The 56,123-nt window shown below is 65.4% G+C and carries 55 protein-coding genes, 1 tRNA gene and 1 pseudogene; 35 read left to right on the forward strand and 22 right to left on the reverse strand.

The window, feature by feature from the left end; genetic code table 11:
• Both XH79_RS12415 and XH79_RS12420 read right to left on the reverse strand, forming a co-directional pair.
• Positions 1–605 (reverse strand): Hpt domain-containing protein (locus XH79_RS12415; RefSeq protein ID WP_271581852.1); only part of this gene is annotated, 605 nt, incomplete at its 3' end.
• A 410-nt stretch (positions 606–1,015) separates the two neighbouring features.
• Positions 1,016–1,258: pseudogene (locus tag XH79_RS12420) on the reverse strand (response regulator); the annotation flags it as partial.
• Between the two features lie 227 nt (positions 1,259–1,485).
• On the opposite strand from XH79_RS12420, the gene XH79_RS12425 reads away from it, so the two are divergent.
• The 4 genes from XH79_RS12425 (at position 1,486) to XH79_RS12440 (ending at position 3,950) form a co-directional block, all read left to right on the forward strand.
• Positions 1,486–2,196, forward strand: coding sequence for a Crp/Fnr family transcriptional regulator (locus XH79_RS12425; protein WP_271581853.1), 711 nt, complete (start codon positions 1,486–1,488; stop codon positions 2,194–2,196).
• Between the two features lie 187 nt (positions 2,197–2,383).
• Positions 2,384–3,082: a Crp/Fnr family transcriptional regulator gene (locus XH79_RS12430; RefSeq protein ID WP_212346613.1), complete on the forward strand. Its 699-nt coding sequence runs from the start codon at positions 2,384–2,386 to the stop codon at positions 3,080–3,082.
• 146 nt (positions 3,083–3,228) lie between these two features.
• A complete protein-coding gene (locus tag XH79_RS12435; protein ID WP_271581854.1) occupies positions 3,229–3,606 on the forward strand; it encodes an Hpt domain-containing protein in 378 nt (125 codons plus the stop codon).
• Between the two features lie 95 nt (positions 3,607–3,701).
• Positions 3,702–3,950, forward strand: a complete 249-nt coding sequence (locus tag XH79_RS12440) for a hypothetical protein (protein WP_212346607.1) — start codon at positions 3,702–3,704, stop codon at positions 3,948–3,950.
• Positions 3,951–4,002: 52 nt separating this feature from the next.
• On the opposite strand, the gene XH79_RS12445 is transcribed toward XH79_RS12440, so the two are convergent.
• A complete protein-coding gene (locus XH79_RS12445) occupies positions 4,003–4,626 on the reverse strand; it encodes a helix-turn-helix domain-containing protein (RefSeq protein ID WP_271581855.1) in 624 nt (207 codons plus the stop codon).
• A gap of 337 nt (positions 4,627–4,963) precedes the next feature.
• Between XH79_RS12445 and XH79_RS12450 the strand changes: the two genes are divergently transcribed.
• From XH79_RS12450 to XH79_RS12460, 3 genes are all read left to right on the forward strand, one after another.
• On the forward strand, positions 4,964–6,127 hold the full coding sequence (locus XH79_RS12450; protein WP_271581856.1) for a hypothetical protein: 1,164 nt from the start codon (positions 4,964–4,966) through the stop codon (positions 6,125–6,127).
• Between the two features lie 357 nt (positions 6,128–6,484).
• Complete coding sequence (locus XH79_RS12455; protein ID WP_271581857.1) at positions 6,485–6,910, forward strand: hypothetical protein; 426 nt, start codon at positions 6,485–6,487, stop codon at positions 6,908–6,910.
• Between the two features lie 285 nt (positions 6,911–7,195).
• Positions 7,196–8,410, forward strand: a complete 1,215-nt coding sequence (locus XH79_RS12460) for an EAL domain-containing response regulator (RefSeq protein ID WP_271581858.1) — start codon at positions 7,196–7,198, stop codon at positions 8,408–8,410.
• A gap of 10 nt (positions 8,411–8,420) precedes the next feature.
• On the opposite strand, the gene XH79_RS12465 is transcribed toward XH79_RS12460, so the two are convergent.
• Entirely contained in the window at positions 8,421–9,281 is an 861-nt protein-coding gene (locus XH79_RS12465) for a DMT family transporter (RefSeq protein WP_271581859.1), read from the reverse strand.
• Between the two features lie 156 nt (positions 9,282–9,437).
• Between XH79_RS12465 and XH79_RS12470 the strand changes: the two genes are divergently transcribed.
• The gene (locus XH79_RS12470) at positions 9,438–10,796 is read left to right on the forward strand and encodes an aminotransferase-like domain-containing protein (RefSeq protein ID WP_271581860.1); all 1,359 of its coding nucleotides are present in this window, start codon (positions 9,438–9,440) and stop codon (positions 10,794–10,796) included.
• A 13-nt stretch (positions 10,797–10,809) separates the two neighbouring features.
• On the opposite strand, the gene XH79_RS12475 is transcribed toward XH79_RS12470, so the two are convergent.
• The gene (locus tag XH79_RS12475; protein ID WP_271581861.1) at positions 10,810–11,415 is read right to left on the reverse strand and encodes a GDYXXLXY domain-containing protein; all 606 of its coding nucleotides are present in this window, start codon (positions 11,413–11,415) and stop codon (positions 10,810–10,812) included.
• Positions 11,412–12,683, reverse strand: coding sequence for a DUF2157 domain-containing protein (locus tag XH79_RS12480; RefSeq protein WP_271581862.1), 1,272 nt, complete (start codon positions 12,681–12,683; stop codon positions 11,412–11,414). The genes XH79_RS12475 and XH79_RS12480 overlap by 4 nt, the downstream gene beginning before the upstream one ends.
• 236 nt (positions 12,684–12,919) lie before the next feature.
• Between XH79_RS12480 and XH79_RS12485 the strand changes: the two genes are divergently transcribed.
• On the forward strand, positions 12,920–14,059 hold the full coding sequence (locus XH79_RS12485; RefSeq protein WP_271581863.1) for a Bug family tripartite tricarboxylate transporter substrate binding protein: 1,140 nt from the start codon (positions 12,920–12,922) through the stop codon (positions 14,057–14,059).
• Between the two features lie 124 nt (positions 14,060–14,183).
• Here the strand turns inward: XH79_RS12485 and XH79_RS12490 are convergent, their stop codons facing one another.
• On the reverse strand, positions 14,184–15,164 hold the full coding sequence (locus XH79_RS12490; protein WP_271581864.1) for a Bug family tripartite tricarboxylate transporter substrate binding protein: 981 nt from the start codon (positions 15,162–15,164) through the stop codon (positions 14,184–14,186).
• A 79-nt stretch (positions 15,165–15,243) separates the two neighbouring features.
• On the reverse strand, positions 15,244–16,884 hold the full coding sequence (locus XH79_RS12495) for an FAD-dependent oxidoreductase (protein ID WP_271581865.1): 1,641 nt from the start codon (positions 16,882–16,884) through the stop codon (positions 15,244–15,246).
• 108 nt (positions 16,885–16,992) lie between these two features.
• Between XH79_RS12495 and XH79_RS12500 the strand changes: the two genes are divergently transcribed.
• From XH79_RS12500 to XH79_RS12510, 3 genes are all read left to right on the forward strand, one after another.
• A complete protein-coding gene (locus XH79_RS12500; protein WP_271581866.1) occupies positions 16,993–17,922 on the forward strand; it encodes a LysR family transcriptional regulator in 930 nt (309 codons plus the stop codon).
• Positions 17,923–18,002: 80 nt separating this feature from the next.
• Positions 18,003–18,425 carry a nuclear transport factor 2 family protein gene (locus XH79_RS12505; protein ID WP_212346554.1) on the forward strand — a complete coding sequence of 141 codons (423 nt, stop codon included), beginning with the start codon at positions 18,003–18,005 and terminating at the stop codon, positions 18,423–18,425.
• 83 nt (positions 18,426–18,508) lie between these two features.
• On the forward strand, positions 18,509–18,934 hold the full coding sequence (locus tag XH79_RS12510; RefSeq protein WP_271581867.1) for a DoxX family protein: 426 nt from the start codon (positions 18,509–18,511) through the stop codon (positions 18,932–18,934).
• Positions 18,935–19,074: 140 nt separating this feature from the next.
• On the opposite strand, the gene XH79_RS12515 is transcribed toward XH79_RS12510, so the two are convergent.
• Positions 19,075–19,164, reverse strand: a tRNA-Ser gene (locus tag XH79_RS12515).
• Between the two features lie 135 nt (positions 19,165–19,299).
• Here XH79_RS12515 and XH79_RS12520 point away from each other — a divergent pair.
• Positions 19,300–20,163 (forward strand): alpha/beta fold hydrolase, encoded by an 864-nt coding sequence (locus XH79_RS12520; RefSeq protein ID WP_271581868.1) that lies wholly within the window; start codon positions 19,300–19,302, stop codon positions 20,161–20,163.
• Between the two features lie 177 nt (positions 20,164–20,340).
• Here the strand turns inward: XH79_RS12520 and XH79_RS12525 are convergent, their stop codons facing one another.
• Positions 20,341–21,453: an ROK family protein gene (locus tag XH79_RS12525; RefSeq protein WP_212346544.1), complete on the reverse strand. Its 1,113-nt coding sequence runs from the start codon at positions 21,451–21,453 to the stop codon at positions 20,341–20,343.
• A 330-nt stretch (positions 21,454–21,783) separates the two neighbouring features.
• On the opposite strand from XH79_RS12525, the gene rplU reads away from it, so the two are divergent.
• The 3 genes from rplU to XH79_RS12540 all read left to right on the forward strand — a co-directional run bounded on the left by rplU (position 21,784) and on the right by XH79_RS12540 (position 23,275).
• Positions 21,784–22,158, forward strand: coding sequence for a 50S ribosomal protein L21 (rplU, locus tag XH79_RS12530; RefSeq protein ID WP_128928980.1), 375 nt, complete (start codon positions 21,784–21,786; stop codon positions 22,156–22,158).
• 102 nt (positions 22,159–22,260) lie between these two features.
• Positions 22,261–22,530 carry a 50S ribosomal protein L27 gene (gene rpmA, locus XH79_RS12535; RefSeq protein WP_018643862.1) on the forward strand — a complete coding sequence of 90 codons (270 nt, stop codon included), beginning with the start codon at positions 22,261–22,263 and terminating at the stop codon, positions 22,528–22,530.
• A gap of 151 nt (positions 22,531–22,681) precedes the next feature.
• Positions 22,682–23,275 carry a GNAT family N-acetyltransferase gene (locus XH79_RS12540; RefSeq protein ID WP_271581869.1) on the forward strand — a complete coding sequence of 198 codons (594 nt, stop codon included), beginning with the start codon at positions 22,682–22,684 and terminating at the stop codon, positions 23,273–23,275.
• Between the two features lie 65 nt (positions 23,276–23,340).
• Here the strand turns inward: XH79_RS12540 and XH79_RS12545 are convergent, their stop codons facing one another.
• Positions 23,341–24,255 (reverse strand): DMT family transporter, encoded by a 915-nt coding sequence (locus XH79_RS12545; RefSeq protein ID WP_212346537.1) that lies wholly within the window; start codon positions 24,253–24,255, stop codon positions 23,341–23,343.
• A gap of 119 nt (positions 24,256–24,374) precedes the next feature.
• On the opposite strand from XH79_RS12545, the gene XH79_RS12550 reads away from it, so the two are divergent.
• The 4 genes from XH79_RS12550 (at position 24,375) to XH79_RS12565 (ending at position 28,699) form a co-directional block, all read left to right on the forward strand.
• The gene (locus XH79_RS12550) at positions 24,375–24,854 is read left to right on the forward strand and encodes a MaoC family dehydratase (RefSeq protein ID WP_271581870.1); all 480 of its coding nucleotides are present in this window, start codon (positions 24,375–24,377) and stop codon (positions 24,852–24,854) included.
• A gap of 104 nt (positions 24,855–24,958) precedes the next feature.
• On the forward strand, positions 24,959–25,675 hold the full coding sequence (locus XH79_RS12555; RefSeq protein WP_271581871.1) for an ATP-dependent Clp protease adaptor ClpS: 717 nt from the start codon (positions 24,959–24,961) through the stop codon (positions 25,673–25,675).
• A gap of 109 nt (positions 25,676–25,784) precedes the next feature.
• On the forward strand, positions 25,785–26,825 hold the full coding sequence (gene obgE / locus XH79_RS12560) for a GTPase ObgE (RefSeq protein WP_212346529.1): 1,041 nt from the start codon (positions 25,785–25,787) through the stop codon (positions 26,823–26,825).
• Between the two features lie 239 nt (positions 26,826–27,064).
• Positions 27,065–28,699, forward strand: coding sequence for an alkaline phosphatase family protein (locus XH79_RS12565; RefSeq protein WP_271581872.1), 1,635 nt, complete (start codon positions 27,065–27,067; stop codon positions 28,697–28,699).
• Between the two features lie 132 nt (positions 28,700–28,831).
• On the opposite strand, the gene XH79_RS12570 is transcribed toward XH79_RS12565, so the two are convergent.
• Both XH79_RS12570 and XH79_RS12575 read right to left on the reverse strand, forming a co-directional pair.
• Positions 28,832–29,335 carry a hypothetical protein gene (locus tag XH79_RS12570; RefSeq protein ID WP_271581873.1) on the reverse strand — a complete coding sequence of 168 codons (504 nt, stop codon included), beginning with the start codon at positions 29,333–29,335 and terminating at the stop codon, positions 28,832–28,834.
• A 17-nt stretch (positions 29,336–29,352) separates the two neighbouring features.
• Complete coding sequence (locus XH79_RS12575; protein WP_271581874.1) at positions 29,353–30,318, reverse strand: Bug family tripartite tricarboxylate transporter substrate binding protein; 966 nt, start codon at positions 30,316–30,318, stop codon at positions 29,353–29,355.
• 194 nt (positions 30,319–30,512) lie between these two features.
• Here XH79_RS12575 and proB point away from each other — a divergent pair, with 194 nt between their 5' ends.
• Positions 30,513–31,634: a glutamate 5-kinase gene (proB, locus tag XH79_RS12580; RefSeq protein ID WP_271581875.1), complete on the forward strand. Its 1,122-nt coding sequence runs from the start codon at positions 30,513–30,515 to the stop codon at positions 31,632–31,634.
• 18 nt (positions 31,635–31,652) lie between these two features.
• Here the strand turns inward: proB and XH79_RS12585 are convergent, their stop codons facing one another.
• Together XH79_RS12585 and XH79_RS12590 are read right to left on the reverse strand one after the other, a co-directional pair.
• Positions 31,653–31,949, reverse strand: a complete 297-nt coding sequence (locus XH79_RS12585) for a type II toxin-antitoxin system RelE/ParE family toxin (protein ID WP_271581876.1) — start codon at positions 31,947–31,949, stop codon at positions 31,653–31,655.
• The gene (locus XH79_RS12590) at positions 31,939–32,217 is read right to left on the reverse strand and encodes a type II toxin-antitoxin system ParD family antitoxin (RefSeq protein ID WP_157286469.1); all 279 of its coding nucleotides are present in this window, start codon (positions 32,215–32,217) and stop codon (positions 31,939–31,941) included. The genes XH79_RS12585 and XH79_RS12590 overlap by 11 nt, the downstream gene beginning before the upstream one ends.
• 193 nt (positions 32,218–32,410) lie before the next feature.
• On the opposite strand from XH79_RS12590, the gene XH79_RS12595 reads away from it, so the two are divergent.
• The 9 genes from XH79_RS12595 (at position 32,411) to XH79_RS12635 (ending at position 40,836) form a co-directional block, all read left to right on the forward strand.
• Entirely contained in the window at positions 32,411–33,706 is a 1,296-nt protein-coding gene (locus XH79_RS12595; RefSeq protein ID WP_271581877.1) for a glutamate-5-semialdehyde dehydrogenase, read from the forward strand.
• Positions 33,707–33,729: 23 nt separating this feature from the next.
• Positions 33,730–34,374, forward strand: a complete 645-nt coding sequence (locus tag XH79_RS12600) for a nicotinate-nucleotide adenylyltransferase (protein WP_271581878.1) — start codon at positions 33,730–33,732, stop codon at positions 34,372–34,374.
• A gap of 208 nt (positions 34,375–34,582) precedes the next feature.
• Positions 34,583–34,939 carry a ribosome silencing factor gene (gene rsfS / locus XH79_RS12605; RefSeq protein WP_018643875.1) on the forward strand — a complete coding sequence of 119 codons (357 nt, stop codon included), beginning with the start codon at positions 34,583–34,585 and terminating at the stop codon, positions 34,937–34,939.
• A gap of 97 nt (positions 34,940–35,036) precedes the next feature.
• Positions 35,037–35,519, forward strand: coding sequence for a 23S rRNA (pseudouridine(1915)-N(3))-methyltransferase RlmH (rlmH, locus tag XH79_RS12610; protein ID WP_212346510.1), 483 nt, complete (start codon positions 35,037–35,039; stop codon positions 35,517–35,519).
• A 33-nt stretch (positions 35,520–35,552) separates the two neighbouring features.
• Positions 35,553–36,902, forward strand: coding sequence for a murein hydrolase activator EnvC family protein (locus tag XH79_RS12615; protein WP_212346508.1), 1,350 nt, complete (start codon positions 35,553–35,555; stop codon positions 36,900–36,902).
• Entirely contained in the window at positions 36,899–38,254 is a 1,356-nt protein-coding gene (locus XH79_RS12620; protein WP_080137445.1) for a S41 family peptidase, read from the forward strand. Before XH79_RS12615 ends, XH79_RS12620 begins: the two co-directional genes overlap by 4 nt.
• A 175-nt stretch (positions 38,255–38,429) precedes the next feature.
• Entirely contained in the window at positions 38,430–39,647 is a 1,218-nt protein-coding gene (locus XH79_RS12625) for a divergent polysaccharide deacetylase family protein (protein ID WP_271581879.1), read from the forward strand.
• 73 nt (positions 39,648–39,720) lie between these two features.
• A complete protein-coding gene (locus XH79_RS12630; protein WP_271581880.1) occupies positions 39,721–40,227 on the forward strand; it encodes an RNA pyrophosphohydrolase in 507 nt (168 codons plus the stop codon).
• 108 nt (positions 40,228–40,335) lie between these two features.
• The gene (locus tag XH79_RS12635; RefSeq protein WP_271581881.1) at positions 40,336–40,836 is read left to right on the forward strand and encodes an RNA pyrophosphohydrolase; all 501 of its coding nucleotides are present in this window, start codon (positions 40,336–40,338) and stop codon (positions 40,834–40,836) included.
• Positions 40,837–41,096: 260 nt separating this feature from the next.
• Here XH79_RS12635 and XH79_RS12640 read toward each other — a convergent pair whose 3' ends face one another.
• From XH79_RS12640 to XH79_RS12665, 6 genes are all read right to left on the reverse strand, one after another.
• Positions 41,097–42,776, reverse strand: a complete 1,680-nt coding sequence (locus XH79_RS12640; RefSeq protein ID WP_271581882.1) for an adenylate/guanylate cyclase domain-containing protein — start codon at positions 42,774–42,776, stop codon at positions 41,097–41,099.
• Positions 42,777–42,926: 150 nt separating this feature from the next.
• Entirely contained in the window at positions 42,927–43,334 is a 408-nt protein-coding gene (locus XH79_RS12645; RefSeq protein WP_212346495.1) for a F0F1 ATP synthase subunit epsilon, read from the reverse strand.
• 87 nt (positions 43,335–43,421) lie between these two features.
• On the reverse strand, positions 43,422–44,855 hold the full coding sequence (gene atpD, locus XH79_RS12650; RefSeq protein ID WP_018643884.1) for a F0F1 ATP synthase subunit beta: 1,434 nt from the start codon (positions 44,853–44,855) through the stop codon (positions 43,422–43,424).
• Between the two features lie 83 nt (positions 44,856–44,938).
• Positions 44,939–45,811, reverse strand: coding sequence for a F0F1 ATP synthase subunit gamma (locus tag XH79_RS12655; protein ID WP_271581883.1), 873 nt, complete (start codon positions 45,809–45,811; stop codon positions 44,939–44,941).
• A gap of 144 nt (positions 45,812–45,955) precedes the next feature.
• A complete protein-coding gene (gene atpA, locus XH79_RS12660) occupies positions 45,956–47,485 on the reverse strand; it encodes a F0F1 ATP synthase subunit alpha (protein WP_271581884.1) in 1,530 nt (509 codons plus the stop codon).
• Entirely contained in the window at positions 47,485–48,045 is a 561-nt protein-coding gene (locus XH79_RS12665) for a F0F1 ATP synthase subunit delta (protein WP_271581885.1), read from the reverse strand. Before XH79_RS12665 ends, atpA begins: the two co-directional genes overlap by 1 nt.
• A gap of 648 nt (positions 48,046–48,693) precedes the next feature.
• Between XH79_RS12665 and XH79_RS12670 the strand changes: the two genes are divergently transcribed.
• Positions 48,694–49,191, forward strand: a complete 498-nt coding sequence (locus tag XH79_RS12670; protein WP_271581886.1) for a septal ring lytic transglycosylase RlpA family protein — start codon at positions 48,694–48,696, stop codon at positions 49,189–49,191.
• Between the two features lie 265 nt (positions 49,192–49,456).
• On the opposite strand, the gene XH79_RS12675 is transcribed toward XH79_RS12670, so the two are convergent.
• Positions 49,457–51,667 (reverse strand): primosomal protein N', encoded by a 2,211-nt coding sequence (locus XH79_RS12675; RefSeq protein ID WP_271581887.1) that lies wholly within the window; start codon positions 51,665–51,667, stop codon positions 49,457–49,459.
• A 113-nt stretch (positions 51,668–51,780) separates the two neighbouring features.
• Between XH79_RS12675 and XH79_RS12680 the strand changes: the two genes are divergently transcribed.
• From XH79_RS12680 to XH79_RS12695, 4 genes are all read left to right on the forward strand, one after another.
• The gene (locus tag XH79_RS12680; RefSeq protein ID WP_212346483.1) at positions 51,781–52,746 is read left to right on the forward strand and encodes a tyrosine recombinase XerC; all 966 of its coding nucleotides are present in this window, start codon (positions 51,781–51,783) and stop codon (positions 52,744–52,746) included.
• Between the two features lie 190 nt (positions 52,747–52,936).
• Positions 52,937–53,188 (forward strand): hypothetical protein, encoded by a 252-nt coding sequence (locus XH79_RS12685; protein ID WP_212346481.1) that lies wholly within the window; start codon positions 52,937–52,939, stop codon positions 53,186–53,188.
• Entirely contained in the window at positions 53,175–54,578 is a 1,404-nt protein-coding gene (locus XH79_RS12690; RefSeq protein ID WP_271581888.1) for a methyltransferase domain-containing protein, read from the forward strand. Before XH79_RS12685 ends, XH79_RS12690 begins: the two co-directional genes overlap by 14 nt.
• A gap of 5 nt (positions 54,579–54,583) precedes the next feature.
• Entirely contained in the window at positions 54,584–56,122 is a 1,539-nt protein-coding gene (locus XH79_RS12695; protein WP_271581889.1) for a sulfatase, read from the forward strand.
• The last annotated feature ends 1 nt before the right edge of the window (position 56,123 follow it).

Below are 56,123 nucleotides of genomic sequence, written 5' to 3' on the forward strand. Positions count from 1 at the left end.
GCAACGGGCGCGGGGACCGGCGCTTCGATCGCGGTCTCGCGGAAGGCGCGTTCGAGCTCGTCGAGCGAGACTTCGCCGGGACGCAAGGGGCGCTCCAGGGTCTGGTCGATCAGCGTGCCCGTGGTCATCTCTTTTGCGGGAGCAGCCTTGGTTTCGGCAACCGGCGCTTCCGGTGCCAGCGGCGGGGCTTCGGCGACAGGAGCAGCAGCGCCCGCGGCCATGGCCGCCATGCCCTGCTCGACCATCGCTTCCAGCTTGTCGATGAGATCGCGGTCGGTGCCTTCGGGCTCGGCCTCGGTCGCCTCGAGCCCGGCGAGGATCTCCTTGATGCGGTCGATCGAGGACAGGATCACCGTCACCGCTTCGGCGGTCACAGGCATGCCGTCGCGAAACTTGCCCATCAGGGTCTCGCCGGCATGCGCCAGCGCTTCGAGCCGCGGCAGGCCGAGGAAGCCGCAGGTACCCTTGATGGTGTGGACCAGGCGGAAGATGTTATCCAGGATCTTGGCGTTGTTCGGCTCCTGCTCGAACTTCACCAGCTGATTGTCGACGGTGTCCAGGCTCTCGCTGGTCTCCGTCAAAAACTCCCGCAACAGATCATCCATGGGGTACGCCTTACTGAGCTGGACTTCGACGCCTGAGCCGCGCCCGGAGTCGGCGGAAGTCTTCGCTTTAGATCGTTAGACAAGCCCTTTCACGGTCCCGTTAATTTCATCCTCCGTCCTAATACGGATATTGAAGACAAGTTTGCGGTTCGAGCGCACGCGGCAACGCTTTTCGGCGAAACCGCTACCGCGCCGTGACGGCAATTAACGTTGGGTAAACGCGGCGGGAAAGGCGCGGCGATGCGCGCGAAAAAGTCCTGCTCGTAAAGGACGATAGACACGGCCCGCGGGAAATCGCCGGCGATCGCAGCTGCTCAGGTGGCCATCGCGTCGTGATCTGCTGGAATCCGCAAGATCCGCATTCAGAGTAAACGAACGCTTACCCCGCCGCCGATGCAACCGGTGCCGCGCTAACCGAGGCGCGCGGCCGAGACGACATCGTCGGGACGGTACTCCGCGAGGCAATCGTTGATGGCGACGAGCAGCGCGCCCGGCGTGAACGGCTTGCGCAGGCAGCGTGCCGCGCCGAGCTCGAGCGCCATCCGGAGGAAGTCGGGCGCAGGTGAATTCAGATCTGCGAATGCGTAGCCGGACATCGCGATCAGCGGAATGGCGGGCGCGCGCTCGTGGAAGACCCTGATGGATTCGAAGCCGCCCCCCTGCCGGTTCTTCCCGACTGGCGACATTGGATTGCACACCAGCCGCGTGCGCGAATCAACACGCACCCTTATTTCCGCCGCAAGCGTGCCAGCGTGTCTGCCCCCTAACGGGTATATGGACACTACCACAACCTCTGGAATAGGATTTATTTGCCGTGCAATTGCGTGACGGAAAGGGCGCGGCTCCGACCGTAGCTTGAACGCATTGGGATTGATCCTGCATGACCGCGAGCGGCCGCCCGCCCAATCAGTTGCTGCAAATGCTCGACGCAGCAGATTTCGATCGGCTGCGTCCTCATCTGGCGACCGTCGAAATGGTCAGGACATCTGTCCTGGGCGAGGCCGGCTCTCCCCAGAGATATGTCTACTTCCCGCACGACGGTTCTGTTTCGATTTCGGTGAGCTTGTCCGAAGGACAGACGATCGAGGTCGCAATGCTGGGACGCGACAGCGTCGTCGGCGGCGGCGCGGCGCTGGCCGACGGTATCGCGCCGGCGGACGCGGTCGTACTCTTCCCCGGTACTGCGTCCACGCTGGAACTCGCGGCATTCCGGACGATCGCCGCCGCAAGCCCGCCGTTTCGAAGCTTGATGGTGCGCCATGAGCAGGTCCTGCTTGCGCATGCGCAGCAATCGTTGCTCTGCAACACGGCGCATCCGGTCGAGGCGCGGCTGGCGCGCTGGTTGCTGCGCGCCCGCGATCTGTCCGACAGCGCAAGCCTCCCGCTGACGCAGGAAGCGCTGGCGCAGATGATGGGCGTGCGGCGCAACGCCATCTCCCTCGTCGCGCATGCGCTGCAGCGGGCCGGCATCATTCGCTACACCCGCGGACAAATCGAGATTGTCGATCTGCCCGCGCTGAAAGCGACATCCTGCGACTGCTATTCGGCGGTCAAGGCATCGCATTCGCGCCTGCTCGGAGCGCCGCCGTGACGCGAGTCAGGCGCGGCCATCTGCATGCCGTGGTGAACACAGTGCCGAGAGGAGGATCCTGCCCCCGGACAACTTGTCCCAATTGCCAATATATCCCGACGTGAACATGATGGAACTTACCCGTGTCGGGAGCAATTTTGCTTGCCGCGACTCACTGATGCAGAGACGGGAGGCAGCTTTGGAAACGATGGTGCGTCCATCCAACGGTTTCCTGTCCGCGCTGGCGGCGGACGACTATGACCTGCTCCGCCCGCACCTGCGCACGATCGAGCTGCCGCACGAGGCCGTGCTGGTCGAGACCGGCGAGACGCTCACGCGCGCTTACTTTCCTCACCGCGGCGTCATCTCGCTGGTGGTGAAGCTTGCCAAGGGCGAGCATGTGCAGGTCGCCATGATCGGCCGCGACAGCGTGCTCGGCGCGCTCTCGACCCTGGGCGATGCATGCGCACTGAATACGGCGATCGTGCTGGTTCCCGGCACCGCATCCGTGATGGATCTCGACCGGCTGCGCGTCGCGGCCGACCAGAGCGGAACCCTGCGCACCTTGCTGACGCGCCACGGGCTGGCGGTCTACGCGCAGGTCCAGCAGACCGCCGGCTGCAACGCCGCCCATCCCGTGGAATCGCGGCTGTCGCGCTGCCTGTTGCACACCCATGATTTGTCCGGCGACTACCGGCTGCTGCTGACCCAGGAGGCGATGGCGCAGATGATCGGCGCGCGGCGCAACAGCGTGTCGCTGGTCGCCAACACCCTGCAGCATGCCAATTTCATCCACTACAGCCGCGGGCACATCCAGATCCTGAACCTGGACGGCCTGCGCCAGACGGCGTGCGAGTGCTACGGCACCGTGAAGGCCCAGTACGACCGGCTGCTCGGCCAGCGCTGAGCGGCACGTGGTAAACCCGAAGTTAACGTTGGCCCGCAAACACCTTCCATCCCGCTACCGGAACTGAAATTCAAATGCCGTAGACACGGGGCGAGCCGCGCGCCGCATGCGCCGCGCGGCCAACGAACCGCGACCAAGGCGAGACCATGTTTGACGTGACCGTTGCGCCCGCGCCGGGAACCTTCAATGCCGAACCTGCGCGCGAGCCGGGCGCGTACGCGGCGCTGGTGCGCGAGATCGGCGAGGACGGCGCCGGCGAAGTGCGCGCCGTGTTCTGGAGCGAGACCTGCGCGCGCCTGCAACTGTTCCGCACGCTTTCGCTGGCGCAGCAGCACGCCAGGATCGCGCGCGAAGCTCATTCACTGAAGAGCGCGGCCGGAACGTTCGGCTATGTCAGGCTCGCGGCGCTGGCGCTGCGGCTGGAGAAGACCGCGGCGACGCTGGGCGATGCCGAATTCCGCGGACTCCTGGAGCAGATGGATGCTGCCTACGCCGCCGCGCGCGCGCAGGAGCCGCAAGGCTGAAGGGCGGGCTAAACCCGCCGTACTTCTACGGTTTGTGATTTTTAGAGATGGCTAATCATAGGTGGCGATAGTCGCGGGAAACCAGGAGGGTTTCCATGTTCACCTATGAGACTGCGGACCAGAAGGAAGTCCGTCGCTTCCGCATCGCTCAGTTCAACGGCCGGATGGCGACCGTGAAATCCGGCGAGTCGACGGTGACTGGCTTCGTCCGCTCGGTTCTGGAGCAGGAATCGAGCATCCCTCCGCGCTGGACCATCACCATCATCCCGAACGCGCCGAAGGAAGAGCTCAAGCCACTGCGGCCCTCATCGCGCACGCGTCCCTTCGCTGAAGATTATTTCTGACCGCGATCGGGCTTCTCCAGCCCCCGGGCCGCCGCCGGCGGCGCAAGAGAGCTCAATCGATCGAATGCAGCAGCGCCGCGCGGACGAGATCCGCGGTGTTGCGCGCACCGAGCTTACGCATCGCCTCGGCGCGATGGCTCTCGAAAGTGCGCGGGCTGATCTGCATCCGAAGCGCACCCTGCTTGTTCGAATAGCCCTCGCTGATCAGGCGGAGCACCTCGCGTTCGCGCTTGGTCAGCCGCTTCTGGCCCGACAGGCCGATCAGCTCGGCGCTCGGCACGCGCTGCGGCTGCGGCGCGCGCGGGAGGTTCGATTCTGCGTCTTCGATCCGGGACGGAATCGGCGGGGCACCCTTGTGGGGACCGGCAAGCTGCTTGACCAGGCCGCAGACGCGCTCGGTCTGCGTCAGTGCATTCTCCACCACCCGCTGCAGATAGGCACGGTCGGCCGTGACGGGCGCGAGCTGATCGCTGTGATGCTTGATCTCGCCCATATAGAGCAGGAGCGCCGTCAGGGGACCGTTGAGCTCGCGGGCGAAGGCGGCCGCCATTTCGTCGGCCGCCTTCGCCCGGGCGGCATTCAGGCGGACGAAATCGAGCTCTTCAGCTGGAGCGGTGCTGCTTTCGTACCATTCCGACGGCCGCGAATCGGCAGCCGTATCATTCTGTGACCCCATGTGACCTGTTTAGCGGAACCGGGGCCGATCTGTGGTTAACTTTTTGCTCCGTAAGACTACGGTGATTTTGGCAGTTTTGCGCTAAAACATGGACATCGGCACAATTTATGCTTGCGCGAGGCTTGCCGCGACCATGCAAGGGTTGAGAACTTCACCCAAATCCCCAGCAAACAGGCCGAAGTCTCGTTAATCGCCGCCCCGGCCGGACGCCCGGGCCCCGGATTTTACGGATTCATTAACGGCGACTTGCTTCTCTAGGTCACGATTGCGAGCGCGCAAATGCCTCCACGCATTGGGCCGGTAGGCCAGCTGGAATCGTTGCGGAAGATTGCGTGCCATGAACGAGATCGATCGGCTGTCGGAATTCCTGCAGAGGCTGACGCCGCTGTCGCGCAGCTGTCTGCTCAGCGAGCTCGAGCGACTCGAGCTGTGCGGCATCGACATGCCCGGCTCGGCCGAGGTCCAGGCCCGCCTGCGCGCCGAATTTCGCAAGGACGGATCGACCCAGGCGCGCGCCACCAGCCCCTCGCGCTATTTCTTCGCGCCGCTCGAGCTGCTGCTGATCGACGGCGCGCCCGAGCATGCCAATGCGGGACGCATCTCCCGCAACACCCTCACCCCGATCTGGGAGTGGATCTGCCGCGACCTGCTGCCGACCATGGCGCGCGACTACGTCAAGGCGATCAACGACCAGGTCGCCGCCAACAACCCGAAGGAAGTGCAAAAGATCGCCTCGAGCTTCCAGACCAAGGTCGTCAAGGTGCTCGAGAACACCTTCGCATCAGTGGAGAGCGCCGAGCTCGCCCGCGGCAAGCTCGCGCAATATACGGCCTCACGCACCGCCTTCGACGACGTGAGGAAGATGCAGCATGTGCTGCGCGCCGGCGACGCGCTGCCGAAGTTCAACGAAAAGCTGCCCGAGAAGATCGCGAAGCTCGACGACGGCCAGGCGGCCCAGATCACCGCGCAGCTCGATGCCTTCAAGAAAGCTCACCCGGATGCGCTGCCCTTTGCGCTGGCGCTGGTGGCACGGCGGCTGAAGACGTCCTGGCAATTGGTGCGCCTTGCCACCAAGGCTGCCGCGACCAAGGCCGCGGCCGACGTCGCCGCCACGCCCTATTCTAGCGTCGTGCCGATGGTGCTCGACCGGCTCGACGACAAGCGCCTCGCTCTCAGGATCGCGCTCCGGCACAACCGCGTGCTGGTCGCCCGCGACCTGCTCACCGAGATCTACGACACCGAATATGCGCTCAAGGTCCGCATCGACGGCATCGAGACCAGCGAATGGGGCATCCGGCTCCAGCAATTGATGGACGCGATTGCGGCGCTGGTATCCGCCGAGGTGAGCCGCTTCCCGTCCAATGTCGGCCACATCCTCGGCTCGCGCCGGCTGCGCAGCCACGACACGCTCGGCGGCAAGCTCTCCTATCTCGCCTGGAAGGGACGCGACGCCGTGCAGGACGGCGCGGCGGCGTTTCGCAAACTGATCGGTCAGACCTAGATTAAGGGTTCGGCCGCGAAGGGCCACGTTGCGCAGCGCGGCTAACGCGACAGGCACAGGAAGCGATCCATAAATCGCCCCGACAGCACGAACCTGAACCACCAATACATCATTCGCCGCATCGACATAGCTGTAATCCTAAACACAGCCCACCACCGGCTGAGCGGAGCAATAGCGCAGATGCGGCAATGCACATGTGAGGTGCTTCACATTTGCACCGCCGCACCGGCGCGCATTGTCGCAGAACCGTCACGAGCGAAGCCGGAACATGCGCGCATCGCGCGAATATGAGTTCTTCGGCCATGCCGCCGCTCCTATGCTCCGATCCATCGCATGAGCATTGGGAAGGAATCCGCGATGAGGTCGAACCGACGGATATGGACGATGGCTGCCCTGCTGACGGCGGCGCTGGCGCTGACATCGGCGACGATGGCGCAGACGTCGCCGCCGCAGGGCAATGCGGCGCCGACCGCGGACAACGCGGTGCTGCTCACCATCTTCTTCAAGCACGACCAGTCGCGCCCGCTCGGCGAACTGAATGCGCAGCTCGATAAGCAGGGCTTCCGCAAGGCGTTTCCGCCGCCCGGCGTCGAGGTCGTGAGCTGGTACGTGATGATGGGCATCGGCCAGGTCGTCACGCTGCGCCTGCCCGCCTCGCGGCTGCGCGAGGTCAATCGTGTCGTCGAGGACACCGCGTGGGGTCCCTACCGCACCGAGTTCTATCCGACCTACGACTACAAGGCGGTCGGGATGGCTCAACACGACAAGGCCACCGGCAATTGATACCGCTGTTATTCAATTGGGCGAAACGCGAACGGCTTCGTCCTATTGCAGGACACCGACTTCGCGACCGCAACTCGCCGCGTCATTCGAGATTCCTCCGCGAAGACGGTGTCACGCGGCCGTCATGTGCGGCCGGACGTAAAAACTTTCCCAACAAGATCCGAACAATTTTAGACGTGGTGCGCGCTTTAACGTTACCCAGATAATTCAACAATCGGCTGAAGCTCTCCATATTTGAAACTGCTCCCGTCGCTAACACCGGTCGCGGAACGGGAGTGGTTTGCGATGAACGATAAAATTGTTGAGCTCGCCGGACGAAGGCCCAAAACCTTCGGGCGGCGAAAGATGACGCCGCGCGCTTGCGTCGCCGACGGCAAGCGCCATCTGCGCGCCTTCCTCGCCGAAGTGCTGGAGGACCTCGGCTTCGTCACCAGCGAATGCGCCAGCGCGGAGGAGCTGCAATCCGTCCTGACGCGCGAATTGCCGGACTTGATCCTGCTCGGCATCGCCGCCGACGGCATCGAGCCCGGAAAATTCCTGGAGACGCTGGTGCGCGAGAGCTTCGACGGCAAGGTCCTCGCCGTCGGCGCCCGCGAGTCGATCATCGTCAGGGCCGTGCAGCAGGTCGGCGAGGAATACGGTCTTGCGATGCTGCCGCCGCTGACCACGCCCTTTGCCGCGGAGACGCTGCGCGAGCGCGTCGCGATGCTGCTGCCGGAGGAGCCGGCGCCGAGCCCGGCCGTGCATGTCGGCGAGGCCCTGCATGCCGGCTGGCTCGAGCTGTGGTACCAGCCCAAGATCGATGCGAGGACGCTGATCCGCAGCGGCGCCGAGGCGCTGGTGCGGATGCGCCACCCGACCTGGGGCGTGGTGCCGCCCGCCTATTTCATTCCCGAAGCGGACGATCCTCATCTGCGCGGCCTGTCGGAATTCGTGATCGAGCGCGCCGTGCAGGACTGGCACTATCTGCTGGAGCGGCAGGGTCCGGTCGATCTCTCGATCAACCTGCCGGCCTCCTACCTGAAGGAGCCGCAGGCCGTGCGCGATCTCTGCCGCCGCGTGCCGACGCATCCGGCCTTCGGCGGACTGACGATCGAGATCGACAGCGAGGAGGCAATCCGCGACCTCGATCTCCTCGTCGAGGTTGCCCGCGAGGTGCGCCTGCACAATATCGGCCTGTCGATCGCCAATCTCGGCGCCAACTGGCCCTCGCTGATGGACCTCGGCAAGATCCCCTTCATCAAGCTGCAGGCCGACCGGCACTTCGTCACCGGCAGCGGCGATGATCGGCTGAAGCGCACGGTGTGCCGGCACATCGTCGAGCTTGCACAAGGCTACGGCGTCGGCGCCATCGCCGAGGGCGTCGAGAGCCGCGCCGACCTCGTCGCCGCCAACGAGCTCGGCTTCGACCTCGTGCAGGGCTTCCTGTTCGGCAAGCCGATGCCGCTGAAGAAGTTCGCAAAGAGCGCGCTGGCGCGGACGGTGATGGGGCAGGCCTGAGGCAAAGGCCTCACGCAAACTTCCGCGCGAAGAAGACGCAGATGACCACGAGCGCGGTCGCGGCGATCATGCTCCAGGCGACCGGCTCGTGCAGCAGGAAGCCGGCGAGCGCGAGGCCAAAGAAGGGCTGGAGCTGCTGCAACTGGCCGACGCGGGCGATGCCGCCAATGGCAAGCCCGCGGTACCAGAAGATGAAGCCGACGAACATGCTGAAGACGGAGACGTAGGCGAGCCCGATCCAGGCGGGCGCACCGACGCCGCTCCATGCTGGCGGCCAGGTCAGGGCTACGACCGGCACCATCAGCGGCAGCGCCAGCAGCAGCGCCCAGGAGATCACCTGCCAGCCGCCGAGGCGGCGCGACAGCGCGGCGCCTTCGGCATAGCCGAGCCCGCACAGCACGATCGCCGCCACCATCAGGAGATCGCCCGTCAGCGAGGCCGAGCCGTCGCTGGAGAGAGCGAAGCCTGCCACCGTGGCGCTGCCGAGGATCGCGAACAGCCAGAACAGCGGCTTTGGCCGCTCGCCGCCGCGCAGCACGGCGAAGACCGCGGTCGACAGCGGCAGCAGGCCGATGAACACGATCGAATGCGCGGAGGTGATGTGCTGGAGCGCGAGCGCCGTCAGCAGGGGAAAGCCGACCACGACACCGACCGAGACGATGGCGAGCGAGGCGAGATCACGCCGCTCCGGCCACGTTTGACGCAGCAGGAAGAGCACGGCCGCACCGATCAGCGTGGCAATGACCGCGCGCGCCGACGTCAGAAACAGCGCGGAGAAGCCACCGACCGCCACGCGCGTCGCCGGCAGCGAGCCGCTGAAGATGATGACGCCGAGAAGCCCGTTGCCCCAGCCACTGCCCGCCGATTGCATGTCCACCTCTTTCTGGACCTCGACCTTCGGCCTTCCGCGCTGGCAAGGACAGCGACAATGCAGTACAATTTTGCCAAACTGTATTGATATGGAAGGTCATACACTTTGGACGATGCGCCAGCAAAGGGTCGCAACGGAACGCGGACGACCGATGTGATGAGCGCGATCCGCGCCAGGGTCGCCGGCCGCGCGCTCGGTGCCGGCGACAGGCTACCATCGATCCGGGGCCTGGCCGCGACGATGGGCGTTTCGCCCTCCACGGTGGTGGAGGCCTATGATCGCCTGGCGGCCGAGGGCCTGATCCGCGCCCGCCGCGGCTCGGGCTTCTATGTTTCGCCGAGCGTCATGCCGCCGCTTGCATTGACCGAAGCCGAGCCGCGCCGCGACCGCGCGGTCGATCCGTTCTGGGTATCCAGGCAATCACTCGATGCCGATGAGAGCGTGCTCAAGCCCGGCTGCGGCTGGCTGCCGCCGGACTGGATGCCGGAGGACGCCTTGCGCCGCGCCGCGCGCGCACTTGCCCGCACGGATGCGAGCGTCTTGACCAATTACGGCTCGACGTCCGGCTCCCCTGCTCTGCGCCGACTGCTGTTGAAACGGCTGACCGAAGACGAGATCGAGGCCTCGGTCAACCAGCTGATGCTGACGGGTTCGGGCACGCAGGCAACCGACCTGATCTGCCGCTTCCTGCTCCGCCCCGGCGACACGGTGCTGGTCGACGATCCCTGTTACTTCAATTTTCGCGCGCTGCTGCGGGCGCATCAGGCGATGATCATCAGCGTGCCTCACACGCCGTCGGGCCCGGACGTCGCGCGCTTCGAGCAGATCCTTGGCAGCGAGCGGCCGCGGCTCTACATCACCAATTCAGCACTGCATAACCCGACCGGCGCAACGCTCTCGCTGCAGACCGCGCACCGGCTTCTGACGGCGGCCGCCGCGCACGATCTCACCATCGTCGAGGACGACATCTTCGGCGATTTCGAGCCGGAGCGCTCGCCGCGCCTTGCCGCGCTCGACGGGCTCAATCGCGTGATCCGCATCGGCAGCTTCTCCAAGACGCTGTCGGCCTCGGTGCGCTGCGGCTACATCGCGGGACGCGCGGACTGGATCGAGCAATTGGTCGACCTCCAGGTCGCGACCAGCTTTGGCGGTCCGAGCCCGGTTGCGACCGAACTCATCGCCAATGTCCTGGCCGGCGGCAGCTATCGCAAGCACATGGACGAGCTCAGGCAAAGGCTCGCACGCACGCGCCGCGACATCGCGCGAAAACTTCAGGCCCTTGGCATCGAGCCCTGGCTGATGCCGCGCGGCGGCTTCTTCCTCTGGTGCCGCCTCGGCGGCGAACGGGACGCCACCGCGGTGGCGCGCGCCGCGCTCGAAGAGGATGTCGTGCTCGCACCGGGCAACGTGTTCAGCGTGTCGCAGACGGCAACGAGCTTCATGCGGTTCAACGTGGCGCATATGAGCGATCCACGGATATGGGATGTGCTGCGGCGGGCGTTGAAGGCGGCTTGAGGATCATCGACGCCTAATACCACGGCTCCTCATACACCGGCTTGCCGTCGAGCAGCAGCCGCTTGATGGCGGCGCGGCCTGAGGGCAGCACGGCGGCGACAACCCGCAGCTTCTGCTGATTGCGGGCCTGCTCGAGCGTCCTGCCCTCGCCTTCGGGCACGAAATAGCTTTCGAGACCGTATTTGACCGTCAGCTTGTCACAGAAGATGGGGCTGGTCGCACCGCAGGAATAGCTGACGCGGCCGCGGATCAGGATCTCGGGAGCCGTGACCGCAACAGGCTCGGCATGCACCGAGACGGCCTCGTAGAGTCCGCTGGCATTGGGCGCGAGCTTGACGAACACGACGGGATTGCGCGTGCCGGACGGCTTGCCGGTGAGGCTACCCGACGGCAGCTGCGAAATGTCGTAGCGGAGCACGACATAATCGCCGCGCAGGAGATCGCGGGGATCGACGGGCTGGGTCTGCAGGGTCACCTCGCGGCCGTCGCGCAGGATCTGCATGCGGTCGGCGATCATCAGGACCAGCAGCACGCATTGGATCAGGATGGCGGCACCAAACAGCATGGCTTTCGGGATGCGCTGCCAGAACGCGGTGACGGATGCGATCATCTCGGTCATCGCTCGGCCCTCGGCAGCATGCGATTGAGCGCGGTTGCAAACACGACGGCGACGATGCCGGCGGCCGCAAGGAAAGCGGAGCGGCGCAGCAGCGAGCCCTTCACCGCCCAGGTGATGCCGGCGATGACCCCGGCAATCCCGAGCCATCCGGCGACGATGCGCGGGCGCACGTCATCGAGCATGCCGGAGACGACGAGACAGAGCATGGCACAGAGCAGCGCGGCATAGGCGAACCAGGACTCGCCGGCCAAGGACGCCGGCCACATCGGCGCCGCGAGCAGGACCAGCCCGATCGCGCAGGCTGCAAGGACTTCACCTGCGCGCCTGGTGATCGCGGCCGACGCCAGCGCAAGGATCACACCGGCAACCCCGCACACAATCGCCCAAAGCGGCTGGCCCGCACCAGAACCGGTCCGGAAGCGGACGATGTCGTCGACCGTCGTCACCTCCAGGAATGCGGCGACGGCCAGCGAAAGCGCGCCGTAGATCGACAGGACGCTGCCGAGCCGGAGCGCCCTCGGCGACGGCGCGGCGGCGATCGCGAGCCCGGCGCCGAACAGCAGGGCTGCACCGTTCGCGAGCACGAATGACGGCTGAGCGCCGTCAAACTCGAAACGAAGCGACGTCGCGATCCACCAGGGCAGCACCGCGATCGCGACGAGATGGGCGGCGATGCGGGAATGCCAGGCGAAGGCGAGCGCGGCGGCAAACAGCCAGACCGCTGGGAATGGAAGATGCAGGACATCAGGCGCATCATAGCTGCGCATGCAGGTCCAGACCGAGGCCGCCGCGAGGCCGACCGCAAGCGCGCCGCGCGAGCCGGTCAGCAGGGCCGCGGCCAACGCGCCGATCGACCACAACAGCATGCCGCCGGCAAAGTCTTCGCCGAGATGATACATCTGCCCGACCAGCGCGATGCCCGCGCCGAAGATGATGGCACCGATGCTGGCGCAGAGATCGGCGAGAACGGTGCGCCCTGTCGCGGCGAACCAGGCGCCGAGACCGCCGGCGACGGCCATGCCGGCGAGCAGGATCGCAAACCGCATCAGCCGCGCGATCTCCGTCCAGTGCGCGGCAACGAAGGCAAGGAAGGCGGCTGCGATCAGGAGACCGCCGACGATGGCAACGACCACGGCGATGTTGATGCCGGGCGACATCGGCGGCAGCGCATTGCGGATGGAGACGGCGGCCGCGGGCGCGATCACGCCGTCGGCTTCCCATTGCGCAAGGTCAGCTTCAAGGCGCTGCCGGTAGGCTTTATCGAACATCGTCGTGGATTACCTGACTGCTGCCGGCGGCTGGCTCCGTGCCCGCCGGCGGGCTGTTGCTAGGTCGGCCCCCGCCGTTGGCAGGTTCAACCCGTCACCGCTCCTGTGACTCATCGATCTTTTCATATTCTGCAAAAGAGATGCTCGGACTGCGCCAATGGTTGGAGAAGACTCAAGGCTGTAGCCTTCGCACAACACGGCCGTAAACGGCCACACTGCGAGGGGGGACTGCATCCATGGAATTCGGCGTCTTCGTCCTGGCGCAGCAGCGCGGCTATCATCAGTGCTCGCGGCAGGTGATCAACAACGCGGTCGAGCAGACCGTCACCGCGGAAGCCGTGGGATCTGGCGCGGGCAGCGGCCTGAGCGGTCGCTCCGGATCCACGGTGATGAGAGCGCTCCTGTGTCTCGTCGCCGCGACGACGCTGGCGCTCCAGGCGGGCGCCGCGGCGGCCCAGACGGCCGCGGAATCCTGGCCGAACCGCGCGATCACCTGGGTGGTGCCGTTCGGGGCCGGCGGCGTCACCGACCTCGTCTCGCGCAAGATCGCGGAGCTGCTGCGGACGCGGCTTGGGCAGCCCGTGGTGGTGGAGAACCGACCCGGCGCTGGCGGGACCATTGGGACGGAGTTCGTTGCCCGGGCCCAGCCCGACGGCTACACCGTGCTCTACGCCTCCGGCGGACCGATGACGATCCAGCCGAACCTGGGGCTGACGAAGCTCAACTACGACCCGCTCCGGAGCTACGTCCACGTCCGCGGCGTGAGCTCGGCGAACCAGATCCTCGTCGCGACCGCAGCAGCGCCCTACAGCACGCTGGCTGAGTTCGTCGCCTACGCGAAGGCCAACCCGGGCAAGGTCAATTTCGGCTCCCCCGGCCCCGGCACCGCCCAGCATCTCGCCGGCGAGATGTTCCAGGCGGCTGCCGGCATCAAGCTGACCCACGTGCCCTACAAGTCGGGCTCGAGCCAGATGACCGACATGATGTCGGGCATCCTGGACGTCTCCTTCGACTACCTCGCCGTGCTCAGGCCGCTGATCGACACCGGCAAGGTCAAGGTGCTCGGCACCACCGGCACGGCGCGGCTGGCCGCGCTGCCCGACGCGCCCACGGTGCTGGAGGCCGGCTACCCGGATGCCGTCAGTGTCGGCTCGACCTGGGTCTCGGTCCCGGCCGGGACCGACCCGAGAATCGTGGGCAGGCTCTCCGAGGCGCTGGCCGCCGCGCTCGCCGACCCCGCCATTGTCGCTGACCTCACCGCCAACGGCCAGGTGTCGATTGCCGACAAGGGGCCGGCCGAGATGGTGCCGTTCATCGTCGAGGAGACCGCACGCACCAAGCGGGTGATCGAGACCGCGGGCATCGCCGCGCGTTAGCTCAGGGGCACGGCCGTGGACGTCGTGCACGCGAAGGAGCGGTCGTCGGCGTGGCGCGCGAGATCGCGAAGGAGCGGAAGGGGCCGAGCTGGAGAAGCCGGCCGGGATGGCGTGAGGAGCGAGCCTAATTCGCCTTGATCCCGGCCTCGCTGATGAGCTTGCCCCATTTCGTGCTTTCGCTCTGAATGAAGCGGCCGAACTGCTCGGGCACCATCGGTGCTGGCTCCGCGCCGAGGGTGCGGATCTTCTCCGCCACCGCGGGATCCTTCAGGGCTTTGGTGAAGGCTTCGTTCAGCCTGGCAATGACATCCGCGGGCGTGCCGGCGGGAGCAACGAGCCCGAACCAGCCCACGGATTCGAAACCCGCGATGCCATTCTCAGCGAGGGTCGGCACATCGGGCAGCGACGGCAGGCGGCGTGCCGACGACACGCCGATCGCATTGAGCTTGCCGTCGAGGATCAATTGCCGCGATGCCGGAATATCCAGCACCGCGAACGGGACATGCCCCGCGAGAACATCGACCGTCGCCGGCGCCGTCCCGCGATACGGGACCAGCTCCATGGCGATCCCGGTCTTCTGCGTGAACAGCGCAGCCGTCAAATGCATCGCCGTCGAGTTGCCGCCGTGTCCGATCGATAGCGCGCCCGGCTTGGCCTTGGCGAGCGCAATCGTCTCCGCGGCGGTGTGCGCCGGGATATTCACAGATGCGACCAGCACAAAGGGAATTTCCGCAAGCAGGGTGATGGGCGCGAGATCCTTCAGCTCGAACGGCATCGCGGCATTGAGGTGCGGATTGACCGTGAGCGCGCCCGCCGGCGCAACGCCGAGCGTGTAGCCGTCGGGCTTGGCCTGCGCGACCGCGGCCATGCCGATGTTGCCGCCGGCCCCCGCGCGGTTCTCGATGACCAGGCTCTGCTTGAGCTCGGCGGTGACGAGCGGCTCGAGCGCGCGGATGACGGTGTCAGCGCTGCCGCCGGGCGGGAAGGTCACGATGACCTTGATCAGTTGCTCCGGATAGGCGGCACGGCCTGCCTGCAGCGGCAACACGGCGAAAGTCGCAGCCGTCAGCACGGCCAGGATGCGGCGCCTTGCAACGTGAAACACGTTCTCCTCCTTAAGTGTGCTTTTGTCCTTGAAACACAGCCGGCGGCTTGCGCCGCCAGGCTGCCCGCCTGAAGTCGCCTTACGCCGCAGCGCCAGTGATCCGCGCCAGCAGGCCCAGTGGATCTGCGGGCGCGGCCTGTCCGCGCCAGGCGATGTGCTGATCGGGCCGCGCCAGCACCAGTTTCTCGGCATAGGCGCCGTTCGCCTCATCAGGTGCGATGTCGACCAGCGCGAGCGGCACGCCGCGCTCCTTCGCGGCGGATTGCAGCTGCGTCACATCGATCGCCGGGTCGAACCGCAACAATGTGTAGCCGGCTCCGAACGCATCGTAGAGCGATCGTCCATCGCGCAGGAAGAAATGCGGCGCGCGGGCGCCCGGCACTGTGGAGGGCGTGAAGCTGCCCATCGCGTAAGGCGGCGGCGTCTCGCCATCATAGGCGATGATCGGCGAGGCATCGTAATAGTAGCCGAAGTTCAATCCGGCGCAGCAATATTGCTGCACGTTGAGATCATAGGCCGCTCTCGCCAATGCCGCGCGCGCGGCGTGGCCGCGCGGCGTGTCGTCCTCGATCTCCGCCGAGACGCCGCCGCGTTGCGCCATCATCTTCATCGCGTGGTCCATCGCAAAGCGCGACACCTGCTCGGTGATCGGTTGGCGCTCTGCCTCATAGGCATCGAGGATCGCAGCCGGAGCCCAGCCGTTCAGATGCGCCGCCAGCTGCCAGCAGAGATCGACGGCGTCCGCAATGCCCGCATTCATGCCGTAGCCGGCATAGGGCATCCACAGATGCGCGGCGTCGCCGCAGATGAAGACCCTGCGGTCGCGGAAGCGATCGGCCACGAGGCGACGCCCGACCCAATCCTCCTTGCTGAGCACTCGGTATTCGAAGCGCTCGTCGACACCGAGGATGGCGCGGATCGACCAGTCGCGATCGACCGAGTCGAACTCGGGCTCGTCGGGCTTCAGATGATTGTGGATCAGCCAGCGGTCGTGACCGTCGATCGCAACTGTCGTGCCGGAGCGGCGCGGGTTGAGCGAGAGCACCATCCAGGCCGGCTTGTGCGCACCCATCAACTCCTTCAGTTGCGGCGCTTCGATGAAGGTCGACTGCACGCGCTGGATCACCGGCGTGCCGGACAGGCTGGCACCGATCGATTTGCGCACGAGGGAGCGGCTGCCGTCGCAGCCGATCACGAAGGACGCTTCGATGCGGAGCGAGCTGCCGCTGTCGAGATCGCGCGCGAGTGCGCCGACGTGGTCGCTGTGCTGTTCAATGTCCGTAATTTCCGTGCGCGCCAGGATCTTGATCCGCGGCTGCGCCGCGGCATGGCTGAACAGGATCGGCTCGAGATAGATCTGGTTGATCCGGTGCGGCGGCTCCGGCGTCGGCCACCAGGTGTCGGGGCCGCCAGTCGCGCTGTAGCGGCGCGCACGGGAGGGAATGTCGATACGGCAGAGCTCCATGCCGGTCGCCGTGGTCCGATAGGAGCAATCGTTGGGAAAGTCCGCAGGAAGCCCCGCATCGCGCAGCTTGGCGGCAACGCCGAGCCGTCGAAAAATCTCCATCGAGCGCGCCGACACGTGATTGCACTTGACGCTGGGCGGATCGCCGGCGTGACGGATCTCCGCGACGACGACGTCGATCCCGCGCGAGGCCAGATCCATCGCCGCGGTCAATCCGACGGGCCCGGCGCCCACCACCAGTACCTGTGTCCTCATGCTCGCTCCCATCCTCGCTACGGATTCTCCGCCGCGCAGCATGCATTTTATTGCAGATCTGTTTATGCGATAAGCCGGAAAGAACTCATCAATTCATGAGCTTTGCCTATGAATGTCACCTTGCGCCAATTGCGGGCCTTCACCGGCGTGTACCGGACGCGCAGCATCACGCGGGCCGCCCGCGAGCTCGGGATCACGCAATCGGCGGCGAGCCTGCTGATCCAGCAGCTCGAGAGCCAGCTCGGCGTCAAACTGTTCGACCGCTCCACGCGCTCGGTGCAGCCGACGCTGGCCGCCGACGAGGCGTTCCACACCGCCGAACGCATGCTCAGCGATGCGCATGGCCTGTCGCGCCGCATGCGCGACCTCGCGCAGGCGCGCGCCGGCCGCGTCGCCTTTCTCGCCTCGGCCGGTACCGCATCGGCGCTGCTGCCTCCGGTGCTCGCGAAATTCCGCGCCAGCCATCCCGACATCGAGATCGACATGCGGGATGTCGCCGCCGACGATCTCGTGCCGCGCCTGAGCACGACCGATGCGGAATTCGCGATCGGCAGCGTGGAAGGTGAATTCGCGGAGATGACAGTCGAGACTCTGACCCGCGGCCGCCTGAGCGCCATCGGCCGCCGCACGGCGGACTTCGCCGCGCGCCGTTCCCTCACATGGGACGAGTTGGCGCAACTGCCGACGATCGCGATGCGCCGCGAGAGCCGGATCCGCATGCAGATCGATCAGGCGCTGAGCGCCCAGGGCAAGCGCCTCGATCCGACCTATGAAGTGACGCTGATCAACACCGCGCTTGCGATGACCGCACAGGGCCTCGGCCTCGCCATCCTTCCCGGCACGATGCTGCCGGCCGACCAGTTTCCGACGCTGACCGCAAGACCCCTCGTGCGCCCCGCCCTCACGCGCCCCGTGTCGCTGCTGCAGCGTCAGGGCCGGACGCTGTCGCCGGCGGCGCAGGCGTTTGTGACAACGGCACGGACGGTCCTCGCGCAACCGCCGGGACCTGGAACGGCGCAAGCAAGAGCGCAAAAATAGAAACTATGCCTTTCCTTCATTTCTATTTTAATCTCAATCGAGCGAGGTCAGTTTGAGGGCGCAACCAAGGAGCTCTCGTCATGACCAAGCAATCGAGCGAGACGCACGCCGAAGACGTCAGGCCCTCCACAAGCGACGACCCAAAGCTCATCGCAACGTTGTTGAAGCGCAATGTCGCGGAAGTGTTCGGCGAGAACAATCCTGACCGCCGCAGGGCAGCGATCCGCGACCTCTTCGCTGAGGATGCAGCCGTCCATGCTCCTCCCGGCGTCATCGTCGGACACGACGCACTCGACAAGTTCGCAGGCGATCTTCGCAGCCTGCATCCCGACTACGTCTACACGCCATCAGGAGAGCCTCAAGTCGTGCACGATTCAGCTCGCTTGGCCTGGGGTTCAGGCCCCAAGGGCGAGCCACCGCGCTACACGGGCGAGGATTTCATCCTCGTGCGGAACGGCAAGATCGCAGCGCTCTACATCTACCTGAATTCTCCGCCCGTCTGATCTCAATAAAACAGATTCCCACACGGCAACGAACACGTCGTGTCGTCGTCATGCGACTTCAACCAAGCACAGGAGTGACTACAATGGATACGACCCGTTATGCTTCTTTCATCGGCCGACTGCTGATCGGCCTTCCCTTCGCCATGAGCGGTTTCGGCAAACTTGCCGCGTATGGTGCGACGACCGCCTACATCGCCTCCGCCGGATTGCCCGTACCGCCGCTTGCTTATGCGATTGCCGTTCTCGTTGAACTCGGTGGCGGCCTGCTGCTGATCGCGGGTTATCAGACACGCGCGGTTGCGCTGGCGCTGGCGGTGTTCTCGGTGGCAGCAGCGATCTCGTTCCACAACAACTTTGCCGACCAGAATCAGATGATCCATTTCCTCAAGAACGTGATGATGTCAGGCGGGCTGCTTCAGATCGTCGCCTTCGGCGCCGGCGCGCTCAGCCTGGACGCGCGCTTCCTCCACAACAGCGGTGGCGTCGCGGGAGTCGCACACGCGCGTTGAACGGCATTGATCACGGAAGACCCGTCGTCATCGGCGGGTCTTCTGTCATGTTCGACGCAAGTTCCGAGAGGGCATGGTCGCCTGGGCGGCATCGAGAGCCTGGCATCCCGTCTTCAGGAGTTTTCTCGATTCGGGCATGATGGCGGAGAGGGAGGGATTCGAACCCCCGATAGGCTTGCACCTATGCCGCATTTCGAGTGCGGTGCATTCAACCACTCTGCCACCTCTCCTGAAGGCGCCATATAGAGGCAGGGCCCCTGTGGTTGGGGGCGTTAATAGGCGAGGATGACGGGCCAGACAAGGCGCGAAAGGGGAAAATCCGCTGCCTCTTTTTGGCCCCCGTGCCTCGCCCCGGAGGAACTGCCATGGAGCACCTGACGATCCGCGCCAACGGCGCAAATTTCCACGTGGTTCGCGCCGGACAAGGAAAACCGCTGCTTTTGCTGCATGGATGGCCGGAATTCTGGCTGACCTGGGAGCCGGTGATCTCAAGGCTTTCGGACCGCTTCACCCTGATCGCGCCCGACCTGCGCGGCTTCGGCGACAGCGACAAGCCGGACGGGCCCTATGGTCCGGATGGCCATGCCGCCGACATGCTGGCGCTGATGGAGGGGCTCGGCATCGAGCGATTCGGCCTGGTCGGGCACGATGTCGGCGGCGCCGTGATGCAGCCGCTGGCCAGGCAGGCGCCGGAACGGCCCGCCGGGCTGTTCTTCTTCGATTTCGTCTATCCCGGCATCGGGCCGCGCATGGCGGCGCCTGATCGGCTCAATCACATCTGGTACCAGTCCTTTCACCAGATGGAGATGGCGGCGGCGCTGGTCGGTGCGAGCCGCGAGAGCTGCCGGCTCTATATCGGCCACTTCCTGAAGGGCTGGGCGCATCGAAAAAACGCCTTCGACGACGTCCTCGACGCCTTCGCCGACAATTTCTTCAAGGACGGCAATCTCGCCGGCGGCTTTGCGCATTATCGGGCCTCGCATGCCGGCCGGGTCGCGATGATGAAGGGCGAAGCACCGAAGCTTCCGCCCATCGACGTGCCGACCTGCGTGCGCTGGGCCGAGCACGATCCGCTGTTTCCCTTTGCCTGGACCGATCGGCTTGGCGAGACCTTCAGCACGCTCGATCTCGCGATGTTTCCCGGCGTCGGCCACTTCCCGCATCGGGAATATCCGGATCGCGCGGCGGCGGAGATCGCGGCGTTCTTTCAGCGTGTCGGCTGGAGCTGAGACATTGGAAAAACGGGGTGGGACCGCCAGACGCGGTAAACACTGGCGGTCCCGTGCCGCTCATTGCAATTCTGGCCGTGAAGGGCGGCTTCGCCGGCCAGGTGAAGCGACGATTCGACCCTAGCGTGCAGCCCGCGCCCCGCAACGCAATCCGATCCTTAACCTAACCGATCAAGGTTACTCCTTGTCGTTCTTACCTTTTTTCTTCCCGTTCTCCGTAGAATCCCTGTCCTTGCGGCGATTTGTGAAGCGGGCATTGCCGAGCCCGGTGCCGATGGTCAGCACGCCCCAGCGCTCGACATCCTGCATGAACGGCACCTCGGAGAGGCCCTGAACCACGCCGTCATTGTGCATCAGGATCGCGGTGTCGTGCTCGCCGATGACGGGGATGCCCTCGATCAGGCTCGCCGGCAGGTTGAACTTGCTGCTCTCCCAATTGCCCGGCAGGTTCTGCGCGCCCTTCTCGATCGAGCCGTCCGCGTTGATCACGCCGGGACAGGCGATGCCGATGAAGGGAGCGAGCTTGAAGCCGTCGGTCTCGGCCTCGGTGATCAGCCCTTTCAGCATCTTCGTCAGCCGCTTCACCGCGCCCTCGCGCGTCGGCTCGTCGTCGGCATGGCGCCACAGCTCGGATTTCACGACCTTGGCCTTCGAGAGGTCCTTTGCCTTTTTCCAATTGGTCTCGACCAAGCCGCAACGAATGTTGGTCCCCCCGATATCGACCGCCAGGATGCTGTCATGGGCCTCGAAGATCCAGGACGGCGCCAGATGCAGCGCGCCGAGCAGGCCGGCTTCATCGGGATGATGGCGGATCGGCTGCAGATCGATCTTGAAATCCTCGGATTTCAGGATGATCTCGGTGCGCGCGATCGCGAGCTCGCCCAGCCTGGAATCGCGAAAACCGCCGCCGACCACGATGCGCTCGGTCTTGGCCCAGGCCTTGGTCTTGAGGAAGCGCCGGGTCACGTAAGCGAGTTCCTGCGCAAAGTCCTCGATCGCGCTGTGCACCACCGCGGAGGCCTCGGTGTCGTCGCCGACCAGGATCGCGTCCAGCGTCTTCTTGCTGATGTTCTCCGACGGCTCCTTGCCGAACGGGTCCTCGCCGGTCTTGCGCAGCGGCTTGCGCCACCGGTCGAGGATGTCGCGGAAGGCGCCCTTGCTGGCGCGGTCGCCGAGGAAGCCGTCCTCGTCCTTCATCTCGATGTTGAAGCTGTCGACATCCACCGACGGCAGCCGCTCGGCGCCATGATGGGCGATGCCCGTCGTCTTGACCAGTTCGTCCGTTGCCATGGGAGCCCTTGCCCGCTTATCTGTTCCGACGGACTAACTGCGGGGGAACCGGTTTGTTGCAAGGCCGGCCGAGATTCGACGGCAGGCCGCCGGCGCGGCCAAATCCTTCAAATCCGGGCCATTTTCGGCGGTTTTCCTTGACTTGCGGCTGCTCGCCGCTATAAGTCCCACAGCTGGCGCGGGGCGTTTCTCGCGCCACTTGTTTTTGCGTGGGTTTTCAATGGGATAACTCCCACCCGCACAAAACGCAGATAAACCCATAGCGACTGACAAAAAGCCGACCCGGACGATGCTCGTCCCGAGGCCGGGATTGAACACGGAGAAAGAACGATGTTCGCAGTCATCAAAACCGGCGGCAAGCAATACCGCGTCGTGCCGGATGATGTTCTCGAAGTTGGCAAGATCGAAGGCGAAGTCGGCTCGATCGTGCAGTTGAATGAAGTTCTGGTGCTCGGCGGCGACACGCCGGTGCTGGGCGTCCCGACGGTGGCCGGTGCCTCCGTTGCGGTCGAGGTGCTCGACCACAAGCGCGGTCCGAAGGTCATCGCCTTCAAGAAGCGCCGCCGCAAGAACTCGCGCCGCAAGCGCGGCTATCGCGACGAGATCACGGTCCTCCGCATCTCCGAGATCCTGGCGGACGGCGCCAAGCCCACCAAGGGCCCGCGTCCGAAGAAGGAAAAGGTTGCGAAGGAAGCTGCCGAATAACGGGATTTGATCACGCCAATTCACGAATTGATGCGTGAGAAATCGTGAAATGATTCCGTCAAGGAATTGATCTAGAAATACGCAGGATTTCGGAGACGAGCCATGGCTCACAAAAAAGCAGGCGGTTCATCGCGCAACGGACGCGATTCGAAGGGCAAGCGCCTCGGCATCAAGGCGTTCGGCGGGGAGATTGTCACTCCCGGCAACATCATTGCGCGTCAGCGCGGCACCACCTGGCACCCCGGCCTTAATGTCGGCATGGGCACGGACCACACTTTGTTCGCCAAGGTTGAAGGTCGTGTTGCGTTCCAGGCCAAAGCCAACGGCCGCACCTTCGTATCGGTGCTCCCGATCGCAGAGGCGGCTGAATAGACGGCGGATCAAATTGGAGTCCGCCGGGTCCTACCAAACCGGCGGAGTCCCAGAGATCAAGAGATCGAAGGCTCCAAGGGGAGGCGGGAAACCGGCCTCCCCTTTTGTTTGACTTGCTCACTTTGACTTAGTGACTTTCACGGAGCCGGACATGTTGCAGGATTTCTCGAGCGCGACCTTGCAGGAGGCGAGACCTGATGCCGTCGCCACCGAGCGGCTGACCTTGCGGCGACCGACACTCGCCGATGTCAGGACCATCGCCCGGCTCGCCAACGACCGCCGCGTCGCCGAGAACACGCGCCGCCTGCCGCATCCCTATTCGCAGGACGACGCCGTCGAGTTCATCCGCGCCACCGCCGAGCTCGGCAGCGAGACCGTGTTCCTGATCGAGCACGACAGCGGCCCGGTCGGCATGGTCGGGATCGACTGCTCGAAGCCCGGCAATGCCGAGCTCGGCTACTGGCTCGGCGTCGAGCATTGGGGCCAGGGCTTCGCCACCGAAGCTGCGCGCGGGGCGATCGACTTCTTCTTCGAGGAGTACGAGGACGACCATCTCCATGCCGGCGCCCGCGTCACCAACCCGGCCTCGCGCAAGGTGCTGGAGAAGTGCGGCTTCCAGTGGAGCGGCGTGCAGCTGCACCGCTTCCTGGCGCTGGGCTCCTCGACGCCCGTCGACTGCTTCCGTCTCTCCCGCGGCGTTTGGGCCTCGCTGAAGAGCTGGAGTAGCGCGCGGCGGGTGAGGTAGGCGGAGGCCGCGCCTCACTCTCCAATGTCGTCCCGGCGCAGGCCGGGACGACATTGGATTCGTGGTTAGGCCGGCGGATTCACCTGCTCGCTCTGCCGCCCCAAATCCCGCTCCCGCAGATAGATATAGAATCCCGCGCCGATGATGATCGCCGCGCCGACGATCGTCGCGATCGAGGGGACATCGCCGAACACGACGAAGCCGAAGATCACGGCCCAGACGATCATCGAATATTGATACGGCACCACGACGCTGGCCGGCGCCAGCTTGAGCGAGCGGTTGACGCAGAACAGCGCGGTCACCGAGATCAGCCCGGCCAACGCGAAGATCACGAGGCTGCCCGCCGTCGGCGGCACCCAGTGGAATGCCGAGAGCACCGCGCCCAGCGAGAACGTGCCGATGAATTGCGAGGACGCCATCACGATGTCGGGCGTCTTGCGCAGGCTGCGGGTGATCAGCATCAAGGTCGCGAAGGACAGACTGCCGCCGAGCGCGATCAGCGCCGGCAGGCTGACGGTCTGCGCCGACGGCCGCAGCGCGATCAAGACGCCGCAGAAACCGATCAGGATCGCGGTCCAGCGCCGCCAGCCGACCTTCTCGCCCAGAAAGATCGCCGACATCGCGGTGACGAAGATGGGGCCGGCGAGATAATAGGTGATGACGTCGGCGAGCGGCAGATAGACCGTTGCGAGGAAGAAGGCGGCGACCTCGAGCGTCGAGAGCACGACGCGAAACAGCTGCAGGCCCGGCCGCTCCAGATGCAGGAACTGGTGGCGCTGCTTCCAGATCAGCGGCGACAGCAACAGCAGCGCCGCGCAGGCGCGCAGGAACAAGAGCTGCCCCACCGAATAGGTCCCGACCAGGAACTTGCCCATGGCGTCGCCGAACGAGAACATGAAGATCGACAGCACCATCAGCGCGATGCCGGCCAGGCGCGCGGAGCGGTCGTCATAGGCGGAGAGATTCTTGAAGAAGGGCATTGGCGCCGTTTTAGTTGCGTGGACGCGCGGGACAAGCCCGCCACCGCCGAATTGAACGGATTGTCGCACTCTTCGCATCGCGGTAGCGATAGAGGGCGCACCGAGAAAAGAGCCGTGACATGACCGATTTCGATCCGACGCAGCATCGCATGATCCCCACGCAACGCTGGTTTGAGGATTTCGTGGTCGGTGAGCGCTTCGTGCTGCCGAGCCGCACCCAGACTTCGGCGGTGTTCGCGGCATTCCAGACCGCGAGCGGCGACACCCATCCCGTGCACTATGACGTGGAATATTGCCGCAGCCGCGGCATGCCGCATCTGCTCGCCCACGGCTTCCAGACCCTGATCCACACCGCGCCCGGCGCCGGCCTGTTTCCATTCATGGTCGAGGATTCCCTGGTCGGCTTCCTCGAGCAATCGAGCCGGTTCCTCAAGCCCGTCTTCGCCGACGACACCATCTATCCCGCGCTCGAGGTCACCGAGCTGGTGCCGGGACGCACGACGGGCGTGGTCACGCTAGGGAGTACCGTGTTCAACCAGCGCAAGGAGCTGGTGCTGGAAGGCATGCAGAAATTCCTGATCCGGCGGCGGCCGGAATAGCGGGGCCGTCTCGCGCGAGCGGAGCAGGCCGCCCCCTTGTGAACCACGGCGGAGAACGTGCCGACAAACCCCGTGCACGCTCCGCCCGCACACGAAGGCCCGCGATGGCACTGCTTCCGCCCTGCTCCGAGACATTCAAGCGTTCGCTCCAGCGCGCGACGTCCGCCGCGCGGGCGAAAGGCCGCACGCATCCAGGCCCGCAGGATTTGCTGATTGCGTTGATCGAGGACGAGGACGCATCGCCGGTAATGCAGGCCTGCGGCATCGACCTGATGCGCTTGCGGCAGGATGTCGAGGCCGCGGGCGCGACAGAGCCAGCGACGGGCCTCGGTCACGTGCTCCAGCTTGCCTTCAACGAGGCACAGCTGTCCGAACGGACGGTCGTGACGGGCGCCGACATGCTGGTCGAGCTGTTCGCCCAGCCGGTCGGGCGCTTCCTTCTCGCACAGGGCGCAACCCGCTACGACGCCCTGGTCTATCTGAGCCATGGTATCGCCAAGGGCGCGATTGCGGATGTCAAAGCCGACAGCGGCGATGCGCCTTATCTGGAGGTCGTCCTGCTCAATGACCCCTACACACCGGCGGAGTTCGTAACCTTCGTTCTCGAAAACGTCTTCGGGATGAGCCGCGAGCGCGCCACCGCGATCATGTTTTCCACCCACGCGCGCAAGCGCGGCTCCTGCGGGATCTTCCCCCGCGCCGAGGCTGCCGTCCTTCGTGAAAAAATCCAGAATCTTGCAGCGGCCCGCCAGCATCCGCTTCGCTGCGTCCTGCTGCCGGCCGGCGATGCGCCGGACCAAGACCGACCATTGCCAAATTGAGGCAAGAGCGGGATCGGGAGTTAAGCAAGGGTCGAAATTCGCAGGATTTCGGCCGATTTGCGGGTCAATCCGGGTTGCCGGGCGTGCCCGGCTGGCCTACCTATGGCCCATGAAATTCCTCGACGAAGCAAAGGTCTATATCCGCTCCGGTGACGGCGGGAACGGCTGCGTGGCGTTCCGCCGCGAGAAGTTCATCGAATTCGGCGGTCCCTCCGGCGGCAATGGCGGCCGCGGCGGCAATGTCATCATCGAGGTCGCCGACGGGCTGAACACGCTGATCGACTACCGCTACCAGCAGCACTTCAAGGCCCAGAAGGGCGAGAACGGCATGGGCTCGGACCGCCACGGCGCCAACGGCAAGAACATCGTGCTGAAGGTCCCCATGGGCACGCAGATCTTCGACGAGGACCGCGAGACGCTGATCCACGACTTCACCAAGGTCGGCGAAAAATTCGTGCTGGCCGAGGGCGGCAATGGCGGCTTCGGCAATGCGCATTTCAAGTCGTCGACCAACCGCGCGCCGCGCAACGCCAATCCCGGCCAGCCCGGCGAGGAGCGCTGGATCTGGCTGCGGCTGAAGCTGATCGCAGATGCCGGCCTCGTCGGCATGCCCAATGCCGGCAAGTCGACCTTCCTGTCCAAGGTCAGCGCGGCGCGGCCCAAGATCGCCGACTATCCCTTCACCACGCTGCATCCGCAGCTCGGCGTCGTGAACGCCGACGGCCGCGAGTTCGTGCTCGCCGACATTCCCGGCCTGATCGAAGGCGCGCATGAAGGCACCGGCCTCGGCGACCGTTTCCTCGGCCATGTCGAGCGCTGCCGCGTGCTGCTGCATCTGATCGACGCAACCTGCGAGCACGCCGGCAAGGCCTACAAGACGGTGCGCAAGGAGCTCGATGCCTATGGCGGACAGCTAACCGACAAGATCGAGATCGTCGCGCTGAACAAGATCGACGCGGTCGAGCCGGACGAGCTCAAGAAGCAGAAGGACCGCCTGAAGCGCGCCGCCAAGAAGACGCCGCTGCTGATCTCGGGTGTCACCGGTCAGGGCGTGAAGGAAGCCTTGCGCGCATTGGCCGATGTGATCGGCGAAAGCCCGGTCTCCGCCAAGGCGAAGAGCGCGGCCGAAGCGGAGCCGTGGTCGGCGTAATCTCTCCCCACGGTCGTCCCGGCGAAGGCCGGGACCCATACCGCGTGATCTATCCGTGACGCGCGGTAGGAGTACCGCGCACAACCAGTCTACGCCAAACTGCTCCCTGGGGTTATGGGTCCCGGCCTGCGCCGGGACGACACCGAATGTGCGATAACGGGCTCGCGCATCACTGGCAGGTTGTCACCGGCGCTCTAATATCGCAGCATCAATCACTCAAGAAACGGCAGGGATAACGCATGGCGCGCGCGAAAAACGTTCTCTGGATCATGTGCGACCAGCTTCGCTATGATTATCTCGGCTGCACCGGCCATCCCACGCTGAAGACGCCCAACATCGACGCGATGGCCAAGCGCGGCGTGCTCTTCACCAAGGCCTATGTGCAATCGCCGATCTGCGGCCCGTCGCGGATGTCGTTCTACACCGGGCGCTACATGCGCTCGCATGGCTCGCACTGGAACGGCTGGCCGCTGCGCGTCGGCGAGCCCACGCTCGGCGATCACCTGAACAAGATCGGCGTGCGCAACGTGCTGGTCGGCAAGACCCACATGGCACCCGACCTCGAAGGCATGAAAGCGCTCGGCATTCCGCCGGAATCGATGATCGGCGTACATGTCGCCGAATGCGGCTTCGAACCCTATGAGCGCGACGACGGCCTGCATCCGACCGGACGGCCGCGCCCGAAATACGATGAGTATCTGCGCCAGCAGGGCTTTGAAGCCGCCAATCCCTGGGAACACTGGGCCAATTCCGGCGCCGCCGAGGATGGTTCGCTCCAGAACGGCTGGCTGCTGGTGCACGCGGACAAGGCCGCGCGCGTGCCCGAAGAACATTCCGAGACACCCTACATGACGCGGCGCGCGATGGACTTCATCGCAGAGGCCGAGACCGACGGCCGGCCGTGGTGCCTGCATCTGTCCTACATCAAGCCGCACTGGCCCTACATCGCGCCGGAGCCCTATGCGAGCATGTATTCGACGGATGACATGATTCCGGTGATCCGCTCCGAGCGCGAGCGGCAGAATCCGCATCCAGTGTTCGGCGCCTATATGGACATGCGCTACTCCCGCAACATGGCGCGCGACGATGCCCGCGAAAAGGTGATCCCGACCTATATGGGCCTGATCACCCAGATCGACGACCAGATGGGCGTGCTGATGAAGTTCCTGGAGGAACGCGATCTCCTGGAAACCACCATGATCGTGTTCACCTCCGATCACGGCGACTATCTCGGCGATCACTGGATGGGCGAGAAGGACCTGTTCCACGAGCAGTCGGCCAAGATTCCGCTGATCATCATCGATCCCTCCAAGGAAGCCGACGCCACGCGCGGCACACGCAGCGACGCACTGGTCGAAGGCATCGATCTCGCGCCGACCTTCGTCGATTATTTCGGCGACAAGGTGCCGGGCCACATCCTCGAAGGACGCTCGCTGCTGCCGCTGCTGCGCGGGCCAACGCCGGGCGATTGGCGCAAGGTGGCGTTCTCGGAATACGACTATGCGATGCAGGACGTGCGGCTGAAGCTGAACCAGCCGATCGAGCGTTGCCGCCTGTTCATGGTGTTCGACGGCCGCTGGAAATACATCCACGCCTCCGGCTTCCGCCCGATGCTGTACGATCTCGAAACCGATCCGCAGGAATATGTCGATCGCGGCGACGATCCCGAATGCGCCGGCATCATCGCGCGGTTGCAGGCCGAGCTGTTCGACTGGGCGCTGCATCCCAACGACCACATCACGACGCCGCGCGAGAAGATCGCGGCCTATGCCGACAACCAGCTGCAAGTGAAGGGCGGCGTTTTGATCGGCATCTGGGACGAGAAAGAGCTCGCCGCGATCAAGGACGGGATAGCGCAGCGCGCGAAGATGTAGACCCCCATGGTGAGGAGGCGCGAAGCGCCGTCTCGAACCATGAAGGCCCCGCTGCGACAGCCGGGCCTTTCATCCTTCGAGACGCGCGCAAGAGCACGCTCCTCAGGATGAGCGGATAGAGCCCGCGGCCAGCTAGCGATCAACCACGCGCCCTTCAAATTCAGGCTTACCTGGCACCAGAAAGAGTCGATACCACTCAATATCCCTCCGCTCGGCAATTTCGGTGTCCGAGAGTTTCGCGGTTTCGCCAAGGCTCGACTGATCGATCCCGAGATTTTGCGCCGCCGCGTAGACGGCATAATCGCCGCACTCGACTTCTGCGGAGAGTGCCGGATCATGATCGATCACCGACATGACGTGGATCCGCCCGCTTCCGGAATGGAAATGCACGCACGTGATTCGCTGCCATTCTTCCGATGAAGGTGGCAGATCGCTCGACACGAGCTCAACCCAATGGTCATTGAGATCAGCTTCGGTGTTAATCATCCGAAACGCAGGCGCGCCGGCAAAACCTTGCTTTGTTTTCTGCGCGTCCCAGTTCTCTTCGCTTCCAAGGGGCCTGAACGGATCGTCACACACGACGATCTGATAGTGGCTTGCAAATACGCGCGCTGCACCGAGTAACCGCTGTGTCATGGCCCCGCAAACCAGATTCAATTCTCGATCTTATACCCCGTCGCCTTCACGATCGGCTGCCAGAACGCCGTGTTCGCTGCGAGCTCTTTCGACAATCCCTCCGCATTGCTCCCGACCGGGATCAACCCGATCGCGGTGAGCTTCTCCTTCACCTCGGGCTTGGCGAGTGCCGTGCTTGCGGCGGCGCCGAGCTTGCTCGCAAATTCCGGCGGACTGCCGGCGGGGAGCCACATGCCGTACCAGGCGTCAGCAACGAGATCGATGCCGCTCTCCTTCAGCGTCGGGACCTCCGGGGCGAAAGGCGATCGGTCCGCGCTCGAGACCGCGATGATCTTCACGCCCTTGGCACGATGCTGCGGCAACGCATCCGCCAATGTCGTGATGCCGAACGAGATATGGCCGCCGACGAGGTCGTTGAGGATCGGTGCGCTGCCGCGATAGGGCACGCGGGTCAGGGGAATGCCGAGGTCCTTCTCGAGCCTGGAGCCCATGAAGTGCGGAATGGTGCCGTTGCTGGGAACGCCGAACGAGGTCTTGTCCGGATGCGCCTTCAACCAGCCGACGAATGCTTTGAAGTCCGTCGCATCGATCCCCGGGCCGATCACGACGGCGAATTCGAATCGCGCCAGCAGCGACACTGGCATGAAATCCTTGTCCGTGTCGAAGCTCGGCGTCGCCTCGACCATGGGCAGCAGATACATGGTCGGCCCTGTCGTCACCAGCACCATGCTGCCGTCGGGGCTCGCGCCCTTCACCGCCTTGATGCCGATCAGGCCGTCGCCGCCGGTACGGTTCTCGACCACCATGGTCCGCTGCAGCACCGGGGCCATCTCCTGCGCAATCAGCCGGCACAGCGTGTCGCCGCCCGCTCCGGCTGCAAACGGGAAGATGATTTTCGTCAGGCCGGCCTGCGCTTGCGCCTCGCCCAGCTGCGCCAGCAGCGGCAGGCCGAGACATCCGGCCATGAACTTGCGACGATCCATACGTTTCCCCTCCAGACCATTTGATTGGCGGCATTAGAACCGCACTGCCGTCCGAAACAAGGCCAAAGACAAGCCCGACCCGCGCCGTTTACCATCCGACCCGCCTTGCGCCGGCCATCGTCCTGCTGCAAAAGCAGGGCTCATCGGCGCCGCCCCTCGCTCCGCCGTTTCCCGAGCAATTCTTCACACGCGTCATGGCCAGCCCCGAACTCAGTCAATTCCGCCGCATCGTCGTCAAGGTCGGCTCCGCGCTGCTGGTCGATTCCGACAAGGGCGAGGTGCGGGCGTCCTGGCTCGCTGCGCTCGCCGACGACATGGCCAAGCTGCACAAGGAAGGGCGCGACGTCCTCGTGGTGTCCTCGGGCTCGATCGCGCTCGGCCGCAGCCGGCTCAAATTGCCGCGCGGTCCGCTGAAGCTGGAAGAGAGCCAGGCCGCTGCCGCGGTCGGCCAGATCGCGCTGGCGCGGATCTGGTCGGAGGTGCTGGGAGCACACGGCATCGACTCCGGCCAGATCCTGGTGACGCTGCAGGACACCGAGGAGCGCCGCCGCTATCTCAATGCCCGCTCCACCATCGGCAAGCTTTTGGAGTGGCGCGCGATCCCTGTGATCAACGAGAACGACACGGTCGCCACCACCGAGATCCGCTACGGCGACAATGACCGCCTCGCCGCGCGCGTCGCCACCATGGCGAGCGCCGATTTGCTCGTGCTGCTGTCCGACATCGACGGGCTCTACGACGCCCCGCCGAAGAACAACCCGAACGCAAAGCTCATTCCCGTCGTCGACAGCATCTCCTCGGAGATCGAGGCGGTGGCAGGCGATGCCGAGTCCGAGCTGTCGCGCGGCGGCATGCGCACCAAAGTCGAGGCCGCCAAGATCGCGACCACCGGCGGCACCCACATGCTGATCGCCTCCGGCAAGATCGAGCATCCCCTGCAGGCGATCGCCGATGGCGGCCGCTGCACCTGGTTCCTGACGCCCGCCAATCCCATCACCTCGCGAAAGCGCTGGATCGCGGGCACGCTGGAGCCGAAAGGCACGCTGACGATCGATGCCGGCGCGGTGACCGCGCTGCGTGCCGGCGCCAGCCTGCTGCCGGCCGGCGTGATCAAGGTCGAGGGCCAGTTCGCCCGCGGCGATGCCGTGATCGTGCGCGGCCCTGACATGAGCGAGATCGGCCGCGGCCTGATCGCCTACGACGCCGACGATGCCGAGCGCATCAAGGGCCGCTCCTCCCCGGACGTGATGGCCATTCTCGGCATCAGCGGCCGCGCCGAGATGATCCACCGCGACGATCTGGTGGTGGGCGGGTAAGGACTGAACGAGCGCCGGCTACTGCATGTCTTCGGCGCTGATATCCTGCCGGCCGTGCATGACTCGGACAATCTCGACGCCGTCCGGTAACGGAACATAGAAGATCACGTAGTTGCCGGCCGGGAAGCTGCGCAGGCCGGCCCTCAGCTCCCGGCGTTCGCGCCCCGCGAGCGGATTCTCCAAGAGCATTTCGAATATCTCGCCGATGCGCGCGATCTGCTTGTCGGCGGCCCGGACACTGTTTGAAGCAATGAAGTCCCAGATCGAATCGAGATCGAGGTCTGCTTGCGGGGCTTTGCGAAATCTATTTGCCACGTTTGCGCGCGGCCAAACGTTGCCGTCCCCGCGCCTTGATGTCGTTCATCCATTCCTGGACATCGACCTCCTCCATCGGCCCGCTGTCAAAACCCTTCTGGATCTCCTCCCGCAGCGCCTCCAGCTTGAGCTTGCGCCGCTCCTCGCGCTCCTCGACGAGGCGCAGGCCTTCGCGCATGACCTCGCTCGCGCTGGCATAGCGGCCGCTCTCGACCAGAGTGTCGATCAGATCCTCGAAATGCTTGCCGATGCTGTAGCTGCTCGCCATGGGACGGCTCCGTTATCAAAATATGATACTTATTGATATTTGGGTACCCCGCAAGGATGCCCCATGCCTCCAGCGCGACCGGGCCATTGGCCGACCCGGCGGCGCGAACCGGGCCCCTGCCATACCCGCCCCGCCCTTCGCAAAAGCGGGATTTCCGTGCTAGGACACCGCCTTAGCAGAAGGTTGAACCCCCATGGCCGCCCCCCTCAAAGCCGTTGACGGCAATGCCGATCTTCAGGCGCTGATGTCCGATCTCGCCACCCGTGCCCGCGCTGCCGCGCGTGTGCTGGCGCTGGCGCCGCCGGAGCAGAAGAACCGGGCGCTGGAAGCCATGGAGCGGGCGATCCGCGCCAACGCGGCCGCGATCCTTGCCGCCAATGCCGAGGACGTCGCCGAGGCCCGCGCCTCCGGCAACATGACCTCCTCCTTCATCGACCGCCTGACGCTGACGCCGGCGCGGGTCGAAGCGATGGCCGAAGGCATCGGCATCGTACGCGGCATCGCCGATCCCATCGGCATCGTCACCGAGAGCTGGCAGCGGCCGAACGGCATGACCATCGAGCGCGTGCGCGTGCCGCTCGGCGTCGTCGGCGTGATCTTCGAGAGCCGCCCGAACGTCGCGGCGGATGCCGGCGTGCTGTGCCTGAAGTCGGGCAATGCCGTGATCCTGCGCGGCGGCTCGGACAGTTTTCGCTCGTGCCGTGCGATCCATGAATGCCTGGTGCAGGGCCTGCGCGAAGCCGGCCTCCCCGAAGCCGCGATCACGCTGGTGCCGACGCGCGACCGTGCGGCGGTCGGCATGATGCTGTCAGGATTGAACGGCGCCGTCGACGTGATCGTGCCGCGCGGAGGCAAGAGCCTCGTCGCGCGCGTCGAGCAGGAGGCCCGCGTGCCTGTCTTCGCCCATCTCGAAGGCGTCAACCACGTCTATGTCGATGCCAGCGCCGATCTCGCCATGGCGAAGTCGATCGTGCTCAACGCCAAGATGCGCCGCACCGGCGTCTGCGGCGCGGCCGAGACTCTGCTGGTCGATCGCGCGGCTGTTGCATCGAGCCTGAAGCCGCTGGTCGAGATGCTGATCGAGGCCGGCTGCGAAGTGCGCGGCGACGACGCCGTGCAGAAGGCCGATGCACGCGTCAAGCCCGCAAGCGACGAGGATTGGGACACCGAATATCTCGACGCGATCATCGCGGCGAAGGTGGTGGACGGCGTCGACGGCGCGATCGCGCATATCCAGAACCACGGCTCGCATCACACCGATGCCATCGTGAGCGCCGACGAGCGTGCGGCGAAGAAATTCCTGAGCGAGGTCGATTCCGCGATCGTGCTGCACAACGCCTCGACGCAGTTCGCCGATGGCGGCGAGTTCGGTTTCGGTGCCGAGATCGGCATCGCCACCGGTCGCTTCCACGCCCGCGGCCCGGTCGGCGCCGAGCAACTCACGAGCTTCAAGTATCGCGTTCACGGCACCGGGCAGACGCGGCCGTAAGCAACGTTGCAAGGCGCGGGGCATTGAGCAACACATTCGTCGTGCCGCGTTTTGTGGCGCAAGCGGTCCCGCCCCACACGGAGGGCATGCGCATCGGCCTGCTCGGCGGCTCGTTCAACCCGCCGCATCAGGCGCATCGCGCCATCAGCCAGTTCGCGCTCAAGCGATTGCAGCTCGATCGAGTCTGGTGGCTGGTGACTCCAGGAAATCCGCTCAAGGAGAACGGCAATCTGCGCGAGCTCAGCGAGCGCATGCAGACCGCGCGCGACGTTGCCGACGATCCGCGCATCGAGGTGAGCTGTCTCGAATCCGTCATTCGCACCCGCTATACTATCGACACGATCAACACCTTGCGCCGCCGCTTCTCCGGCCTGCGCTTTGTCTGGATCATGGGCGCCGACAACCTCGCTCAATTCCACCGTTGGCAGGACTGGCGGCGCATCGCCGGCCAGGTGCCGATGGCGGTCATCGATCGCCCGCCGCAGAGTTTTCGCGCCCTCGCCTCGCCCGCCGCGCAGGCGCTATCTCGTTACCGTCTGCCGGAGAACAAGGCGGCGCTGCTCGCGGACCAGTCGGCGCCGGCCTGGGTGTTCCTGACCGGATTGAAGCTGAATCTGTCCTCGACCCGCCTGCGGAACCCGGACGGGAGCTGGAAAGGTACGAAGTGAGACGGAGTGTGCCGGCTTCGTGGGGATGTTGGCCTCTCTGGCATATTGAAACCCTTAACCCCACATGATGTAGTGTCACCCGTGAGTGCCGGATTCGGCCCTCGCGATACAGTGAAAGGAATGGTCCCTGGCCACATCTGTATTGTCCAAGTCTGTTTTACCCAAGGTTGCTAAGCCTACGCGTAAAACATCGACCAAAGCTGCGGCCTTGAAGGCGCAACCCGACGCCGACAAGACGCTGAGCCTGATCCTCTCCCGCCTCGAGGATATGAAGGCGGAAGAGACGGTCACCATCGACCTTCGCGGCAAATCGGCATACTCCGACTACATGATCGTCACCACCGGCCGGGTGAACCGGCACGTCGGTGCGATCGCGGAGAACGTGACGAAGGGCCTCAAGGAAACCGGCATCAAGAACATCCATGTCGAGGGCTTGCCCAATTGCGACTGGGTGCTGATCGATTCCGGCGATGTGATCGTGCACGTGTTCAGACCCGAGGTCCGCGAGTTCTACAACCTTGAGCGGTTGTACACGCAGGGCCCAGGGGCGGCGAAGGCGATCTAGAGGCTGACGAAGCCGATTTCGAATCGGCTGACGCGCATGTTAGCGTCGTGCGCGCGCACGATGCGCGCGACCTCGAAAACACGACGCTGAAACCATCATGCGTGTTGCTGTCATTGCGGTGGGCCGGCTGAAGCAGGGCCCCGAACGGGAGCTTGCCGACCGCTATTTCGAGCGGTTCGACGAGGTCGGCCGCAAGCTTGGATTCCGCGAGCTCAGCATCCACGAAATTCCCGAAAGCCGCGCGCGCGACACCGCGACTCGGATGACTGAAGAGGCCGCGGCGATCTCGGCGCATATTCCGGAAAAATCCATCCTGGTGGCACTGGACGAGCGTGGCCAGAATCTCGACTCCACCGTATTCGCACGGCATCTCGGGCGCTGGCGAGACGAGGGTGCAGGACATACTATCTTCATGATAGGAGGGGCGGACGGACTTTCGCCCGAATTGCGCCGTAAGGCCAAGCTCGCGATCGCGTTCGGCTCTGCGACCTGGCCGCACCAAATGGTCCGCGTCATGCTTCTGGAACAGCTATATCGGGCCGCCACCATCCTGGCCGGCCACCCCTATCACCGCGCGTGATCCGCGCCACAACGAGCACCTTTGCCTAAAGCGATGCGAGCGCCCGTCCTCAACCTGCTGATTGCAAGCCTCGCAGGCGCAAACCTCGCAGGCACAAGCCTCGCGCAAGCTCAGACCGCAGCGCCGGCGCCCCAGACCGCGGCCGTCTCGCCCGACGCCATCAAGCAGCGCGAGCAGGAGCTCGAAGCTGCGCGCGCGAGGCAGAAGAGCGCGGAGGAAGCGCAAGCCAAGCTCAAGGCCGAGATCACCGCGCTCGGCCAGGACCGCACCCAGCTCAATCAGCAGCTGATCGACACAGCCGCCAATGTGCGCAGCGTCGAGACCAAGATCGACGAAGCCGAAACGCGGCTGAAGACGCTGAACGGCCGAGAGCAGCAGATGCGGTCCTCGCTCGATTCGCGCCGCGCCGACATCGTCGAGGTGCTGGCGGCGTTGCAGCGCGCCGGCCGGCGCACGCCGCCGGCGCTGCTGGTGCGCCCCGAGGATGCGCTGCAATCCTTACGCACCGCGATGCTGCTCGGTGCCGTCGTGCCGGAATTGCGCGGCCGCGCGGAGAAGATCGCAGGCGAGCTCGGCGAGCTCGTGGCCCTGCGCAAGAACATCGCGAGCGAACGCGACCAGCTCGCCGCCGACCGTGACAAGGTCCGGAGCGACCAGACCCGCCTCACCGCGCTGATCGACGAGCGGCAGCGCCAGCAGGCGGCGCGCGAAAAGGACCTCGACGCCGAAAGCTCGCGCGCGATCGCGCTTTCAAGGCAGGTCGGCGATCTCCAGGGGCTCATCACCAAGATGGAGCAGGACCTGCAGAGCGCCGCCAAGGCGGCTGAGAAGGCCGCCGAGGCGGCAAGGCAGGCCGAGGCCAAGGCGGCGGCAAACGCGGCCGCCAGCGCCAAATCCGGCCCCGCCGCTTTCAAGGACCGGTCCCGGACCACCCCCGCGATCGCCTTCGCCTCGGCCAAGGGCCTCCTGCCGCTTCCGGTTAACGGTAACAAGATCAGGGACTTTGGCGGTTCCGACGGGGTCGGCGGTGTCCAGAAGGGCATTTCGCTGGCGACAAAGCCCGGCTCCCAGGTCACGACGCCGTGCGATGGCTGGGTTGTCTATGCCGGGCCGTTCCGCAGCTATGGACAACTCTTGATCCTCAACGCCGGGGGCGGGTATCATGTCCTGATCGCCGGGATGGAGCGCATTTCGGTCAACATCGGACAGTTTGTGCTCACGGGGGAGCCTGTCGCGACCATGGGATCGACCTCTCAAGTCGCCTCCATTCTCGCCACGAACGCGAGTCAACCTGTGCTGTATGTCGAGTTCCGTAAAGACGGCACTCCAATCGATCCAGGCCCATGGTGGGCCGCAAATGAAGGCGAGAAGGTTCGCGGATGATGCGCAAGACTTCAGTAATCCTCCTCAGCGCGGCCACCGGTGCGGCGCTGACGCTGTTCGTGACCCAGCCGCGCGCGGTGTTCATGGGCTCCAGCGCGCGAGCCGCCACCGCGGACACCTATCGCCAGCTCAATCTGTTCGGCGACGTGTTCGAGCGCGTGCGCTCCGATTATGTCGAGAAGCCCGACGACACCAAGCTGATCGAATCCGCCATCAGCGGCATGCTCACCGGCCTCGATCCGCATTCGAGCTACATGGACGCCAAGAGCTTCCGCGACATGCAGGTGCAGACCCGCGGTGAGTTCGGCGGCCTCGGCATCGAGGTCACCATGGAAGACGGCCTGATCAAGGTGGTCTCGCCGATCGACGACACGCCGGCCTCGCGCGCCGGCATCATGGCCAACGACATCATCACCAATCTCGACGACGAGGCGGTGCAGGGCCTGACCCTGAACCAGGCGGTCGAGAAGATGCGCGGTCCGGTCAACACCAAGATCAAGCTCAAGATCATCCGCAAGGGCCAGGACAATCCGCTCGACGTGACGCTGGTGCGCGACAACATCCGCGTCCGCTCGGTGCGCGCGCGGGTCGAGGCCGACGACATCGCTTACATCCGCATCACCACCTTCAACGAGCAGACCACCGAAGGCCTGAAGCGCGAGGTCGCCAACCTCTCGAATCAGATCGGCGACAAGCTGAAGGGCTACATCATCGATCTCCGCAACAATCCGGGCGGCCTGCTCGAGGAAGCGGTGACCGTGTCCGACTCGTTCCTGGAGAAGGGCGAGATCGTGTCGACCCGGGGCCGCAATGCCGAGGAGACCCAGCGCCGCACCGCGCATGCCGGCGACCTCACCAAGGGCAAGCCGGTCATCGTGCTCGTCAATGGCGGCTCGGCCTCGGCGTCGGAAATCGTCGCCGGCGCGCTGCAGGACCACAAGCGCGCGACCATCGTCGGCACGCGCTCGTTCGGCAAGGGCTCGGTGCAGACCATCATCCCGCTCGGCTCGGGCAACGGCGCGCTGCGCCTGACCACGGCGCGCTACTACACGCCGTCGGGCAAGTCGATCCAGGCCAAGGGCATCGTGCCCGACATCGAAGTGCTGCAGGACGTGCCGGATGAGCTGAAGTCGCGCACCGACACCAAGGGCGAGGCTTCGCTGCGCGGCCATCTCAAGAACGACGGCGACGAGAAGACCGGCTCGCAGTCCTACGTGCCGCCGGACGCCAAGGACGACAAGGCGCTCAAGCTCGCCGACGACCTGCTCCACGGCATCAAGAACAGCGCCTCCGCCGCGCCAACCCCGGGTGCCGACAAGGCCGCGACCGACAAGCCCAAGGCGGCGAACTAAGTGGCTGCGAACTAAGTGGCGGCGAACTAAGTCGGCGTATCAAGCAATCTTCCGAAAAGGGCGGCTCCTCGAGCCGCCCTTTTTGCTTGGAACTCCTGTCGTCCCCGGCCTATCCCGGCCTGCCGCCGCTTGACCGCGCCGTGGTATCGTCGGGATCAGTGATTCGGGATCGGGCATGACTGAAACGGCCGATGATCTGAGCGCCCCGCTCGGACAGGACAAGCCGCGCCGCAAGCGCCGGCTGCGGCTGCCGTTCACCGCCATGCAGCTGCTGGCCGTGCTGCTCGGGCTGTTCCTGGTTACCTTTGCCGGCTTCGCCATCTTCAACAAGGACCCGCTCGGCGGCGAGCCGATGACGCGGATCGCGATCCGCGAGCCCAAAGTCACGGACGAGAAGCCGGCAGCCTCCGGCCAAGGCTCGGAGAGCAAGCCAGAGGGCAAGCACGAGACGGCGCCGAAGCAGGCCGCCCCCGGTGAGCAGAAGACCGTCACCATGATCGACGGCTCGACCGGTGCGCGGCGCGACGTGGTGATCGGCGCCGGCGATGCCGCCGACAAGGGCGAGGCGGCGTCCGCCTCGCCGCCGGTGATGGCCGGGATCGATCCAAAGCTGCTGGAGAAGTCGCGCTACGGCATGATCCCCGTGGTCGCCGGCGACCTGAAGCCGTTTAACGTCTATGCGGCGGATGCCGACCGCGCCAAGGCCGCCAAGATGCCGGTGGTCGCCATCGTGATCGGCGGCCTCGGCGTCGGCGCCGCCAAGACCACCGACGCGATCATGAAGCTGCCGCCGGCGGTGACGCTGGCCTTCACGCCCTATGGCGCCGATCCCGGCAAGCTCGCCGAGCGGGCGCGGGCCCAGCGCCACGAGATCTTCCTGCAGATCCCGATGGAGCCCTACGATTTCCCGGACAACGATCCGGGGCCGCAGACACTGCTGACCTCGCTCAGCCCCGACCAGAACATGGATCGCCTGTACTGGCACCTGAGCCGGATGCAGGGCTATGCCGGCCTCGCCAATTTCATGGGCGCCCGCTTCATCGCGACCGAGCCGGCGATGCAGCCGATCATCCGCGAGGCGGCCAAGCGCGGCCTCGGCTTCTTCGACGACGGCTCCTCACCCCGCAGCATCGCGCCGCAGGCCGCGGCGAGCGCGTCGATGCCGTTCGGCAAGGGCGACATCGCGATCGACGTGGTGCCGACCCCGACCGAGATCGACCGCGCCCTGAGCAAGCTCGAATCGACGGCCCGCGAGCGCGGCGTCGCCGTCGGGACCGCCTCGGCCCTGCCGGTCTCCATCGAGCGCGTCAGTGCCTGGACCAGGACATTGGGCGACCGAGGTATCCTTTTGGTGCCATTGACAACCGCGATGCTGAAATCAAAATCCAGCTAAATCAACGGATTGGTACGGCACGGGTCGCGCGGGACCGGCATGCCCACCAAGTGCAGGCAAGAGGTCTGGCGGAATGGCGCGTTACGAGGATCTGCCCTACCGGACCTGCGTCGGTGTGATGCTGATCAATGCGAAGGGATTGGTGTTCATCGGCCGCCGCGCCGGTGGCATCGAGCATGTCGACGACGCCCATGTCTGGCAGATGCCGCAGGGCGGCGTCGATCCCGGCGAGGACACCTGGGACGCCGCCAAGCGCGAGCTCTATGAGGAGACCAGCGTGCGCTCGGTCGAGCGGCTCGGCGAGGTCCCGGACTGGCTGATCTACGACATCCCGCGCACGGTCGCAGGCCGCGCCTGGAAGGGCCGCTATCGCGGCCAGCGCCAGAAATGGTTCGCGGTGCGCTTCACCGGCAAGGACAGCGAGATCAACGTCGAGAAGCCCGGCGGCGGCGGCCACAAGGCCGAATTCGTGAGCTGGCGCTGGGAGCCGATGAAGAATCTTCCCCAGCTGATCATTCCCTTCAAGCGCCCGGTCTATGAGCGCGTGGTGAAGGAATTTTCCGCGCTGGCGGACGAATAAATGGTTTGCCGTCGTTCCGGGGCGATGCGAACAGCATCGAACCCGGAACCTCGAGATTCCGGGTTCGCGCTTCGCGCGCCCCGGAATGACGACGAGAGATATTTGCAAGTGACCAACGATAAACCCTACCGCCCCAACGTCGGCATCGCCCTGTTCAACGCCGACGGCCGCGTGCTGATCGGCCACCGCTTCAAGGGCGACGGGCCCGAGATCATCCTGCCGGGGCTCGACTGGCAGATGCCGCAAGGCGGCGTCGACGAGGGCGAGAATCTGCGCGATGCGGCGATGCGCGAGCTGTGGGAGGAGACCAGCGTCGTCAGCGCCGAATTCCTCGGCGAGACCGACTGGTTCACCTACGAGTTTCCGCCTTACGACGGACCGCAGACGCATCGCCTCGCAAAGTTTCGCGGCCAGCGCCAGAAATGGTTCGCCCTGCGCTTCACCGGCAAGGATGACGAGATCGATCCGCTGACGCCGCGCAACGGCCAGCCCGCCGAGTTCGACGCTTGGCGCTGGGAGCGCCTCGACCGCGTCGCCGATCTCGTGGTGCCCTTCCGCCGCGAGGTTTATCAGGCTGTGGCAAAGCAGTTCGCGACGTTCGGAAACTAAAACTGCGAAAACAACCCCATGCACAGTAGAACGGGGTTGAAATCACGAGCGAATTTTCGCGCGAAGTTTCCGAGTGAGGGAGGCAAGACGCCACCACTCGCTCCGCTGCGCTCCCTCCCCCCTTGCGGGGGAGGGTAGGGGAGAGGGGTGGCTCCGGGCGAGATCTGAGTTCGTGGCTACCCCTCTCCCTAGCCCTCCCCCGCAAGGGGGGAGGGAACGCACCTATGTCGGAGCGCTAGTGGGGCACAATCAGAGCCAGACTAATTGATCGGTCCCACCGTGAACGGGCCGATCGCGATGACGTGGCAATCGCGGTCGCGTTTGGCGCAGTCGGCGAGCGCGGTGTTGACGGCGGTCTGCTCGTCGGCGGCCTTGAGGCCGAGGCCGGGGCGGCCCGAGGTGCCGACGGCGACGGCGTTCCAGCCCATGGCATCACCGAGCTTGCGCACGACCTCGTCGCGGGCATCGGCCACGATCGAGGGATTGCTCGCGGCGTGGAAGAAGCCGGTGATTCTCAGCAGCGTCGGAATCGGCACGACGAAGTTGTCGTCGATCGCGACGATCATGCAGGCAACGCCGGCGATCGCACCGCACGATTCCAGCGAGCGCCGCGCCGCGTCCTCGGCGGATGATGCGCCCAGCACCATGAAATATTGTCCGCCCGGTCCGAGCGCGACCGAGCGGGATTTCGCCGCCGGCACGAACATGTTCTCGAGCCGGACTTTTTGCGGATCGCGCACGATCGGAAAGTCCTTCGAGGCGAACGCCCGCTCGGTCATGGCGTCATGCCGGAAGTAAGGCGCCGGCGGCATCGGCGGCTTGCCGTGCGCGTAGACGACATTGTTGCCGACCGCATAGAGCTCGCAGCGCCGCGGCGATTGCGCGGCATCGGCGCGCTTCTGGCACTGCTCAAGCGCGCCGTTGCGGGCGGCTTCCTCGCTCGGCTGGTTCAACACCGAGCCGGTGAAGCCGCCGACATTGAGCGCGAAGGCCTTGTAGTCACCGGAAGCGGCATAGTCGCCGGCCAGATAGTTGCGGACGCGCTCGTTGATGAAGGGCACGCCGTCGGCCGCGAGCTTGCCTGTCATCGGCGCGGCGGAGGGTGACGGCGAAGGCATCGGCGCCATCGCAGCGCCGGCATTGGACGGAGGCATCGGAGCCATCGGCGCCTTTGCCATTTGGGTCGGCATCGGAGTCGGCGACGCAGCCATCGCAGTCGGGGTTGCGCTCGGCACGGCAACCGGTGCCGCGGCCGGCTGGGCTGCGACGCTCGCAGTCTGCTTGAGCTTGGTGTTGTAGAGGAAGCCGGTGACGACGATGCCGACGATCGAGACGACGGCAACGACCAGCGGCCACATCCACACCGGTGCGGCGGCCACCTTCGAAGCCGCCTTCTTCACCTGCGGCTTGGAATAGCTGCCGTCCTCGCGCCGCATCGCCACCATGTAGGCATGGACCGGCGTCGGGATGTTCTTGACCTCCTGCGCGCCGATATCGGCGAACTGAACCGACAGCTTGTTGGCGACCTGTTCGTGCACGGCGCGGGAGACGCAGATGCCGCCGACCTCGGCGAGGCCTTCAAGCCGCGCCGCGATGTTGACGCCGTCCCCCAGCAGATCGCCGTTGCGCTCGACCACGTCGCCGATGGTGATGCCGATGCGGAACGACATCTGCCGGCTCGGCGGGTACGCCATGTTGCGGGTCCGCAGGGATTCCTGGATGTCGATCGCACAGCGCACCGCATCGACCGCGCTCGGGAATTCCGCGAGCACGGCATCGCCCGCCGTGTTGAAGATTCGGCCGTTCGCCTTTGCGATGAAATCGTCGATGACTTCGCGGTAAGAGGCCAGGCGCCGCAGCGTCTCCTCTTCGTCTTCCGCGACCAGCCTCGAATACCCGGCAATATCGGCTGCGAAAATCGCCGCGATCTTGCGTTTCATCTGTGACCCGCCCCGGAACAAATTCGCGGGCGCAGAATGCCGCTATCTCTGGCGCGGTGCAACAAAGTTTCAGCGCCCGCCACGGTCGTGACGAGCGCTGAACTTATTCAGGAATTTTGAGCCTGAGCCCCGGAGCGGCTGCGCCGGGGCTTAGTGCATAGCCGTCGTGTTGAGCTCGTGCTGGATGCTCTTGTAATGATCGAGCCGCGCGATCGCGAGATCGAGCTCGCCGCCTTCCTTCTCGGAAAGCTTTTCCTGCATTTCCGCGATCTGGTCGGCGAACTGCGCCCGATCAAGCTCTTCGATCGACGTGGCGACGTCGGCCAGCACGGTCAGGCGATCGTCGGACACTTCCGCGAGCCCACCGAGCACGATGACCTTCTGCTTCTGGCCGCCGGCGATGATCGTCAGGATACCCGGCCGCACCGCAGCCACGAGGGGAGCATGTCCGGCGAGCACGCCGAAGTCGCCCTCCCAACCGGGGACGTCGACCTGGTCGACCTCGCCCGAGAAGGCGAGCTTTTCCGGAGAGACGAGATCGAAGTGGAAGGTGGCCATAAGAAACCTGCGAATGGTGAGTGGCGAATGGCGAGTGGTTGAAACAGGGAACAGCTATTCGCCACTCCCTATTCGCTATTCGCCAGCTTAGGCGGCTTCCGCCGCCAGCTTCTTGCCCTTCTCGACGGCTTCTTCGATGGTGCCGACCATGTAGAAGGCGGCTTCCGGCAGGTGGTCGTACTTGCCTTCCACCAGGCCCTTGAAGCCCTTGATGGTGTCGGCGAGGTCGACGAACTTGCCGGGCGAGCCCGTGAAGATTTCGGCGACGTGGAACGGCTGCGACATGAAGCGCTCGACCTTGCGGGCGCGGGCCACGGTCAGCTTGTCCTCTTCCGAAAGCTCGTCCATGCCGAGAATGGCGATGATGTCCTGGAGCGCCTTGTAGCGCTGCAGCACCTGCTGGACCTGACGGGCGACCGCGTAGTGCTCCTCGCCGACGACCAGCGGGGAGAGCATGCGCGAGGTCGAGTCGAGCGGGTCCACCGCCGGGTAGATGCCCTTTTCAGCGATCGAGCGCGACAGCGTGGTGGTCGCGTCAAGATGCGCGAACGAGGTCGCGGGCGCCGGGTCGGTCAAGTCGTCGGCCGGAACGTAGATGGCCTGCACCGAGGTGATCGAACCCTTCTGCGTGGTGGTGATGCGCTCCTGCAGCGCGCCCATGTCGGTGGCGAGCGTCGGCTGATAACCCACCGCCGAAGGAATACGGCCGAGCAGAGCCGACACTTCCGAGCCGGCCTGGGTGAAGCGGAAGATGTTGTCGACGAAGAACAGCACGTCCTGGCCCTTGTCGCGGAAGTCTTCCGCGATGGTCAGGCCGGTGAGCGCGACGCGGGCGCGGGCGCCGGGCGGCTCGTTCATCTGGCCGAACACCAGCGCGCACTTCGACTTCACGCTCGGATCCGGATTGTGCGGATCGGCGTTGACCTTGGACTCGATGAACTCGTGATAGAGGTCGTTGCCCTCGCGGGTACGCTCGCCGACGCCGGCGAACACGGAGTAACCGCCGTGCGCCTTCGCGACGTTGTTGATCAGCTCCTGGATCAGCACGGTCTTGCCGACGCCGGCGCCGCCGAACAGGCCGATCTTGCCGCCCTTCGCGTAGGGAGCAAGGAGGTCGACGACCTTGATGCCGGTGACGAGAATTTCAGCTTCCGTGGACTGGTCGGTGTAGGTCGGCGCTTCCTGGTGGATGGCGCGCAGGCCTTCCGACTTGACGGGACCGGCTTCGTCGATCGGCTCGCCGATGACGTTGATGATGCGGCCGAGCGTGCCCTCGCCGACGGGAACGCGGATCGGCGAACCGGTGTCGGTCACTTCCTGGCCGCGGACCAGACCCTCGGTGGTGTCCATCGCGATCGTGCGCACGGTGGATTCGCCGAGATGCTGGGCGACCTCGAGCACCAGGCGGTTGCCGCCGTTCTTGGTCTCGAGCGAGTTGAGAATGGCCGGGAGGTGGCCTTCGAACTGCACGTCGACGACGGCGCCGATGACCTGGGTGACGCGACCGACCTGGGCTGCCATTGAATGTCTCCTTCGATCCGAACTTCTAGACCACAGTCAATTTGACCGGGATGTTGCGTGTGATGAGTGCCAATCCGTCTTGGTCAGACGGCCTCGGCACCCGAGATGATTTCGATCAGTTCCTTGGTGATCTGCGCCTGACGCGTGCGGTTGTAGACCAGCGTCTGCTTGCGGATCATCTCACCGGCGTTGCGCGTCGCGTTGTCCATCGCGCTCATCTGCGCGCCGTAGAACGAGGCGTTGTTCTCGAGCAGCGCGCGGAAGATCTGGACCGCGAGGTTACGCGGCAACAGGCGGGTGAGGATCTCGTCCTCTTCCGGCTCGTATTCGTAAGAGGTCGTGCTGGCGGCAGCGCCCTCCTCGACGACCAGCGGAATAATCTGCTGGGCGGTCGGGATCTGCGCGATCACCGAGCGGAAGCGCGAATAGAACAGCGTGCAGACGTCGAACTCGCTGGCCTCGAAACGCGCCAGAACCTTCTTGGCGATGTCCTCGGCGTTGACGAAGCCGAGCTGGCGGACGCTGCGCAGGTCGAGATGCTCGACGATCTGCTTGTCGAACTGGCGGCGGAGCTGCTCGTAGCCCTTGCGGCCGACGCAGAAAAATTTCACTTCCTTGCCCTGGTTCATCAGGGCGAGCGCGCGCTCGCGGGCAAGACGCACGATCGAGGAGTTGAAGGCGCCGGACAGGCCGCGCTCGCCGGTGCAGACCAGCAGCAGGTGAACCTGATCGCGGCCGGTGCCGGCCAGCAGCGCCGGCGCACCGGGCGAGCCCGCCGCGGCGCCGGCGATGTTGGAGATCACCGCGCTCATCTTGTCGGCATAGGGACGCGCAGCTTCCGCCGCGGTCTGCGCGCGGCGCAGCTTCGAGGCCGCGACCATCTGCATGGCCTTGGTGATCTTTTGCGTCGCCTTGGTGGAGGCGATGCGGACGCGCATGTCTTTAAGTGACGCCATTCTTCGTTCACCCCGGCGGTTCGACTGAAGCGTCGGACCGCTAGCCTGTCCCTACTGCAATGCCCGGCCGGGCGCCGGGCATGCGTCTTATTGGTTTGCCTCTCGCGAAGCGGTCATGGCCGGACAGATCCGGCCATGCCTGAATTACGCGAAGCTCTTCGCAAAGCCTTCGACCACCGACTTCAGCTTGCCAGCGGTGTCGTCGGCGAGGTCGCGGCTGTCGCGGATCGTATTGAGGATGTCGACGTGCTTGCCGCGCAGCAGCGAGAGCAGGCCGTCCTCGAACGCGCGCACCTTGTTGACCGGAAGCGGGTCGAGATAGCCGTTGGTGCCGGCCCAGATCACGCAGACCTGCTCTTCCATCTTCAGCGGCGAGAATTGCGGCTGCTTCAGGAGCTCGGTGAGGCGCGAGCCGCGGTTGAGCAGGCGCTGGGTCGAGGCGTCGAGGTCGGAGCCGAACTGCGCGAACGCCGCCATTTCGCGGTACTGCGCGAGCTCGCCCTTGATCTTGCCGGCGACCTTCTTGGTGGCCTTGGTCTGCGCCGAGGAGCCGACGCGCGACACCGACAGACCGACGTTCACCGCGGGACGGATGCCCTGGAAGAACAGGTCGGTTTCCAGGAAGATCTGGCCGTCGGTGATCGAGATGACGTTGGTCGGAATGTAGGCCGAGACGTCGTTGGCCTGGGTTTCGATGACCGGCAGCGCGGTCAGCGAGCCCGAGCCATGGTCCTTGCTGAGCTTCGCCGCGCGCTCGAGCAGGCGGGAGTGCAGATAGAACACGTCGCCCGGATAGGCTTCGCGGCCCGGCGGACGGCGCAACAGCAGCGACATCTGGCGGTAGGCGACGGCCTGCTTGGACAGATCGTCATAGATGATGACGGCGTGCATGCCGTTATCGCGGAAGAATTCGCCCATGGTGCAGGCAGTAAAGGGGGCGATGTACTGCATCGGCGCCGGATCGGAGGCGGTGGCGGCGACGACGATCGAATATTCGAGCGCGCCCTGCTCTTCCAGAACCTTCACGAACTGCGCGACGGTCGAACGCTTCTGGCCGACCGCGACGTAGACGCAGTACAGCTTGATGTTCTCGTCGGGCTGCGCGTTGAGCGGCTTCTGGTTCAGGATGGTGTCGAGCGCGATCGCGGTCTTGCCGGTCTGACGGTCGCCGATGATCAGCTCGCGCTGGCCGCGGCCGATCGGGATCAGGGCGTCGATCGCCTTGAGGCCGGTCGCCATCGGCTCGCTCACCGACTTGCGCGGAATGATGCCGGGCGCCTTGACGTCGACGCGCATGCGCTTGTCGGCCTGGATCGGGCCCTTGCCGTCGATGGGATTGCCGAGCGCGTCGACGACGCGGCCGAGCAGACCCTTGCCGACCGGCGCGTCCACGATGGCGCGGGTGCGCTTGACGGTCTGGCCTTCCTTGATCTCACGGTCGGCACCGAAAATAACGACACCGACGTTGTCGGTTTCGAGGTTCAGCGCCATGCCGCGGGTGCCGTTCTCGAACTCGACCATTTCACCGGCCTGGACGTTGTCCAGACCGTAGACGCGGGCGATACCGTCGCCGACGGACAGCACCTGTCCGACTTCGGAGACTTCAGCTTCCTGGCCGAAATTCTTGATCTGGTCCTTGAGGATCGCGGAAATTTCCGCGGCGCGGATGTCCATCAGCCTGCCTCTTTCATCGCGTGCTTGATCGAATTGAGTTTGGTGCGAAGCGAACCATCCACCATGCGGCTGCCCAGCTTGACGACGAGGCCACCGATGATCGAGGGATCGACTTTCACGTTCAGCGCGACGTCCTTGCCGGTCACCGACTTCAGGGCAACCTTGAGGGCGTCGAGATTCTTGTCAGAGAGCGCTTCCGCCACGGTCACGTCGGCCGTCGTCTCGCCCTTGAACTTGGCGACGAGGACGCGATAGGCGCGGATGACGTCGGCCACCGCGAACAGGCGGCGGTTGGCGGTCAGCACTTTGAGGAAATTGGCGGAGATCCCGGCAATGCCGGCCTTGTCCAGCACGGCCGAGAGGGCCTTGGACTGGGCATCGGCCGCGAACACCGGGCTGCGGACGAGGCGCTTGAGATCGGCGCTCTCGGTCAGCAAGGCCTCGAATTTGTCGAGATCGGCTTTGACCTCGTCGACCAATTTCTGGTCGCGGGCCAGTTCAAACAAGGCCGTTGCATAACGGCCGGACACACCTGAAACGGACGTATCTTCTGCAGCCACAGACGCGCTCTTTTTGCTGTCAAACTCGCAAGGGAAAAACCGTCGCCGCGAAGCAGCGCCTAGCGATCCAAGCCCTTGGAATTCAAGCGGGACTTTGATTTCCGGCCGACACGGGAAGTGCCGGGTCCGTTAAAATCGCGGCTTTGCTAACATAGCAGGCGCGCACGTGCAACATGACGCCAAATTAAAGGCACGGGGTTCTGTCGCCAGTTCGTCGCACTCCACGAGAACTCGCGATGCGAGAGGCGACGGCCTGCCACGCCACGGAATTGCCCTGAGCCTGACGGCGGCAATCCGCGCTTTGGTTCCTGCCGCCAGCGCATACCCGCCATGAACACGGATCGCTGAGGCGTGATTCCCGCCTCCTCCGTTCCACTCGCCGAATACTTACCCAATTCTAAATGCCGGGGGCGATGACTTCGCTTTACAGTATTCGCAAGTAATACTGAGCTTAATAAATCGTTAAAGCCGAAGACTACGAAACATCGGTCGAATATCGTGCGGCGGTAACAAGATATTTCATGACGACCCCGAGCGGATTTACTGCCCAATTCACGCCTCATTGCGAATCGAAACGCCAAATCGCTCACAAACTGATGGGGGCTCCACTAGCCACATATGTGGCAATACTAGCTTAGGGACCAAGAAATGCTGTCTTTGAAGACGCTGGGCACCGTGACCCGGCCGCGAACGGCGATCGCTTTCGTCGCCGCCACTCTGATCGTCGGGGGAACCGCCACCGAGGCGTCCGCCAAGTCCAGGCATCACCGGCATCATCACCGCCACCACGCCCAGGCCGATACCAACGCGACCCCCGATTGGCGCAACGCCAACGCGGCGATGACGCCGTCCTCGGGCACGGGCCGCAGCTTCTCCGGCATGGCGTCCTATTACGGCAACGAGTCCGGCAGCCGGACCGCGTCGGGCCAGCGCTTCAACCAGAACGCCATGACCGCAGCGCACCGTTCGCTGCCGTTCGGCACCAAGCTGCGCGTCACCCATGGCGGCCAGAGCGTCATCGTCACCATCAATGACCGCGGCCCGTTCATTCGCGGCCGTGTCCTCGATCTCTCCACCGGCGCTGCCCGCGCCATCGGCCTCACCGGCGCCGGCGTCGGCCGCGTCACCGCGGAAGTCGTCTCCTAAGGCGTTCGAGGCGCCTCACATTGCTCGCGCACTTTCCATCAGTTTGATGCGCGCATGAAACAAGCCCGCGGTCTTGGGGGACCGCGGGCTTTTTTTGTTTGTTTTTCGTAGCCGGGATGAAGCTGCCGTAGGGTGGGCAAAGCATCCTCCGGCGCTCGCAGAGCGGCGACGGATGCGTGCCCACCAATTTCAATGGTGGGCACGCTTACGCCTTCGTTCTTCGAACGAAGACGCGCGCTTTGCCCACCCTACGAGAGCTTGAGAATTACAAAAAGCTCTGCGGATCGACGTCCACTTCCAGCTTCTGATTGCCGGTCGGCTTCGGACACACCGCGAGCCAGTTGCGCAAATAGTCCGAGAGATCGAAACCGCGCGCCGATTTCACCAGGATGCGGAAGCGGTAGCGGCCCTTGATGACCGCGAGCGGCGCCTCGGCCGGCCCCAGCACCACCACGCGCTCGTCGCGCGGCGCGAGCGCGACGAGACGGCGGCCGAGACCTTCCGCGCTCGGGCGGTCGCCGGCGGAAATGATCAGGCTCGCGAGCCGGCCGAACGGCGGATAGAGCGTCCTCTCGCGCAGGTCGATCTCGCTGTCGTAGAAGGCCTCGCGATCGCAGGCGATCAGCGCCTTCATCACGGGATGATCGGGCTGATGGGTCTGCAGATAGCCGACGCCGCGGCCCTGCTCGCGGCCGGCGCGACCGATCACCTGGTTGAGCAATTGCCAGGTCCGCTCCGCCGCGCGCGGATCGCCGTTGGAGAGACCAAGATCGGCATCGACCACGCCGACCAGATTGAGCCGCGGAAAATTGTGCCCCTTGGCCACCAGCTGCGTGCCGATGATGATGTCGACGCGGCCCTCCGCGATCTCGGCGAGTTCCGAGCGCATCGTCTCGATCGAGGTGATGAGATCGCTCGACAGCACCATGGTGCGCGCTTCCGGGAACAGCGCGGCGGCCTCCTCCTGCAGGCGCTCGACGCCGGGACCGACGGCGACCAGCGATTCCTCGGCCGAACAGTGCGGGCAGAGATGCGGGCGCGGCATCGAGAAGCCGCAATGGTGACAGACCAGGCGCTGGCGGAAGCGGTGATCGACCAGCCAGGCATCGCAGATGGTGCAGGCGAAGCGATGGCCGCAGCCGCGGCACAGCGTCAGCGGCGCATAGCCGCGGCGATTGAGGAACAGCAGCGCCTGCTCGCGCCGCTCGATCGCGGTTCTGATCTCGCTGGCGAGCCGCGGGGAGATGTAGCGGCCGCGCGCGGGCGGCTCGCGGCGCAGGTCGATGGCCTCGATATGCGGCATGTGCTGGCCGCCGAAGCGCGAGGGCAGCGCGATGCGCTGATAGCGGTTCTTGCGCGCATTGACCTCGGATTCGACCGACGGCGTCGCGGAGGCCAGCACGACCGGAATCTTGGCGATATGCGCGCGCACCACCGCCATGTCGCGGGCGTGATAGTGCACGCCCTCGTCCTGCTTGTAGGCCTGGTCGTGCTCTTCATCGACGACGATGAGGCCGAGATTGGCGTAAGGCAAGAACAGCGCCGAGCGCGCGCCGACCACGACCGGCGCGCTGCCTTCGGAGATCGCCGCCCAGTTGCGCGCGCGGGTGCGCGGCGTCAGTTCGGAGTGCCATTCGATCGGCCGCACGCCGAAGCGCTGCGCGAAGCGGTCGAGGAACTGGCCGGTGAGCGCGATTTCCGGCATCAGGATCAGCGACTGTTTTCCGCGGCGGATCGCCTCGGCCACGGCTTCGAAATAGACCTCGGTCTTGCCGGAGCCGGTGACGCCGTCGAGCAGCGCGACATGGAACGTGCCGTTAGCGGCGAGCGCACGCAGCGTATCGGCCGCCGTGCGCTGCAGCGGCGAGAAATCGGGACGGCCGTAATCCGGGTCGGGGGCCGGCGGCGGCGCAGGCGGCGGCATCGGCTCGACCGTGAGCGTGCCTTCGTCGACGAGGCCGTCGATCACGCCGGCCGAGACGCCGGCCTCCCTGGCCGCCTCCGACTTGCCGTGCAGCAGCCGGTCCGACAGCACCTCGATCACCCGTTGCCGCGCCGGCGTCAGCCGCCGCGGCGGATCGCCGGTCAGGCGCACGCCGGGACGCACCCGCTCGGGGCCGAGATTGTCGCCCATCCGCAGGCACATGCGCAGCACCATGCCGCGCGGGCTCAGCGTGTAATTGGCGACCCAGTCGACGACTTGGCGCAATTCGGGCTTCAGCGGTGCGACGTCGAGCTTCTCGCTGACCTCCTTGAGACGGTTATGCAGGCGCGGATCGGGATTGGCGTTCTCGCCCCAGACCACGCCCAGCACCTCGCGCGCGCCGAGCGGCACGCTGAGGAGATCGCCCGCCTTCAGCTCCATGCCGCGCGGCACCTTGTAGGAATAGGTCTGGTCGAGCGCGACCGGCACCAGCACGTCGACCATGGGGGTCGCGTTGGCGGGGGCAGTGTTGCTGCGCGAGCTGTGATCCATGGAAGGGAGAATCGGAACCTTGGGGTCTTGAAGCTAACGCCGCGGGGCGGCCTTAGCGAACAGTAAACGGGTGTGATGCGATATACTGTGCGGAATCACCACGTCCAGAGCGCATGAGCAAAGCGGCCGCCCCCTTGATCGAGCTTGCCAGCGCCGATCCCTCGATCGCGCAGGAAATGACGCGCTGGCTGGCGCATCTCGGCGCCGAGCGGCGGCTGTCGCCGAAGACGCTGGAGGCCTATGGCCGGGACTTGCGGCAGTGCCTGGACTTCCTTTGCAGCCATTGGGGCGAGCGCGTGACGCTCAAGCGGTTCGCCGCGCTGGAAGCGACCGACGTCCGCGCCTTCATGGCGATGCGCCGCGCCGACGACATCGCCGGACGCAGCCTGATGCGCGCGCTGGCGGGCCTGCGCTCGTTCGGCCGCTTCCTCGAGCGCGAAGGCAAGGGCAAGGTCGGCGCGCTCTCCGCGATCCGTGCGCCGAAAGTCGCCAAGAGCCTGCCAAAACCGTTGCCGATGGCATCGGCAAAGCGTCTTGCCGATGCCGACGAGCGCGCCGGCGAGGAACGCGAGACCTGGATCCTTGTGCGCGATGCCGCGGTGATGGCGCTCTTGTATGGCTCGGGCCTGCGCATCTCCGAAGCGCTCGGCCTGAAACGCCGCGAGGTGCCGCGGCCCGGCGAAGGCGACGTGCTGATCGTGACAGGCAAGGGCAACAAGACGCGCATGGTGCCGGTGCTGCAGAACGTGCTGGAGCTGGTGCAGGAATACGTTGCGATGTGCCCGTATCCGCTGCCGGCGGAAGGGCCGATCTTCGTCGGCGCACGCGGCGGTCCCTTGAGCCCGCGTATCATCCAGCTCGCGATGGAACGCCTGCGCGGCGCGCTCGGCCTGCCCGACAGCGCCACGCCGCACGCGCTCCGCCATTCCTTCGCCACGCACCTGCTCTCGCGCGGCGGCGACCTGCGCGCGATCCAGGAGCTGCTCGGCCATTCCTCGCTCTCGACCACGCAGGTCTACACCGGCATCGATTCCGAGCGCCTGCTCGAGGTCTATGCCAGCGCGCATCCGCGGCGCTGAAAATTATTTCAGAGCATTTCCCGCCTGCCTTATTTGCGGAATGCGGCGGTGCCGCGGTGGCGGAAATCGGGCGATCCCCGCCTTGATGGACAAGATTTAAGGTTACGCGCCGGGGTGGAGTGCTACGCTCTGTCACAGATAGTGCGCCCGGCCCGGCATGGCCGGTCGTCCCTGTCGTGACGGGGCTTCCATGAAGAACAAGAAATCTCCCGTGGTCTTCGTGACCATGCTGGCGTGTCTCGCCGCGCTGATGCCGACCAGTGCCTACGCCTATCTCGATCCGGGGACGGGCGCATTCGCGGTGCAGAGCCTGATCGCGGCCATTGCCGGCGGCCTGATTGCCATCCGTGCCTATGGGCGGCGGATCCTGGGATGGTTCTGGCGATCGAAGGCACATCCGCGAAGCTGGCCCAAGGACCCCTCAAGCAATGGCCAGCCGTGATCCCGGCTCTTTCCGCGATCCGTCCGCCACCGTCTTCGCATCGGGCGGCGCGATCCTTCGCTCCGTCAACGGCGAGGCCGAGCGGAATTTCCTGCTGCTGAAATCCTCCGGCGCCTATGACGATCTGCTCGGCCGGGGCTGGATCATCGGCGCGGAAGAGGTCGATGCGGCGGTGCTAACCGACATGCCGGAGCCCGCGCGCGGCACACGTGTGCTCGTGCATCCGAGACTGCCGTTCATCTCCTACCCTTACGAATGGCCGTTCGCCCTGCTCAAGCGCGCCGCGCTGCTGCACCTCGACGTGCAGCTGCGCGCGCTCGATTTCGGTTTCACGCTGTCGGATGCGAGCGCCTACAACGTTCAATTCGCAGGCCACCGTCCCGTCTTCATCGACATCTCCTCCTTCGTGCCTTACCGCGACGGCGACTACTGGACCGGCCAGCGTCAGTTCATCGAGCAATTCGTCAACCCGCTGCTGCTGCGGGCGCTGTTCGGGATCGCGCACAATTCCTGGTATCGCGGCGCGCTCGAGGGCATCGCGAGCCGCGACATCGTCGCGCTGCTCGGCCGCTTCAGGCGCTGGCTCGCGCCCGACATCCTGACCAACATCACCCTGCCCGACCTGATGCAGCGACGCGCGCGGCATGCGCCGGATGCCACCACCCGTCCGGCGCGCCCGCTGCCAAAAGCCGCGCTGCAACTGCTGCTGCGACGGCTGCATCGCTGGATCTCGAAGCTTGCGCCGAAAGCGATCGCGCCGACGGAATGGCAGCGCTACGAGACCGATAACGTCTCCTATGCCGGCGACGAAGAGCGCCGGAAGCGGGATTTCGTCGCGGATTTCGCCCGCCGCCATGCGCCCGCCAGCGCCTGGGACATCGGCTGCAACACCGGCCGTTACGCCGAGGCGCTGCTGCAGAACGGTGCGAAATCCGTGATCGGCTTCGATGCCGACCTCGATGCGCTGGAGGGCGCGGCCGCGCGCGCGGCGGCCGGCCGCCTCGACTTCCTGCCGCTGTTCTCCGATGCGGCAAACCCAAGCCCCGCGCAGGGCTGGGCCGAGGCCGAGCGAACCGGCCTCTCCTCGCGCCGCAACGCCGACGCCGTCATCGCGCTGGCGCTGGTGCATCACCTCGCGATCGGCCGCAACGTGCCCCTGCCCTTCGTGGCGGAGTGGCTCGTCGGTCTCGCACCGCGCGGCGTGATCGAATTCGTGCCGAAGGCGGATCCGATGGTCCAGCGCATGCTGCGGCTGCGGCGCGACATCTTTGCCGACTACGACAGCGGTCAATTCGAGCAGGCGCTCGGTCGCCACGCGCGCATCGTGCGGCGGCTCGAGCTCGCGGCCGGCGGCCGCGCGCTGTACGAATTCGAACGCGTGGCCGGCTAGCCGCGATGCGCAGGCGAGACGATCACTGGCTGCTGCTGCGATCGCTGGCGACGGCCGCGGCGCTGTCGACGGTGGCGCTGCTCGATTTCTACGCCGAGAATATCGCCGCACTCGCCGGTCCCGCCCGGGTCCTGCACTACGCCGCCGGCACTTTGGCGATCACGGCGATCGTCGCGGCCGGCTTGAAGATCCTGCTGCGGAGGCTTCCGCTCTGGCGCATCCTGCTGGCGACGGGATTGATGGTGTTCGTCTTCTTCTCCTACGATGTCGGCCTGATCCAGCGCGAGCTGAAGGCGCATCTCGGCCAGCTCGCGCCGCTGGCCTGGGTTGCGGCGACCTCGGTGATCGGCATCGTGGCGCTCGCCGCCATCCGCAATCGTGCCGCCGTATCGGTCGCCCTGGTTCTGTCGGCCGCATTCGCAGCGCCTTCGATCGCGCGCATTGCGGCCTTTGCGCTGCGCGACGGCCCCGCGCACACCGACGCATCCGCCAGCGCCGGGACGCGCGAGCGTTTTGCACGCTCGCCCAACATCTACTGGATCGTGCTCGACGGATATCCGCGGCAGGACGTGCTCGCCGAGGATTTCAAGTTCGACAACAGCGACTTCATCCGGTCGCTGCGCGGGCTCGACTTCGCCGTGCTGGCCAGGAGCCGCTCCAACTTTCCCGCCACCGTCAACTCGATCTCCAGCACGGCGAGTTTCGACTACACCGTCGAGAGCGAGGGCGAGACGCTTCGGCCGCTGCCGTTGCAGGACATGCAGGCACGCGTCAGGGGCAAGAACCGCACCGTGGCCCGCCTGACGTCGGCGGGCTACACCTATGTGCATTTCGAGAACGGCTACGATTACCTCACCGAATGCGCACCGGACCAGCCGCGATGCGTGCGCGGCAATCTCGGTCTGGACGAGCTCGATATCGCGATCCTCTCCAACACGCCGCTCGTCGACCTGGTGGTGCAGCGCCGGCAATCGACGCCGTTCGCATGGGGCGGCGTCGACGATCTCGACGCGAAGCTGAACGCCATCCGTGCGATGCCTTCGCCATTCTTCCTCTATGCGCATGTCCTCGCACCGCATCCGCCGATCCGCTTCCGGTCGGATTGCAGTTTCCGCCCTGCCGATCCGGATCTCCAGCGCTGGATTCCGGAGGCGCGGCCGGCGTTCATCGAGCAGCTGACTTGCGTCAATTCACAGACGCTGGCGCTGCTCCATGACATCACGCAGGCCGATCCCGGCGCCCTGATCATTCTTCAGTCGGATCACGGCACGGCCTTCCGTGGCCAATTCAAGAAGCCGCCGACGGCCTGGACGGACGAGGATCTGCACGAACGGTTCGGCGCCCTCGACGCAATGCGGCTGCCCTACCCTTGTCGTGCGATGGCAGCCGACGACCTGACGCTGATCGACACGTTTCCCCTGGTGCTCGCCTGCCTCTCCGGCGCAGAGTTCAAGCCGCATCATCCACGTTTTTTCGTAACGCCGTATGACAACAGCGCGGATTTCGGCCGCGCCATCGAATATTCCTCCGAACGCGTGAGATGAG

Source organism: Bradyrhizobium sp. CCBAU 45389, assembly GCF_028128625.1.
GTDB lineage: Bacteria > Pseudomonadota > Alphaproteobacteria > Rhizobiales > Xanthobacteraceae > Bradyrhizobium > Bradyrhizobium liaoningense_B.

Bases quoted from the DNA above. Each gene is read 5' to 3' on its own strand.
- XH79_RS12425 (WP_271581853.1), top strand. From the start codon at position 1,486: ATGACCGCGAGCGGCCGCCCGCCCAATCAGTTGCTGCAAATGCTCGAC.
- XH79_RS12430 (WP_212346613.1), top strand. From the start codon at position 2,384: ATGGTGCGTCCATCCAACGGTTTCCTGTCCGCGCTGGCGGCGGACGAC.
- XH79_RS12435 (WP_271581854.1), top strand. From the start codon at position 3,229: ATGTTTGACGTGACCGTTGCGCCCGCGCCGGGAACCTTCAATGCCGAA.
- XH79_RS12440 (WP_212346607.1), top strand. From the start codon at position 3,702: ATGTTCACCTATGAGACTGCGGACCAGAAGGAAGTCCGTCGCTTCCGC.
- XH79_RS12445 (WP_271581855.1), bottom strand. From the start codon at position 4,626: ATGGGGTCACAGAATGATACGGCTGCCGATTCGCGGCCGTCGGAATGG.
- XH79_RS12450 (WP_271581856.1), top strand. From the start codon at position 4,964: ATGAACGAGATCGATCGGCTGTCGGAATTCCTGCAGAGGCTGACGCCG.
- XH79_RS12455 (WP_271581857.1), top strand. From the start codon at position 6,485: ATGAGGTCGAACCGACGGATATGGACGATGGCTGCCCTGCTGACGGCG.
- XH79_RS12460 (WP_271581858.1), top strand. From the start codon at position 7,196: ATGAACGATAAAATTGTTGAGCTCGCCGGACGAAGGCCCAAAACCTTC.
- XH79_RS12465 (WP_271581859.1), bottom strand. From the start codon at position 9,281: ATGCAATCGGCGGGCAGTGGCTGGGGCAACGGGCTTCTCGGCGTCATC.
- XH79_RS12470 (WP_271581860.1), top strand. From the start codon at position 9,438: ATGAGCGCGATCCGCGCCAGGGTCGCCGGCCGCGCGCTCGGTGCCGGC.
- XH79_RS12475 (WP_271581861.1), bottom strand. From the start codon at position 11,415: ATGACCGAGATGATCGCATCCGTCACCGCGTTCTGGCAGCGCATCCCG.
- XH79_RS12480 (WP_271581862.1), bottom strand. From the start codon at position 12,683: ATGTTCGATAAAGCCTACCGGCAGCGCCTTGAAGCTGACCTTGCGCAA.
- XH79_RS12485 (WP_271581863.1), top strand. From the start codon at position 12,920: ATGGAATTCGGCGTCTTCGTCCTGGCGCAGCAGCGCGGCTATCATCAG.
- XH79_RS12495 (WP_271581865.1), bottom strand. From the start codon at position 16,884: ATGAGGACACAGGTACTGGTGGTGGGCGCCGGGCCCGTCGGATTGACC.
- XH79_RS12500 (WP_271581866.1), top strand. From the start codon at position 16,993: ATGAATGTCACCTTGCGCCAATTGCGGGCCTTCACCGGCGTGTACCGG.
- XH79_RS12505 (WP_212346554.1), top strand. From the start codon at position 18,003: ATGACCAAGCAATCGAGCGAGACGCACGCCGAAGACGTCAGGCCCTCC.
- XH79_RS12510 (WP_271581867.1), top strand. From the start codon at position 18,509: ATGGATACGACCCGTTATGCTTCTTTCATCGGCCGACTGCTGATCGGC.
- XH79_RS12520 (WP_271581868.1), top strand. From the start codon at position 19,300: ATGGAGCACCTGACGATCCGCGCCAACGGCGCAAATTTCCACGTGGTT.
- XH79_RS12525 (WP_212346544.1), bottom strand. From the start codon at position 21,453: ATGGCAACGGACGAACTGGTCAAGACGACGGGCATCGCCCATCATGGC.
- rplU (WP_128928980.1), top strand. From the start codon at position 21,784: ATGTTCGCAGTCATCAAAACCGGCGGCAAGCAATACCGCGTCGTGCCG.
- rpmA (WP_018643862.1), top strand. From the start codon at position 22,261: ATGGCTCACAAAAAAGCAGGCGGTTCATCGCGCAACGGACGCGATTCG.
- XH79_RS12540 (WP_271581869.1), top strand. From the start codon at position 22,682: ATGTTGCAGGATTTCTCGAGCGCGACCTTGCAGGAGGCGAGACCTGAT.
- XH79_RS12545 (WP_212346537.1), bottom strand. From the start codon at position 24,255: ATGCCCTTCTTCAAGAATCTCTCCGCCTATGACGACCGCTCCGCGCGC.
- XH79_RS12550 (WP_271581870.1), top strand. From the start codon at position 24,375: ATGACCGATTTCGATCCGACGCAGCATCGCATGATCCCCACGCAACGC.
- XH79_RS12555 (WP_271581871.1), top strand. From the start codon at position 24,959: ATGGCACTGCTTCCGCCCTGCTCCGAGACATTCAAGCGTTCGCTCCAG.
- obgE (WP_212346529.1), top strand. From the start codon at position 25,785: ATGAAATTCCTCGACGAAGCAAAGGTCTATATCCGCTCCGGTGACGGC.
- XH79_RS12565 (WP_271581872.1), top strand. From the start codon at position 27,065: ATGGCGCGCGCGAAAAACGTTCTCTGGATCATGTGCGACCAGCTTCGC.
- XH79_RS12570 (WP_271581873.1), bottom strand. From the start codon at position 29,335: ATGACACAGCGGTTACTCGGTGCAGCGCGCGTATTTGCAAGCCACTAT.
- XH79_RS12575 (WP_271581874.1), bottom strand. From the start codon at position 30,318: ATGGATCGTCGCAAGTTCATGGCCGGATGTCTCGGCCTGCCGCTGCTG.
- proB (WP_271581875.1), top strand. From the start codon at position 30,513: ATGGCCAGCCCCGAACTCAGTCAATTCCGCCGCATCGTCGTCAAGGTC.
- XH79_RS12590 (WP_157286469.1), bottom strand. From the start codon at position 32,217: ATGGCGAGCAGCTACAGCATCGGCAAGCATTTCGAGGATCTGATCGAC.
- XH79_RS12595 (WP_271581877.1), top strand. From the start codon at position 32,411: ATGGCCGCCCCCCTCAAAGCCGTTGACGGCAATGCCGATCTTCAGGCG.
- rlmH (WP_212346510.1), top strand. From the start codon at position 35,037: ATGCGTGTTGCTGTCATTGCGGTGGGCCGGCTGAAGCAGGGCCCCGAA.
- XH79_RS12615 (WP_212346508.1), top strand. From the start codon at position 35,553: ATGCGAGCGCCCGTCCTCAACCTGCTGATTGCAAGCCTCGCAGGCGCA.
- XH79_RS12620 (WP_080137445.1), top strand. From the start codon at position 36,899: ATGATGCGCAAGACTTCAGTAATCCTCCTCAGCGCGGCCACCGGTGCG.
- XH79_RS12625 (WP_271581879.1), top strand. From the start codon at position 38,430: ATGACTGAAACGGCCGATGATCTGAGCGCCCCGCTCGGACAGGACAAG.
- XH79_RS12630 (WP_271581880.1), top strand. From the start codon at position 39,721: ATGGCGCGTTACGAGGATCTGCCCTACCGGACCTGCGTCGGTGTGATG.
- XH79_RS12640 (WP_271581882.1), bottom strand. From the start codon at position 42,776: ATGAAACGCAAGATCGCGGCGATTTTCGCAGCCGATATTGCCGGGTAT.
- XH79_RS12645 (WP_212346495.1), bottom strand. From the start codon at position 43,334: ATGGCCACCTTCCACTTCGATCTCGTCTCTCCGGAAAAGCTCGCCTTC.
- atpD (WP_018643884.1), bottom strand. From the start codon at position 44,855: ATGGCAGCCCAGGTCGGTCGCGTCACCCAGGTCATCGGCGCCGTCGTC.
- XH79_RS12655 (WP_271581883.1), bottom strand. From the start codon at position 45,811: ATGGCGTCACTTAAAGACATGCGCGTCCGCATCGCCTCCACCAAGGCG.
- atpA (WP_271581884.1), bottom strand. From the start codon at position 47,485: ATGGACATCCGCGCCGCGGAAATTTCCGCGATCCTCAAGGACCAGATC.
- XH79_RS12670 (WP_271581886.1), top strand. From the start codon at position 48,694: ATGCTGTCTTTGAAGACGCTGGGCACCGTGACCCGGCCGCGAACGGCG.
- XH79_RS12675 (WP_271581887.1), bottom strand. From the start codon at position 51,667: ATGGATCACAGCTCGCGCAGCAACACTGCCCCCGCCAACGCGACCCCC.
- XH79_RS12680 (WP_212346483.1), top strand. From the start codon at position 51,781: ATGAGCAAAGCGGCCGCCCCCTTGATCGAGCTTGCCAGCGCCGATCCC.
- XH79_RS12685 (WP_212346481.1), top strand. From the start codon at position 52,937: ATGAAGAACAAGAAATCTCCCGTGGTCTTCGTGACCATGCTGGCGTGT.
- XH79_RS12690 (WP_271581888.1), top strand. From the start codon at position 53,175: ATGGCCAGCCGTGATCCCGGCTCTTTCCGCGATCCGTCCGCCACCGTC.
- XH79_RS12695 (WP_271581889.1), top strand. From the start codon at position 54,584: ATGCGCAGGCGAGACGATCACTGGCTGCTGCTGCGATCGCTGGCGACG.